Below are 44,654 nucleotides of genomic sequence, written 5' to 3' on the forward strand. Positions count from 1 at the left end.
ACCCCGCACCGTTCCGCACCCGCCGTGCCCACCCGCGGGGCACAGCACGGCGGGCGGGGGGCGAGAGACGCCCCGAGCCGGAGGCCGGGATCCTTTCGAACGCTGCTCTTGCCCGTCCCCCAGTCACCGCGGGCTCCCCTCGAGGGGTCTGCACGCAGCGGAGGCAGGCCGCTTCTCGGTCCGTTGCCACCCGTGAACATGGGGTTGGCGAGCGGCTCGTCGTGGGACCACGTGGACCCGCCGAGGCGGGGTCCACAGCCGCTTCTCCTGAAGCTGGGCCCAAGCGTATCGCAGCGTGTGCGCTCCATCGGGCAGGGCGGTGACGCGCAGCGTCATACTGCGGGCCCGGGTGTCGACGTGTGATGCCCCCGCGAGACGACGACGGCCGGGCGCCTCCGCGGGGAGGCGACCGGCCGTCGTCGGGACGGGGCTCAGGCGGACGGGATCAGAAGTCCCAGTCCTCGTCCTCGGTGTTCTCGGCCTTGCCGATCACGTAGGAGGAGCCGGAGCCGGAGAAGAAGTCGTGGTTCTCGTCCGAGTTCGGGGAGAGCGCGGAGAGGATGGCGGGGTTCACGTTCGTGGTCTCGGCCGGGAACATGGGCTCGTAGCCCAGGTTCATCAGCGCCTTGTTCGCGTTGTAGTGCAGGAACTTCTTCACGTCCTCGGCCAGACCGACGGCGTCGTAGAGGTCATGGGTGTACTCGACCTCGTTCTCGTACAGCTCGAACAGCAGCTCGAAGGTGAACGCCTTGAGCTCCTCCCGCTTCTCCTCCGGCAGGGTCTCGATGCTCCGCTGGTACTTGTAGCCGATGTAGTACCCGTGCACCGCCTCGTCGCGGATGATCAGGCGGATCAGGTCGGCGGTGTTGGTGAGGCGGGCGTGCCCGGAGAGGTACATGGGCCAGTAGAAGCCCGAGTAGAAGAGGAAGGACTCGAGCAGGGTGGAGGCGATCTTCTTCTTGTACGGATCCTGGCCGTCATAGCGCTCCACGATCAGGCGGGCCTTGGCCTGCAGGTTCCGGTTCTCACGAGACCAGCGGAACGCCTCGTCGATCTCCGGGGTGGAGGCCAGCGTGGAGAAGATCGAGGAGTACGACTTCGCGTGCACCGACTCCATGAACGCGATGTTCGTGAGGACGGCCTCCTCGTGCGGGGTCATGGCGTCCGGGATGAGGGAGACGGCGCCCACGGTGCCCTGGATCGTGTCCAGCAGCGTCAGGCCCGTGAACACGCGCATGGAGAGCAGTCGCTCCTCATCCGTGAGATGGGACCAGGACTGGACGTCGTTGGACAGCGGCACCTTCTCCGGCAGCCAGAAGTTGTTGACGAGGCGGTTCCACACCTCCACGTCCTTCTCGTCCTGAATGCGGTTCCAGTTGATCGCCTCGACGAGGTGGGACTGCTGGGTCTCGGTCACGGCAGGGCACATCCTTCAGAAGAATTCGTTGAGAATCCGCGGATTCCGGGGGCTCTCGAGAGCACGGGCATCGGGGCGCGGGTCCGGGTCAGTCTAGGCGCTGGGTGCCGCTGGGGCCATGGAGGCGAGGGTGTGGTCGGCCACCCTGGCGCGAAGTCGCTTCCACCCCGCTGGACCGATGCCGGTCCGACACGTCCCCAGATTTTAACCCTCGCCGCGCTCCGCCATGCTGGCGACGGTGAGTGCTCGTTCGAGCTGGGCATGCGCCATCGGCGCGTCGATCATGCGCCGGATGGATTCAGGATCCGAAGCCTTTCCAGGGACCCGGAGCGCGTCAGCCACGATCCGTGTCACGTCGTCCGCTTGGAGTCGGGCCACTGCCTTTTCCCACTCGTCGCGACGCACCACTGAGGCATCGGTCTTGTCGGCACCGGTAGCATCCGCTGTCGCCATCCGATCGCGCAGGGCGAGGCCGAGCATGAAAACGCTGACAAGATTCGCACGGGCCGCCTGCCCACTCGGGTCATCCCGTATGGCTTGGAGTGTTTGTTCCACAGACCGGCGGAAGGCCTGAGGTGACATGGCTGCAACAACCTGCACCTGCCGGACCTGCTGCAGTCGTTCGGTCCGCGTCAAACGGGCCCAGAGTGCTCGAGCCTTGGGAACGGCGACTGCGCCTGCCCAACGCCCAACGGCGGGTAGGGCATAACGGATGCCGACACGCACGAGCGCACCAGCTGCCAGCACAAGGAGCGCCTCCCACTCCTGGGCGGCCTGGCCGCCAATGCGGTGGCTGGAGGCCCCGCCCGTCGGCCCGTCCTCGACCCACCGCCATGCCGCATGACCGCGGAGTTTCCCTTGATCGTCGAAAAGGTGACCGGTCTTGGCCCCGCCGCCATTCCTGGCATTTCCTAAACGCAACCCATCCGGAATCTCCGGCTCCCAGCGTCCCATCACTCCACCTCCAGCGTCGGCAGTGCATCGACGATCTTCATGGTCTCCACGCTTACCGTCACGATGCGGCCGAGCAGGTCGCGGATGTAGCGCGGGTCGCCGTGTTCGCGGCCCCAGTCATTGGGGTCGTTGACGATCCCCGAAGCCTTGTCCGTCTTCACCTGGTAGCGCTCGAGGATCCAATCCACGGCAGAGCGCGACCCGAGCGTGTACCGCTGGACCTCTTCCGGCAGGCCGGTCAGGGTGAGGTAGCCGTTGTACTTCACGGTGGTTTGGTCCCACGCACCGGCCTTGCCGCCGTACTTCATCTGGGTGACCCGGTACCGCTCGACCTCGTCGAGCGCCTCCGGATCGATGGCCCAGTGCTCCTGCAGCGAGTAGGGCTCCACGGACTCGTAGCCGATATGCAGCTCGGAGAGCGCCCGGCCTGCATTGGAGAACGCCCGGAAGTCCGACGACGGCACCTGCGGAATGCGCGGCAGCATCTTCCTCAGGTCCGCTGCGAACCTCTCCCGGTAATCGGGCGAGTGCAGCACGCCGTAGACGTAGTAGAAGATATCGTCCTTCGTCACCGCCTCGCCGTATTTGGCACGGTAGGACGCCAGGGTGGCGTCCGTGATGTTGTCCACTCGCGTGTAGGCCGCGCTGCCCGAGGTTGTCATCGCGGCTTCGGCAAACAAGTCACCCTCAAACTCGACGTAGGTGTAGCGAGGAAAGAACTGACCCTGTCCAGATCCCCAATAGGAGAGATCCGGCAGAGCGTCCGTCGCCAAAACACTGAACCACTTATCGCTACCAGGGCCTACCATATAAAAACCTACGTTTTTCGAAATCTCATCCGGAAAAAATCGTCGCATAGCGGCCGGACGATGGATCAAATCTGGATTTGCTGTGACGTAACGCTTGTTGAATGGGCGATACGACGCCGGGTGGAACCGAATCGGGTTGACGCAGATCTTCCGGCCCGCCTCGTGACGCGCAACGAGTGACGAGCTCCAGCTAACGTGGCTGGGGTCCATGTCGCGTTGACCAGCTTCTATGCCAGCATTGAAGTAATCAGAAATACGTTTCACTTTCTCATGAAGGGATTCCTTTGAATCAGAGTAGACCCAGGCATCACGATTCGTCTGGAGTCCAGCGCCATTGGACGCAAAAATTGCGTTGCGACCGTCTTTCATGGACAGCGGATGGAATGTGTGGAACCGTTCATCCCGCTGATTGATCCAATCACCCTCGGCGTTCGGGGTGATCTCCTGCCAGTTCAGAGACCCCAGCGTCGCCTGATCCACCAGGTTCAGTTTGGCCTCCCGGTCTAGGTAGTCGCCGATGTCCTTGTAGTGCAGGCGCGCCGCCTCCACATCTCCGGGCCGCTTCACCAGCAGAAGCACGGCCACGGTTGCCCTACTGCCCGGACCAAAGATCTGCCCACCTTCGCGACGAGCTCTCTCCCCAGACGTCCGTGTGTTCCCCCGGAGGTTATACACGTAGACCTCGTGGAACTCGGAGTACAACGTCTTGCGCAGACCAGCCGCCGTGTTCCCGTCGATGTACCCGCCGTTGGACACATAACAGAGCACTCCGCCCTGCTCCGATTTCAGCAGCCGGTCAGACCCCCACCGAATGGCCCGGATGTACGAGTCATAGAGCGAATTCTTGTTCTGCGCTGTCGAGAGCTTCGCGTAGCTGTCCCGGATGGATGCGTCCAAGGTCGGGTAGCTCAGGTTCGCGTTGTCGTCGTTGCCGGAGGTCTGCCCCACCGAGTACGGCGGGTTGCCGAGGATCACCCGGATGTCCAGGTTGTTCTGCGCCACCACGCGGTCGTTATTGGAGCGGAACACCTTCTCATCCAAGGTGTCCCCGTGCTCCGTCATCTGGAAAGTGTCCGTCAGCACAATCCCATTGAACGGTTCGTACCCGACCGCCGCGGCATCGTCCCCGCGCGCCGCGGCCTGCTCCACCATGAGGCCGTGGAACGTGGCCTCGATGTTGATGGCCGCAATGTAGTAGGCCATAAGCAGCAGCTCATTGGCGTGCAGCTCCTGCGTGTACTTGCGCAGCAGATCCTCCGGCCGGATCAGCCCGGACTGCAGCAGCCGCACCACGAAGGTGCCCGTGCCCGTGAACGGATCCAGCACGTGCACGCCCTCATCCGTGACGCCCACACCGAAGTTCTCTCGCAGCGCCTCGTCCACGGCACGGAGGATGAAGTCCACCACCTGCACCGGCGTGTACACGATCCCCAGGGATTCCGCCGTCCGCGGGAACGCCAGCTTGAAGAACCGCTCGTACAGCTCCGTGATGATCTTCTGCTTGCCCTCGGCGCTCTCGATGCCCTCAGCGCGCACCCGCACACCCCGGTAGAACTCCTCGAGGGAGTCCACCTCCGTCTCCAGGTTGCACGAGTCCAACACCTGCACCATGGCGTCCATCACCTGGGACACCGGATTGTGCGCCGCGAAGGAGTAGTCCTCGAACAGCGCCTCGAACACGGGCTTCGTGATGAGGTGCTGGGAGAGCATCTCTACCGCGTCCCGCTCGGTGATGGACTCGTTCAGGTTGCCCTGCAAGCCCTCGAGGAACGCCGCGAACTCCTCCCGCGGCCGCGGGTCCGGGCCGTCCAGGATGCCGCGGATGCGGATGATGTGCCGGTCCGCGATGTCCTTGACGTCCTTGGCCCAGTCCTCCCAGTAGCGCCGATCCCCCACCTTGCGCACCAGACGCGCGTAGATGGCGTCCTTCCACTGCTGAGCGTCCTGCATGGCGAACAGGGCCTGACGCGTGCCCCGAACGGACTTGTCCTCGCCCGAGCCGGGAGCGCCGTCGTCCTCCGCGGCGTCGCCCGAACCGATGCCGATCACCTGCACCCGGTCCTCCACCGACCGGCCCAGCGCGATCTGGTTGACCATCGCCTCGAAGCGGTCGTCGTGGGCGCGCAGTGCCTGCAGCACGTCCCACACCACCTTGTAGGCCTTCGAGTCGTTCAGGGCCGACTCCGGGTCCGCCGTCGCATCCACCGCGATGGGCAGGATGATGTAGCCGGTCTTCTTGCCCTCGGCCCGCCGCATGACCCGCCCCACGGACTGCACTACGTCCACCTGCGAGTTCCGCGGGCTCAGGAACAGCACCGCGTCCAGGGTGGGGACATCCACGCCCTCCGAGAGGCACTTGGCGTTGGAGAGGACCCGCACCGTGTTCTCCCCCGCCGGCTGCTTCAGCCAGTCCAGCTCACGCACCCGCTGCGCCATGGGGAAGGTGCCGTCCACATGGGAGGCCTCCACCCGCAGGTCCGGGGTCATGGGGTCCGTGGAGGTGGCCAGCTGACGGCTCACCTGCTCGAACTGGAGGGCCAGCTGCTTCGACTCCTTGATGTTCCGGGCGAACGCCACCGCGCGGCGCATCGGCGCGGCATCCACCTCGTCCAGCCGGCCGCCGTCCACCCCGCGCTTGGCCAGCCCATTCCAACAGCCCACGATCCGCGCGGCGTCGTCCAGGTCCAGACCCTCGGTGTCCGCGAGCATCTGCTGGAAGGAGGCGCCGATCGCATTGGTGTCTACCGCGAGGATCAGCACCTTGTAGTCCGTCAGGTGGCCCTGCTCCACCGCCTTGCCGAACCCCAGCCGGTGGAACTCCGGGCCGTAGATCGACTCATCGTCCATCGAGTAGACCGTGACCTGGTCCTGCGCGGCCTTCGCCTTGGCCTCCTGCACATAGATGCGCGGGGTGGCCGTCATGTACAGGCGCTTGGCCGCCCGGATCTTCGCGGCGTCGTGGACCATCGTGAACGCCGAGCCGTCCTGGCCCAGCTCGGTCACACCCGTGGTGCGGTGGGCTTCATCGCAGATGACCAGGTCGAACTCAGCGAGGCCGAGGTCCTGGGCCTGCCGGACGACGTCGATGGACTGGTACGTGGAAAACACCACGGTGATCGCCTCGTCCCCAGTGGAGACGGCCGTGCGGGCCGCGAGCTTCGCCGGGTCCGTGCTGGCCGGGAAACCCAGGTCCGAGGCAGCGATGTCCTCACTGGCCCGGCGCCGCCCCACAGAAGCGTCCGAACACACGGCGAACGGGCGCAGCGGTACATCCGCATTGGCCGTCCACTCATTCAGCGTCTGCTGTAGCAGCGCGATCGACGGCACCAGGAACAGCACCGAGCCGCCCACCGGCACCATCCGCTCCACCAGCTTCAGCGACGTGAACGTCTTGCCCGTGCCGCAGGCCATGATCAGGCGGCCACGGTCCTTGGTCTCGAATCCGGCCACGACGTCGTCGATCGCCTCCCGCTGGTACCGACGGGGCTCCTTGCGTGGGCGCTGAGTCAGCTCCTCCGGGCGGTCGAAGGTGAACTCGGACCAGTCCACGGTCGAGTCCACCAGCGTCTGGATCCCCACCCTGGTGACGTCCTTGGACTGGCCCGCCCGCGCGGCTTCCGCAGACGAGGACCACTCGAGCGCCGTGTCGATCACCATGCCGTGGGCGAAGTCCACCTTGCCCAGCTCGGTGAAGAATGAGTCAATGCTGCCCTTCTGCAGCTTCTTCTCCGGATCGAAGAACTTCACCTGGACGCCGGTGAGTTCACCGGTGTAGCGATCCTTCGCGACGATGTCGATGCCGTTGTCCGGCCTATTCTCCCGGCCGGGCCATTCGTTCCACAGCCACACGTCCGAGAACTGGTCCGCGAACTTCGGCTCCACCTCGAGGAAGCGCTTGGCCAGCCGCTCGAAGCGACGGCCCTGTTCCTGGCGGGAGAGCTCCGAGAGCCAGAGACGATCGAGCACCTCGTCGAAACCGACGCGGGATTCACTCCCGGGGTCCCCCTGGTCCATGGCGGAGGGGTCGGTCAAGGATGCGGCGTCCGGCGTCGAGATGGTCATGCGGACCATTGTGACCCGGGGCCACCGGGGAGTGGAATGCGGCTCGCGGGGGTGTCTCACCGGGTGGCCGGCTTATTGGCGGCTCAGCGGTTCAGCGGCGCCAGCCCTCCGGCTGCGCGGCCAGGCCGACGATCATGTCCCACGGCAAGACGGCGCGGATCTTGCCGCACCGGCGTCGGTGGTCAGACTCCGCTGCGGCCGCGTCGGCGGCTTCCCTCACCGTGGCCTCGTCTGCTCCCAGGGCCTCGGCGATCCAGAGGATCGCCTCGCTGCACAGGAGCCGGTTGTACGCCCGCCGCGCGGAGGTGTTGGGCGTCCCACGGGTGTACGCGCCGGATCCGTTGGTCGACTGCGTGCTGAACCACCGGACCATGTGCTGCCGCTGCGACGAGTACCAGACGTTCCGTCGCTGCCCGTGACGATCCTCGTAGTCCTGCGCGATCGGCGTGCGCTCCGTGAGGGTGCCGAGAATGGTGGCGAAGGCTCGGGTCGTGAAGTCGCCGGGCGCGACGTCATCATCCGTTGCATGCTGTGCCCCGCGCTTCCGGCGGGCCCAGGACTGTGTTGGACTGCTCATGATCACCATTCTGGCCTGCACCGGACCCTGAGCGCCGAGCCTCCCGTCAGTTCGTGCGCTTGAGGCCGCGGCGCAGCCAGGGGTCGGCCCAGCGGGTGAGGGCCGGCAGCACGAGGTAGACCATGAACGGCATCACCAGCACGACGTTCGCGAGCACCCGCAGCGGCAGGGGCACGTCCGCCGGCAGGAGGTGGGACAGCAGCCACTGGCCGAGCAGGCTCATGGGGAAGAACCCGGAGAAGATCACGATCATCTGCTTCCACCGGGGCGGGGTGACGGGGTCGGCGAGCTCCGCCGGATCGAACCAGCCCTCGAGCCCGGTCCGCGCACTGACCTGCTCGGACACCACCTGGCCGGCCATCTGCGCCGCCCAGGCCGCCCGCTCAGGCGACTCCTCCCACGCCCGGCACGTGGCGTCGTCGGCGAACCGGTACACCATGTGCCACACGTGCGAGTCCCGCTCCAGGCGCACCAGCCCGGAGCCGAGGTAGCCGTCGAAGCCGAGCATGACGTCCTGCCCCGCGCGCACCCAGTCGCGGATCCGCGGAGCGGCCTCGGGTGCCATGTGCCGGGCGATCTGCTTGGTCACCGTGCTCATGCCAGGAGGATACGGGGCGCGGGTCGGCCGGGCCTGCCCGCCCTCCCCGACCAGGCGCGCCGCCCCACTTCGAGGCGGGAAATCGAGCGCACCCGCGCTCAGAAGCGCGGAATACGCGGGATTTCCCGCCTCCAAGGGTCGGCTGTCAGAGCATGCAGCTCACGCAGCCCTCGACCTCGGTGCCCTCCAGCGCGAGCTGGCGCAGGCGGATGTAGTAGATCGTCTTGATGCCCTTCGTCCACGCGTAGATCTGCGCGCGGTTCAGGTCACGGGTGGTGGCCGTGTCCTTGAAGAACAGCGTCAGGGACAGGCCCTGGTCCACGTGCTGCGTCGCCGCGGCGTACGTGTCGATGATCTTCTCGTAGCCGATCTCGTACGCGTCCTCGTAGTACTCGAGGTTCTCGTTGGTGAGGTACGGCGCCGGGTAGTACACGCGGCCGAGCTTGCCCTCCTTGCGGATCTCGATCTTCGAGGCCACCGGGTGGATCGAGGAGGTCGAGTTGTTGATGTACGAGATCGAACCCGTCGGCGGGACGGCCTGCAGGTTGCGGTTGAAGATGCCGTGCTCCATGACGGAGGCCTTCAGCTCACGCCAGTCGTCCTGCGTGGGCAGGGCGATCCCGGCCTCGGCGAACAGCTCGGCGACGCGCTCGGTGGCGGGCGCCCACTCCTGGTCCGTGTACTTGTCGAAGAACTCCCCCGAGGCGTACTTCGAGTCCTCGAACCCGCCGAACCGCTGGCCGGTCTCGATCGCGATCCGGTTCGAGGCCCGCAGCGCGTGGAACAGCACCGCGTAGAAGTACATGTTCGTGAAGTCGATGCCCTCCTCCGAGCCGTAGTGGACGCGCTCGCGGGCCAGGTAGCCGTGGAGGTTCATCTGCCCCAGGCCGATGGCGTGGGAGGCCGCGTTGCCCTTGGCGATGGACGGCACCGACTGGATGTCGGACATGACCGACACGGCCGTCAGCGCCCGGATGGCGGTCTCCACGGACCGGCCGAAGTCCGGCGAGTCCATGGTCTTGGCGATGTTCATCGAGCCGAGGTTGCACGAGATGTCCTGGCCCACGTGGGCGTAGCTCAGGTCCTCGTTGTACTCGGAGGCCTCGGAGACCTGCAGGATCTCGGAGCACAGGTTGGACATGGTGATGCGGCCCTTGATCGGGTTCGCGGCGTTCACGGTGTCCTCGAACACGACGTAAGGGTAGCCGGACTCGAACTGGATCTCGGCGATGGTCTGGAAGAACTCGCGCGCGTTGATCTTGGTCTTCTTGATCCGCGCGTCGTCGACCATCTCGTAGTACTTCTCGGTCACGGAGATCTCGGAGAACGGCACCCCGTAGACACGCTCGACGTCGTACGGCGAGAACAGGTACATGTCCTCGTTCTTCTTCGCCAGCTGGAACGTGATGTCCGGGATCACGACGCCGAGGGAGAGGGTCTTGATGCGGATCTTCTCGTCCGCGTTCTCGCGCTTGGTGTCGAGGAAGCGGTGGATGTCCGGGTGGTGCGCGTTGAGGTACACCGCTCCGGCGCCCTGGCGCGCGCCGAGCTGGTTGGCGTAGGAGAAGGAGTCCTCGAGGAGCTTCATCACGGGGATGACGCCGGAGGACTGGTTCTCGATCTGCTTGATGGGCGCGCCGTGCTCGCGGATGTTGGTCAGCGAGAGGGCCACGCCACCGCCGCGCTTGGACAGCTGCAGGGCGGAGTTGATGCCGCGGGCGATCGACTCCATGTTGTCCTCGATGCGCAGCAGGAAGCAGGAGACGAGCTCGCCGCGCTGCTTCTTGCCCGAGTTGAGGAACGTGGGGGTGGCCGGCTGGAAGCGGCCGGCGATCATCTCGTCCACCAGGTGGGTGGCCAGCTCCTGGTCGCCCCGGGCCAGGTGGAGGGCGACGACGGCGACGCGGTCCTCGTAGCGCTCGAGGTAGCGCTTGCCGTCGAAGGTCTTCAGGGCATACGAGGTGTAGAACTTGAACGCGCCGAGGAAGGTCGGGAAGCGGAACTTGGCCTTGTAGGCACGATCGAACAGGCCCCGGATGAACTCGAACGGGTACTGCTCGAACGTCTCGGTCTCGTAGTAGTCGTTCTTCTGCAGGTAGTCGAGCTTCTCCTCCAGGTCGTGGAAGAACACCGTGTTGGTGTTGACGTGCTGCAGGAAGTACTGGCGCGCGGCCGCGTGGTCGGCCTCGAACTGGATGCGACCGTCGGCGCCGTAGAGGTTCAGCATGGCGTTGAGCTCGTGGTAGCCGAGGTTCTGCCACTCGGCGGGCATGTTCTTCGCCTGGCGGATGAGGTCCGCCTCGGTGGGTGCGGTGGTGGTCATGTCCACAGTCCTTCCAGGCCGCCGCGGACGCGTTCGACGTCGTCGGGCGTGCCCATCAGCTCGAATTTGTACATGAGGGGCACCTGGCACTTGCGGGAGATGATGTAGCCGGCCAGGCAGTAGCCCTCATGGAAGTTGGTGTTCCCGGACGCGATCACGCCCCGAATCCAGTGACGGTTCTCCGGGACGTTGAGGAACTTGATCACCTGCTTCGGGACCGCGCCCGGCCCGCTGCCCCCGCCGTAGGTGGGGGTCATCAGGACGTACGGGGCGGTGGCCCCGAGGGTGGGCTCCCGGGTGATCAACGGCAGTCGAGCCACCCGGTCCTCGGGCAGCTCGAGCTTCTCGACGAAGCGGTGCGTGTAGTTGGAGGCGGAGGAGAAGTAGATCAGTCCCGCGTCGGTGGGGACGAGCCCCTGCGCCTCGGCCGAGCGGATGTGGCTCGGGTCCGCGGCGACGGTCATGTCGGCTCCGGTCAGGCCACCGATGCCGCGGCGGACTCGGCGAGCTCGGCGATCTTGTCCGGGCGGAAGCCGGACCAGGAGTCGGTCTCGGTGACGACGACGGGGGCCTGCATGAAGCCGAGGGCACGGACGCGCTCGAGGGCGGCGGGGTCCTGGGACATGTCCACGACCTCGTAGGCGATGCCCTTCTTGTCCAGTGCACGGTAGGTGGCGTTGCACTGCACGCAGGCCGGCTTGGTGTACACGGTGACGGTCATGGCGATCCCTGTTCCTTCGTGGTCTCTGGTGGTCTGCGGGTGTCGGCGCGGCGCTCGCGAGGTGCATCGCGGGGCGTGCCGAACATCTGCGTCGATACTACATCTAGTGATCACGGCCGGGAACCATCCCTACATGTAGTAGTCACACCGCTGTAGTTACGTATCCCCACCCTCTGCCCATCCTGTCCACACCCTGCTGTGCGAGACGATCCGCGCGGACATGCGGGACACGCCGGGACCGAGGTCGACTGTCCACAGCCGGTGGAGATCTCGGGGCCGGGTTCCCACAGCCGGAAAGTCGAGTTCGCCACGTCCGCGAGCGGCGTGTCCGACCCCCGCGGACCACTACATGTAGGAGCCCGCCACCGTCCGGCGTCGGAATGCCCCGTCACCACCGGGGGTTGCCCCGGCATGAGCACCTCCCCCACCGTCACCCGCAATGACGCCGAGTCCCGCTACGAGCTCCACGACGGCGGCACACTGCTCGCCGTCCTCGACTTCCGGGACAACGGCGCGGCCGTCTCCCTGAACCGCGCGTTCACCATCCCCGTGCACCGCGGCCAGGGCCACGCCGCCACGCTGACCGCCGGTGCAGTCGCGGACATCGAGACGAACGGCGGCCCCGCAGGGGGCCGCCGCATCGTGCCGATGTGCTGGTACGTCGCCCAGTGGTTCGACGAGCACCCGGAGAAGAGCGCGCTGCTCGCGCCCCGCTGACCGGAGCGGTCAGGCCGCGACGCGGTGCCGGCGCACCACGGCCAGGACGCCCGCGGCCAGCACCGCGACGGCGACGGGCCACGCCGCCGGACCACGCCCGGTCTCGACCGCGTCCGGCACCGTGTGCTCGCCCTCGGCCGGGTCCGCAGGGGTCTCGGGATCCGCCGGCGAGGTGGGAATGTCGGGATCGGCCGGCTGGCCCGGAGCTGCAGCGTCGTCGAACAGGCCGGCCACGGGGAAGGTCACGAACCCCGGGATCCGCCCGTTCTCCCAGTCGTAGAGGTCCACGCGGGGGTCGCCGAACCGCACGGTCACCGTCCGCGTCGTCGTCACGCCGTCCCTCGTGGCCCGCAGGGTGACGGTGTCGGATCCGGTGAAGCCCTCGGGCGCCTGGTACACGTAGCCGCGCGGCCCGCCGGTCTCCTCCTCCGTCACCTCGACGACCCGACCCTCGGCCGGGCCCGCGACGAGCGTCAGCGGCGCCGCCTCATCGCCCGTGTACGAGGAGATGAACACGTGTCGCTCCCCCGGCGCCGCGAGCAGGGTGGTGTCCCAGGCGGTGGGGAGCATGTGGAAGCCGAGCTCATGACGCTGGTCGGCGCGCAGCGGCTCGCCCGGGTCAGCGTCGGTGAGGTCGGCGTCCGGACCGTAGGTGAGGGCGGCCACCTCGCCGCCCAGGACGTAGAGGGTGTAGACGACGGGACCGGTCCCCGACTCGCCCAGGCTCCGCCGGGCCGCGGCGACGTCGAAGTCACCGCGCTCCAACTCGTCGTCGTACGTGAACGGGACCTCGGTCTCGGCGCCGCGGGCCTCCCCCTCCAGCGCCGGAGCCACCGTCAGGCGGACGTCGGACTCGTCCACCTCGAACTCGGTGCCGAAGGAGGCACCGGTCTCACCCTCCGCGCTGGCCACGAGGAAGGATCCGCCGGGCAGGTCGTGCTCGGCGGTCCATCCAGCGGGGTGGGCGGGTGAGGCGAGGGCGGGGGTCGCCCCCAGGCCGGTGAGAAGGACGCCGGCGCCCAGGGCGGCGGCAAGGCGGGTCGGTCGGGCGGTGCGCATCGTGCTCCTCCAGGGGTGCGGTGCTGCGACGGGCCGAAGGGTTCTCCGGCTCGGACGCCCGAGGTCGACCGGATGCCGCACTCGCCGCTTCGGCACGAATCTACGCCGCGCGGACGTGAGGCGGGTCACCATCCGGTGACGAAGCGCTATCGACTCGGTCACGGCGACGCGCGATGCGGATCGGGCCGGCCGGCCGGTGTGTCAGCGGGATGCGCTGGGCGAGGGGCTCGCCCCGGAGGAGGGGCGCGGGGTGGCCTGCGCCGTGTCGGCCGGGCTGGGCGACGGGCTCGCCGATGCGGTGTCCCGCCCCCGCTGGTCCTCGGCATCCCGGCCCGACGCGCTGGCGGGGCCCGACGCGCTGGAGGAACTGGGCGAGCTCGACGACGGCAGCACCGGTTTCTGGGTGGCGCGGAAGTTGCGCACCCGCTGCAGCGGCTCCGGGACGAAGTCCGAGGGGACGGAGCCGCCGTCGGCGCCGGTGCCCTCGATCTTGATGGGGCCGGTGAACCCGGACGGTTCCGCCGTGCGCGCCCCGCTCGACCCGATCACGCCCATCTCCGCGAGCGTCTCGGCCAAACTCTCCAGCTCCTTGCGATGGCCCTCGACCACGCTGGAGGCCAGCTCCTTCGCCGCGTCGTCCGAGCCGTCCTCCGCCTCCGTGGCGGAGATCGTCAGCGCGCCCTGATAGAGGCGGCGCATCTGGAGCAGGTAGATCCGTCCTGCCTCCTCCGGCTCGGCGGCGGCCAGCACGTTCTTCTCCCGGTCGGACAGGAGTCCGGCGCGCAACTCGTCGCCCACGATCTGGGTCGGCTCCGCGTCCTCCGTGGACTCGGGCTGCGCAGACGGGGTCGACTCGGCACCCGCACCGCGCACGTCATCCGAGGGGACGCCCCAGCCCTCGAGCATCGACTCGAGCCGGCGCGCCCGCTCCTCGTGCTCGGACTTCATCCGTTCGGCGGTGGCCCGGATCTCCTGGTCCACGCCGTCCTTGCCCAGCACCTCATCGGACTGCTGGATCGCGTCGCGGTGGTTGCGCAGCAGCAGACCCGCGAACTGGATGTCCGCCGCGAGCGGGTCGGCGGACGTCTGGCTGGGGCTGGCCAGCACGCCCTCCAGGTAGGTGTTCCCCGCCTCCGTGCCACCGGTCTGTCCGGGCTCCTCGGCGACGCTGCAGCCGCCGGTGGCCAGGGTGATGCTCAGGAGCGCCCCTCCGACGGCCACGCTCCAGCGGCGGGGGCGCACGCGGGCGGGGGCGATGTCGGCTCGGCTCATGGGCGCAGGTCCTCTCGGCGGTCGTCACCCGGTCACGGGGTCAATGGCGGTCCGACGCGGTCGGCCGCCCCGGCCTCCCCAGGGTACCCCTCCGGCCTCCCGGCCCCGGGGTCGCCGCGGCCTCAGGCGACGCGGGTGGCCTGCACCACCCAGTTGTTGAAGGCGTTCCCGGCCATCCCGGTGCCCGGCACGAGGTCGCACGTGATCAGCGTGACCTTTGCGTCATCGCCCCCGGGCTCCCAGGCCCAGCGGTGCGCCGGATCCTGGGTGAGCGCCTCCTTCTCCACCGAGACCGCGTCCGCGTCCGCCTCGAAGGCGGCCTGCGTGCCGTCGTCGTACGTCACCACGACGACGGCGCCCGCCCGCACGTCGCCCAGGTTCCAGAACACGTCCCGCACGCCGTAGTAGACGACGTGCCCGGCCAGGACCCCCGCGTACGGGGAGCGCTCCCCCGGCGTGGTGCCCCACTGCGGCGGACCGTACCAGCCGACCGTCTGCGGCTCCGGGTCGAGGTCGCCGCCCTCGTCCAACTGTGTCAGGTCGATCCCCGCTCCGACGATCTGCTCGCCGTCCTGGTGGACGTCCACGTGCACGGGTGTCGCCGTGATCTCGTCCCACGGGGCGGCGGGGCCGGAGCTGTCTCTTGAGACAGGGCCGGCTCCTCGGTGGGGGTCGGCTCCTCGGACGGCGTGGGCTCCGCCGATGTGGGCGTGCCGGCGGGTTCCTGGGTCCCGCCGGGAACCGCCGCTTCGCCCGTGGGTGCCGCGGAGGACGGGGTCGGCGTCGGGGTCGGTGTGGCCGTCGGTGCAGGGCTGGGCGTGGAGCGTGCTGAGGACGACGGCGACGGGGTCGCGGACGCCGTGGCGCTGAGGGTGGGGGCAGCGCTGATCGGCACGGCGCCGACCGCCAGCACCCCGCGCAGCGCGAGGAACACGAGGCCCAGGCACAGCAGCACCAGGACCACCCACAGGGCGCGTCGGACGGTGGTGTTCATCCGGGTTCTCCCCTCGTGTGCATCGACGCGGCCCGCCCGGGGCCGCGTCCGACGACGGCATGGTCTCACGCGCTCCGGCCTCAGCGCGGCGCGTCATCCCCGGGCTCGGCATAGCGGTCCCGGACGAAGGCCTGCAGGCGACGGGCGAGCGCCTGCAGCGTCTCGGCGGCGAAGTGGTCCTCCCGCCACGCCGCGTGCAGTCGTACCGCGAGCGTCCGCCCCTGCGCGATGACCCGCACCGGCGTCAGCCCGAAGGCCGGGTCCTCGGTGACGACGGCGACGCCCGCCCCCGTCGCGACCAGGGCCTGGGCCACCCGCCCGGAGTTCGCCTCGACGAGGGCCGGCGGCGTGAGGCCCGCCACGGCCACGGCGCCGTCGAGGACGCGTCGCGCCATGAAGGTGCGGGCGGGCGCGACGACGGGTTGGGCCACGAGGTCGTCGAGGGACACCCGCGTCCGGCCCGCCCAGGGGTGGCCCGGGGCGACGTACGCCCAGACCGGCAGGTCCATCAGCGGCAGCGACGCGACGGAGGGGGGCGGCACCGTCGGCATCACCACGAGGTCGTGCCGCGCGACGGCGTCGAGCAGCGAGTCGTCCAGCTGGGTCTCCGCGACGCGCGGGCGCGGGTCCTCCTCGCCGAAGGTGGCCACGAACGGCAGCACGACATCGATGAGGGTGGTGCCCGGCGCGGCCACGGCCACGTCCGTGAGCCGACCGGAGGCGAGCGCGCGGGCCGCCTGCTCCGCCCGTCGATGGGCGACGAGGACCTCGCGCGCCACCGGGAGGAACGCCTCGCCGGCCGTCGTCAGCTCGAACCGGCCGGCGACCCGGGCGAACAGGGGCAGGCGCAGCTCACGCTGAAGCCGCTGCAGCTGCCGACTGAGCGCGGACTGCACGAGATCCAGGCGGATCGCGGCCCCCGAGACCGTGCCGACCTCGGCCACCGTGACGAAGGCCCTGAGCAGTTTCTCCTCCATGCCGGATGAGCATAGCCACCATGCCAGATCATCACTGGACGGCATGGACTCGACGCCCCACCATGGGAGGACGCGGCCCGACGCGTCGTCGTCGTGCCCGCCCGTCGTCCACGCTCCCCGTGAGCCGTCCCCAGGAGGCATCCCCATGACCGCCACCCCCGACCTCGAGCAGACCCGCCATCTGGCCACCGAGCTGCCCGGCCCTCGCTCCCGTGAGCTCGCCGAGCGCCAGAAGCGCGCCGTCCCGGCCGGCGTGGCCACCACCATGCCGGTGTACGCGGCCCGCGCCGCGGGCGGCATCCTCGAGGACGTGGACGGCAACCGCCTGATCGACCTGGCCTCCGGCATCGCCGTCACCTCCGTGGGCGCCTCCCACCCGCGCGTCGTGGCCGCCGTCCAGGAGCAGGTCGCGCAGTTCACCCACACCTCGTTCATGATCACGCCCTACGAGGGCTACGTGGCCGTGGCCGAGCAGCTGGACCGCACCAGCCCGATCCCCGGCGAGACCCGCACCGCCCTGTTCAATTCCGGCGCCGAGGCCGTGGAGAACGCCGTCAAGGTGGCCCGCGCCTACACCGGCAAGCAGGCTGTGGCCGCGTTCGACCACGCCTATCACGGCCGCACCACCCTGACGATGGCGCTGACCGCCAAGTCCATGCCCTACAAGCACAGCTTCGGACCGTTCGCCCCCGAGATCTACCGCGTGCCCGGCTCCTACCCGCTACGCGACGGCCTGTCCGGCGCCGAGGCCGCGCAGCGTGCCATCTCCGCGCTGGAGAAGCAGATCGGTGCCGACAACCTGGCCGCCGTGATCATGGAGCCGATCCAGGGCGAGGGCGGCTTCATCGTCCCGGCCGAGGGCTTCCTGCCGGCCGTGGTCGAGTGGTGCAAGGCCAACGACGTCCTGTTCATCGCGGACGAGGTCCAGTCCGGCATCGCCCGCACCGGCGCCTGGTTCGCCTCCGAGACCGAGGGCATCGAGCCGGACCTGATGGCGACCGCCAAGGGCATCGCCGGCGGCATGCCGCTCTCCGGCGTCACCGGCCGCGCCGAGGTGATGGACTCCGTGCACCCGGGCGGCCTCGGGGGCACCTACGGCGGCAACCCCGTCGCCACGGCGGCGGCGCTCGCCGTGTTCGAGGCCGTCGAGGAGGACGGTCTCCTGGAGAAGGCCCGCCGGATCGAGCAGGTCATCCGCGAGCACTTCGCGCAGAACGCCGACGACCGCATCGCCGAGGTCCGCGGCCGCGGCGCGATGATGGCGATCGAGTTCGTGGACCCCGCCACCGGCGAGCCGGACGCGACGCTGACCGCCACCGTGGCCGCGGCCGTGCGCGCCGCCGGCGTCATCCTGCTCACCTGCGGCACCTACGGCAACGTCGTACGCTTCCTGCCGCCGCTGACCATCGGTGAAGACCTCCTCAAGGAGGGCCTGAGCGAGGTCACGAACGCGCTGCAGTCCGCCTGAGCCCCCGCCACCGGCGGACCGACGACGACGGCCCCGCATCCCTGCCCGGGATGCGGGGCCGTCCGCCTGTCGGCGGAGGACTCAGATGTCGTCCTCGTACGCGGGGCCGCCTTCGTTCTCCATGGCCTCGATGCGCCGGGACTTCTCGGCGGTGAAGATCCGGCGGACCCCCGTGCCGCCGAACTCGTCCTCCGGGACCAGCCCGACGCCGTACTTCAGCAGGGCCTTCTCCAGACGCAGACGCTCGTCCACCCGCAGGTCGGCCAGCCCCTTCTCGAAGCGGCGCAGCTGCTCCTTCTCGAGACCGGCCGCGGTGGCCAGGGTGCGGACACTGACCTGGGCGAGAGCGCGGCCGGCGCGCGCCACGTCGAAGGTAATCGGGGTGGGGTACATCAGACATTCTCGATTCTGCAGTTCTCGACGGGGATCCGGTCCATGATGGCCGCGCCCCGGTTGAAGGGACAAGGGCGCGCCAGCCTAGAACCCGCTGTGCGACATGCGCGTCGCTGACCCATCGCTCCCGCCACGCCGGCGGGACGCGGACGGGCCCGCCTCCGGTCACCGGAGGCGGGCCCGTCGTCGTCGTGGGGTGTCAGTCCTGGACGAAGTACATCTGCTTGTTGACGAACTCGTCCATGCCGAGCGGGCCGAGCTCGCGGCCGAAGCCGGAGCGCTTGATGCCGCCGAACGGGATCTCCGCCCCTTCTCCCGCCGGCGTGTTGACGTTGGCCATGCCGACCTCGAGCTGCCGGGCGATCCGCTCGGCCTGAGCCTCGTCCTGGGAGAACACGGCGCCGCCCAGGCCGTACTGGGAGTCGTTGGCGAGAGCGAGCGCCTCGTCCGCGGACTCCACCTTGTAGACGACGGCGACGGGGCCGAAGAGCTCCTCGCGGTAGGCGTCCATCTCGGAGGTGACGCCCGTGATCACGGCCGGGGCGAAGCGGGCGCCCGCCTCGTCCGTGACGGTCCCGCCGACGTGGACGGTCGCGCCCTGCTGACGGGCCCGCTCCACCTGCTCGGCCAGGCCCTCGGCGGCACCGCGCGAGGACAGCGGGGTGAACACCGTCGGGTCCTCGTCGGCGGCCTCCCCGGGCTTCATGGCCTCGGCCAGGGACACCAGCTCGGCCACGAAGGCGTCATGGATGTCCGCCGAGACGATCATGCGCTTGTTGGAGTTGCAGGCCTGGCCCATGTTGTACATGCGGGTCGCCCACGCGGTGCGGGCGGCCTCGGCCGGATCCTCGGCGTCGAGCACGATGTACGGGTCCGACCCGCCGAGCTCGAGGACGGCCTTCTTGAGGTGCTGGCCCGCGAGCGCGCCGATCACGGAGCCGGCCCGCTCGGAGCCGGTCAGGGAGACGCCGGCCACGCGCGGGTCGGCGATGAACTCGGCGATCTGGTCGTGCGTGGCGAACACGTTGGTGTACACGCCGGCCGGCACGCCGGCGTCGTCCATGATCTGCTGCACGGCCAGGGCCGAGCGCGGGCAGATCTCGGCGTGCTTGAGCACGATCGCGTTGCCGAGCATGAGGTTCGGCGCGGCGAAACGGGCGATCTGGTAGTACGGGAAGTTCCACGGCATGACGCCCAGCAGCACACCCAGGGGCAGGTGGCGGATCATGGCGCGGCCGCCCCCGTAGGTCTCGATGGGGCGGTCCGCGGCGAGGGTGGGGCCCTTGTCCGCGAAGTAGCCGAAGATGGCCGAGCTGAACTCCGCCTCCTCGACGCCCTCGGTCACGCGCTTGCCCATCTCGGTGGCGATGATCTGCGCGAGCTCGTCTTTGCGCTCCTCGAAGAGGTCCGCGACCTTCTGCACGATGGTGGCGCGTTCCTCGATGGGGCGGGCGGCCCATGCGCGCTGGGCGGTCTCGGCGGCGGCCAGCACCTGGTCGACCTCACCGTCGGCGAGGGCGGGGAAGGTCTCCACGACCTGGTCGGTGCTGGGGTCCTGCACGCGATAGCCGGTGGGGGTGCTCATGAGTGGGTCCTCTCGTTGGGGTCCCGGACCACGGCACTGCCGTCGTCGTCCGGACGGATGATCGGGATGGGTCGGGTCGAGTCCGTCTGCGGCAGGGTCTCGCCACGGAAGTAGGCCGGGTGGCGCAACCGCGTCCACATCATCAGTACCACGCCGATCGCCAGCACGCCCATGCCCAGGATGAACACCGTGCCCACGCCCAACACGGACGAGCCGGAGCCGTAGTCGGGGTCGGTGGAGTCCAGCGCGGTCACGCAGAACATCACCAGCAGCACGAGGCCGCCGATCAGCGGGAACAGGAAGGTGGTGAGGGCGTTGCCCACCGAGGTGAACCACTCGCGGCGGAAGTACCAGACGCAGGCCAGGGCGGTGATGCCGTAGTAGAAGCAGATCATCAGGCCCAGGGCGGTGATGGTGTCCCACAGGGCGTTCTCGGAGAGCAGCCGCGTGACGACGTAGAAGAGGCCGGCGAAGCCCGCACACACCCAAGTCGCGAAGGCCGGGCTGTTGAACCGGGGGCTCAGCTCGGCGAAGCGCGCGGGCACGGCCCGGTAGAAGCCCATCGCCAGCAGGGTGCGGGCCGGGGAGACCATGGTGGACTGCAGGGAGGCCAGGGAGCTGACGAGGATCGCGCTGGACATGATCACGGCGAAGGGGCCCAGGATCGGGCCGGCGAGGACCGCGAAGATCGACTCCTGGTTGTCCGGGTTGCCCGCGCCCAGGCCCTCGGAGCCGATGCCCGCCCAGGAGATCACGGCCAGGGCGGACAGGATGTAGACGGCGATGATGACGAACACGGTGACGGCGGCGGCCCGGCCGGGGGTGCGCTCGGGGTCCTTGGTCTCCTCGTTTATCGTGAGGGTCACGTCCCAGCCCCAGAACAGGAAGATGGACAGGGAGACGCCGGCCGCGACCACACTGAAGTCGCCCGCGGTGAACGGGTTGAACCAGTCCAGCTGCACCGGGGTGGGGTCGAAGCCCGCACCACGGGAGGACTGCGTCAGGGCGGCGATGGCGAACGCGCCGAGGGCCAGGATCTGGAAGGCCACCAGGATGTACTGCAGGTGCTTGGTGGTCTCCATGCCGCGGTGCGAGATCCATCCGGCCAGGGCCAGGTACACCACGGTCAGGGGGATGTTGACCCACAGGTTGCCGGCCAGGTCCGCGATGGCCTGGCTCCCGGTGATCTGGGCGAGCAGCAGGAACGTGAAGTCGACGGCGACGGCCGCCAGGTTGGATAGCACGATCACGGAGGCCGCGATGAGCCCCCAGCCGCCCATCCACCCGACATACGGCCCGAAGGCGTGCGTGGCCCAGGTGAACGACGTGCCGGAGTCCGGCACCCGTGTATTCAGCGCCCGGTAGCCGAGGGCCACCAGGAGCATCGGGATGAAGCCGAGCAGCAGGATCGCGGGCACGTGGGTGCCGACGGTGCTGATGGTCGGCCCGAGGCCCGAGGTCAACGTGTAGGCGGGGGCGACGACGGAGACGCCGATCACCACGGCCCCGAGCAGGCCGACCTTGCCGGCCTGGAGCCCCTTGTTGCTCACTCCTCCCGGGTTGAGGAGGTTGACCTGCTCGATGGCGGAGGTGGTCGGGTACACGTGCTCGTGTCCCTCGCTGTCGACGACGCGGCGTCGTGGGGTGGATGCGCTCATGAGGATGTCCCTGTCCGTGGGGCCGGTCAGCCGGTGGGCTGCCCCGCGTCGGTGGCTTCCCGCTCGGCGATGGCCAGGGCGGCGGCCTCGCCCATGCGGATCGCGCCATCCACGTGCTGGTAGCCCTCGGCGGCGATGTCCGAGCACGCGTAGTGGATGGGGCCGGTCGGTCGGTTCTGGAGGTGGCCCCAGCGGGAGAGCCCCCCGAGGTCGTAGCTGGTGGCGTAGGCACCTCGGGTCCACTCCTCGGCGGCCATGTCCGAGAGGAAGAACGCGATCGGCTCGAGAGTCCGGGGGCCGAGGTACTCGGCCATGGCGCCGAGGATCGCGGCCTTGCGCTCCTCCTCCGGCAGGGCCCACATCTGCTCCGCATACACGTCGGACACGAAGCCGACGAGGGTGCCGTGCGGGTCCTCCTCGCCCGGGGCGCCGCCGGCCGGGTTCTCGCCGCGATTGGTGTTGTCATAGATCTCCTGGACGAGACGGCCGCCGCCGAAGCACGTGCCGGACAGGCCCTCCTCGCGCCAGAACGGGGTCTCGTACACGGCGTGCACCTTGATGACCAGGCCCATGGAGATGTGCTGGTGCGCGATCTGCTGCTCGCGCGGCATCGGCGGCTCGAAGGAGATGCGGCTGTAGAGGTTCGGCGGGACGGCCAGGACCGCGTAGCGGGCGTGCACCTCGTAGTCGTCAGTGAGCGCCACGACGTCGCCGGCGGCGCCGTCGTGCGCCACGCCGTTGCGCACGTCTGCGGCCACACCGTTCTTCTCGTCCGCGGTGGACGGGTCCGGCTCGGCCCAGCGCAGGGTGCGCACCGGCTGGCCGAGGACGACGTCGTCGCCCAGCTCGGCGGCCATGGCCAGGGACACGGACTGCATGCCGCCCTCGACGCGCTTGTCCAGGATGAAGTCCTCGTCCACCAGGTTGCGGAACGACCCCGCCGAGGCGGACATGAGCAGCGCCTGGAGCAGGGAGAAGGTGTGGGAGGGCTTGGTCAGCATGCCGGAGGCGATGTAGATGGAGACGTTGTCGATGGCCTCCGGGTCGTCGGACTGCTGCTCCAGCCAGTGCCGGAAGGAGATCTTGTCCAGCTCGGCGGCCCGCGGGTGCTCCCACGGGGCGGCGGCGTCGATCTCGGCGGTCAGTTCGTCGATCTTGGCGATCAGGCGATCCATCTCCCGGTCCGTCTTCTCGGCCACCGGGAAGTCGAGGCCGTCGTAGACGTGGCGTTCTCCGCGCGGGTCCACGTAGACGTTGCGACCGTCGCGGAAGCGGGAGAACGTCGGCAGGCCGAGCTCCTCCACCAGGGAGATGAGGCGGGTCTGGTCCGGGGAGATCCACTGGCCGCCGATCTCGATGAAGTGGTCCTTGCCGTCGGCGCCCTCGACCAGGCCGTTCCAGGTGCGGCCGCCGACGCGCCGGCGAGCCTCCAGGACGGTGACGGACAGGCCCTGGGCCTTCGCGGTGCGGGCGGCCATGAGGCCGGCCGGGCCGGCGCCGATCACGACGACGTCGCTCGTCCGGCGCTCGCGGCCGGCGGTGGCGGGGGCGGTGGTCATGGGGTGCTCCTCTGGCGGGGACGGGGCATCGGGCGGGGCCCGGGTGAATGCCGTTCATTTAGAGTGTCGGCGCTCACTGTACGGGCCGCGCGCCGGGAAGGGAAGGCTGGTCCGTAGCCGGCCTGACACCTCCTGCCCGTCCGACGGGTCAGAATGGCCGGATGGACGAGACCACTGAACCGCCCCGGGCGCGCCGACGCCGCGGACGACCTCTCTCCCCCGCTCTGAGCCGCGAAGCGATCGCGGACGCGGCGCTCGCGGTCGCCCGCACCGAGGGATACGAAGGGCTCACCATGGCGGCGGTCGGCCGTCGCCTGGGCGTGGCGCCGAGCGCGCTCTACAACCACATCAGCGGCAAGCATGAGCTGCTCGTCCTGCTGCAGGACGCCGTGATGGGCGAGGTCTCGCTCGTCGAGCTGGAGGCCGCGATCCGGGGCGAGGTGCCCGTCGTCGCCGCCCTGCGGGCGTGGGCGCGCTCCTACCGCGACGTCTTCGCGGCCCATCCGCCGCTGATCCCGCTCATCGCGACCCTGCCGATCGAGGGAGCCCCGTCGACGCAGCGGGTCTACGAGACGGTGTGCGCGGTGCTGGCCCGGACCGGTCTGGCGCCGGAGCAGGTGCTGGCCCGGGTGATCGCGCTCGAGTCGTTCATCTACGGGTCTGCGTACGACGTCGACGCTCCGGCCGACATCTTCGAGGTGGCGGGGGCGCAGGAGCGCCTGCCCGCGCTTGGCGCGGCCGCCGAGGCCTTCCGGGCGGGCGGGGGCACGCGCGCGACGGGGGCGCGGAACCCCTATGCGGACGCACCCTTCGAGGAGGGACTGGACCTGCTGCTGGCGGGCCTCGGCGACTGACCCGCGGACTGCCGGCCGCGTGTCAGGCCGGCACGGACGCGCCGCCCCTGTGTGTGAGAGGGGCGGCGCGTCGACGGGGCCGTGTGCGGCGGGCCGTCAGCGGGTCAGGCCGAGACGACGGCGGGCCGCGACCAGCACCCCCGCGGCGGCGGCGCCGAGGCCGGCCAGCCACCAGCCGGTGGACTGCCCCGTCTCGACGGTGTCCGGGGTCGTGTGCTGCTCGTCGGCGTCGTCCTCGACCGGAGCGGGCTGTTCCTCCTCATCCTCCGGAGCCGGGGCGGCCTCGTCGCCCCGGAACGCGGCGAGCGCCGCTGCGGTGTCCGGGTCGGTCAGGTCGAGCGGCTTCCCGTTGAGGACGCCGTCCTCGGCATCGAGGAAGCCGTCGTACGCGGCGGAGATCTCCTCGCCGACATGCACGGTGACGGTCTGGACGTGGGCGACGTGGTCGCTGTGGAAGTCGACGGTGAAGGTGTCCGTACCGACGAAGCCCTCGTCGGGGATGTACCAGGCACGGAGCTCGGAGTGCTCCGAGTCACGGAACGCGAAGACCTCACCGTGGGCCGGCTCGGCCACGACCGCCGCGTAGGCGTCCTCCATCGTCGGCGCGGCGACCAGGTGGACGATCTCAGCGCCCGCCACCCCGGGAGCCAACTGCATGGCCGAGTCCCAGACCAGGGGCCGGTCCCCGAGGTCGGCCGTCTGCGGGCCGTCGACGGCGTGCACGGCCGCCCCCTGATCGTCGGCGAGGTCGGCGTCCGCCTGGAGCGTGATGCCCATGTTCAGCATCTGCCCGTCCACCTCCACGTCGTACCGCACGAGGCCTTCACCGGCCGCGCCGAGCGCGCGGCGGGTCTCCAGGACGTCCACCGCGCCGCCGTCGATGACGTCCAGGGCGGTGAACTCCACCTCCTGGCCGCCCTCCAGGCGGGTGCCGTCCTCGGCCACCGGGGTGAGCGTGAGCGTGAGGTCCTCCGGGTCGTAGCCGTCGTAGGTCTGGAAGAAGGCGGCGGTGACGTTCTCGTGGTCGACGGCCTGGAAGTAGCCGGCCTGGGGGCCATGGGCGTCGTCCCAGGCCGCGGCGGGGCCGGCGAGGGCGACGGTGGTGATGAGGCCGGCGGCGGCGACGGCGGCGGGCAGGTGACGGAGGGAGGGACGACGGGTACGGATGACGGACATGGCAGATCCTCACTGAGTCGGCCGGACAGGGGTGGCGGTCCCCGCCTCTGCAGCACCGGTGGTCCGGGCTCCACGGGTGGAGACGCCTCGAGTCTGTCCGCCGAGAGCCTGCCGTGAAAGGGCTGTGCGACGTCGATGCGTGATCGACGCTGGACCGCAACCCGGTCGTGACCGGTGGTTCTCGACGGCGAGCTGGCCGTCACGACGACGAAGGCCCGGTCCGCACGGACCGGGCCTTCTGACGGGTGGAGGTAAGGGGATTCGAACCCCTGACCTTCTGCATGCCATGCAGACGCGCTACCAACTGCGCCATACCCCCAGGTGGGTGGTGACTCCGTTTCCGGCGGACCGGCCGGAGCACCTGAACAGAATACCCGGCCTGCGGCAACCGCGCAAACCGGCCGGGCGGCGTCGATGGACCGCCGCGACGCCACGGCCTAGCGTGCAGGAGACGCCCCCATGCCCCCCCGCCAGCCCAGGAGGTCCTGCATGTCCCGCACTGACGCACCGATCCGCACCGCCCTGATCGGCTACGGGTTCGCCGGGAAGACGTTCCACGTCCCCCTGCTCCACGCCACGGAGGGACTCGCTCTCACCCATGTCGTCTCGAGCCGCCCGGACGCGGTGCACGCGGACCTGCCGGACGTCGTCGTGGTGCCTGACGTGGACAAGCTCCTGGCTCGCCACGACGTGGACCTCGTGGTGATCGCCGCCCCGAACGACCAACACGCGCCGCTCGCGCGCACGGCCCTGAGGGCGGGTAGGCACGTGGTGGTGGACAAGCCCTTCACGCTGAGTCTCGCCGAGGCGCGGGAGCTTCGCGACCTCGCGGTCGAGACCGGGCGGGTGCTGCGGGTGTTCCAGAACCGCCGCTTCGACAGCGACTTCCTGGGCATCGCCGAGCTGGTCCGCTCCGGCCGGCTCGGGGACGTCGTCCACCTCGAGTCCCGGATCGACCGCTTCCGCCCGACCGCCCGGGACCGCTGGCGGGAAGCCGCGGTGCCCGGGGGCGGCATCTGGTTCGACCTCGGACCGCACCTGGTCGACCAGGCGCTCCTGCTCTTCGGTGTCCCCGAACGCGTAGACGCCGACCTCGCGGCCCTGCGTCCGGGCGCCCCGGTCGAGGACTGGGCGCACTGCGTGCTGCAGTACCCGGGCCGGCGCGTGGTCCTGCAGGCGTCGATGCTCGTGGCCGGCGGCAGCCCGCGCTTCGCGGTCCACGGCACGCGTGGCTCCGCGGTGAAGGAACTGCCGGATCGGCAGGAGGTTCAGCTGCGCGCTGGTCTGCTCCCCGGCGCCGAGGGCTGGGGCGTCGATCCGGACCCGATCCTCCTGCACGACGGGGAGGGGAACACCGAGCGCGTCCCCGCGCCGATCGGAGCCCAGCAGCGGTCCTACGCGGGCGTGCGCGACGCGATCCTGGGCCGCGCGAGCAGCGACGCCGCCACCCCCGACCAGGCCGTCGCCGTGATGGCGGTGCTCGAGGCCGCCGTCGCCTCGGCGCGGGAGGGCCGTGCGGTGGAACCCGCACTCACGGCGGCGGAGCGCGCAGCGTACCCCGGCGTGTCCCCCGCACCGACCGCGGCGGAGCGACATCACCGCAGTGCAGAACCGCGGTGATGTCGCGGGGCGGCGGTCGCCTCCCGGCCCCGCACGGGAGTCCGACGACGACGAAGGCCCGGTCCGTGTGGACCGGGCCTTCTGACTGGTGGAGGTAAGGGGATTCGAACCCCTGACCTTCTGCATGCCATGCAGACGCGCTACCAACTGCGCTATACCCCCAGATGTGGGCGCCACCCGCGATCTTCACGCGCCGTTTCCGGCCCGTTCGCCTCGCTGGCAACTCGACCAGCGTACACGGTCCCCGTGCGGGCGCCAAATCGGCGTCCGGGCCGGGGCGCCCTCAGATGCCGTAACCCTCGAGGGTCCAATCGCCCCAGCCCTCGGCCCCGGTGTCGGCAGTGAACGCGCCCTGCAGCACGGCGGCGCGGGCGTTGCCGATCCGTTCCATCGCCGCGAAGGCCTCGCCCTCGTGACGCAGGAGCAGCCCCGTGGCCGCGCGGATCAGCGCACCGTGGGCCACGACGAGCAGGGTGTGGGCACCACCGTCGCGCGGGGTGTCCGCCCAGTGCGGGGGAACGTGTCCGCGCAGCGCACGCAGGGCCCGCTCGCCGCCCCCGCGCAGGGTCTCCCCGCCCACGGGGCCGGCGTCGAGCGCCGGCTCGGCCCGCCAAAGGCGGTGCTCGTCCGGCCAGCGTTCCGCGATGGCACTGAGCTCCAGGCCCTCCCACTCTCCCCCGGCCAGCTCCATCAGCTCCGGGTCGACGGCCACGGACGCCGCGCCCACCCGGGCCTCGAGGACGATCTCGGCCGTGCGGCGCGCCCGGGCCAGCGGGGAGCACACGGCCACGAGCTCCTCCGCGTCCTCGACCAGGTCACCCACGGGCCCGCCGGCGGCGCGGCGGGCCTGGCGCTCCCCCTCGGCGTTCAGCTCGATGTCCGTGTGCCCCTGGTAGCGGTCCAGGACGTTCCAGTCGGTCTCGCCGTGACGCAGCAGGATCAGGCGCATCTCCCGGCCCGCTCAGGAGGCGTGCGAGGCGGAGGCGCCGTCGTCCTGGGTGGCCGCGTCCGGTCGGGTGCTCTCCTCCGGCAGGCCGAGGTCGATCGCCGGGGTGTCCTTCCACAGGCGGTCCAGCGCGTAGAACTCGCGGTCCTCGCGATGCTGGACGTGCACCACGAAGTGTCCGTAGTCGAGCAGCACCCAGTGGCCGTCGGACCGGCCCTCGCGACGCAACGGCTTGAGCTGCTCGTCCTTCAACAGCGCCTCCTCGACGCCGTCGACGATCGCGTTGACCTGACGCTCCGAGGCGCCGGAGGCGATCAGGAAGGCGTCGGTCAGGCCGAGCCGCTCGGCGACGTCGAACGCGACGATGTGCGTGCCGAGCTTGTCCGCGGCGGCGGCCGCGGCGGTGGTGAGGGCGTCCAGGGTGGTCTGGGGAACGGTCACGAGGTCTCCTCTTCCGAGACGTAGAGGTGGTGCTTGGCGATGTATTGGACGACGCCGTCCGGGACGAGATACCAGACGGGCCGGCCCCGGCGGACGCGCTCCCGGCAGTCCGTGGAGGAGATCGCCATGGCGGGGATCTCCATCAGGGAGACGTCGGCGCCCAGGCCCATGTCCGAGAGGTCGTGGCCGGGACGGGTGACACCGACGAAGTGCGCCAGGTCCCAGAGTTCGTCCACGTCCTTCCACGTGAGGATCTGGCCCATGGCGTCCGCGCCGGTGATGAAGAACAGCTCGGCGTCCGGGTGCAGGCGGCGCAAGTCCCGCAGCGTGTCCACGGTGTAGGTCACGCCGGGGCGGTCGATGTCCACGCGGGAGACGGTGAACCGGGGGTTGGAGGCGGTGGCCACCACGGTCATGAGGTAGCGGTCCTCGGCCGGGGAGACCTGCCGGTCCGACTTCTGCCACGGCTGGCCCGTGGGGACGAAGACGACCTCGTCCAGCTCGAACTCGGCGGCCACCTCGGAGGCGGCCACGAGGTGCCCGTGGTGGATCGGGTCGAAGGTGCCGCCCATGATGCCGAGGCGACGACGGTGCGCGCCCCCGGCGGTGGGCGCGGGGACGGGGGTGCGGGAGGCGACGGTCATGCGCTCAGGAGACGAACGGACGGCCCGCCGCGTCGCCCCCGGCGGAGGCGGCGACGCGACGGGCCGGTGAGACGTCAGTGACCGGAGGTGTGCGAGCCGCGGCCGGTGCCGTGGTGCTGGACCGCGGTGGTGGGCTCGGGCAGGCGCAGCGCGCGGGAGCGCATGGACATGGTGGCGGCCAGGGCGGCCATCAGCAGCGCGAAGACGAGCAGGCCGTACCAGATGGGGTCCATCGGCAGCTCGTTGACGACGTGGTGGCCCTCCTCGGCGGCGGCCAGGATCAGGGAGGTGTTCAGCATGGATGCTCCTCGGTGCAGCGGGTCAGACGGCCGGGCCGGGGCCGGGCCGAAGGGGTCCTGGTGTCCATCGTAGCCCGGCTCAGCGGCGGATCTGCCCGTCGCCGCGCAGGATCCACTTGGTGGTCGTGAGCTCCTCCAGGCCCATGGGCCCGCGGGCGTGCATCTTCTGGGTGGAGATGCCCACTTCGGCGCCGAGGCCGAGCTCGCCGCCGTCGGTGAAGCGCGTGGACGCGTTCACGATGACGGCCGCGGCGTCCACCTCGGTGATGAACCGCTCGGCCGCGGCCAGGTCGTTCGTGACGATGGCCTCGGTGTGGCCCGTGGACCACCGGCCGATGTGCTCGATCGCCTGGTCGAGGGAGTCCACGACGCGCACGGCCATCTCCATGTCCAGGTACTCGGTGCCCCAGTCCTCCTCGGTGGCGTCCACGGCGTCCCGGGCGTGGTCGCCGCGGTCGGCGAGCGTGGGCAGCCAGGCCCGCGCGGCCTCGTCCACGTGCAGCAGCACGCCGGCACGGGTGAGGGCGCGCAGCACTTCTCGGCCCACCTCCTCCGCGTCCCGGTGGAGCAGCAGGGTCTCGGCCGCATTGCACACGGAGGTGCGGTGGGTCTTCGAGTTGAGCACGATGTCCACCGCCATCTGCTTGGGTGCGGAGGCGTCCACGTACAGGTGCACGTTGCCCTCACCCGTCTCGATCACGGGCACCCGGGCCTCACGGACCACGCGCTGGATCAGCTCACGGCCGCCGCGCGGGACGAGGACGTCCACCGCGCCACGGGCGGCCATCAGGGCGGCGACGCCAGGACGTCCGAGGTCGTCGATGCCCTGGATGATGTTGGGGTCGAAGCCCTGGTCCACGAGCGCCTCCCGCAGCACCTGGATCAGGACCGCATTGGTGGACTCCGCGGCCGAGCCGCCGCGCAGGATCACGCCGTTGCCCGACTTCAGGGCGATGCCGGCGATGTCCACCGTGACGTTCGGACGGGCCTCGTACACGGCGCCCACGACGCCCAGGGGCACCCGCACCTGGCTCATCCGCACGCCGTTGGGCAGCGGGCCGCCGCGGACCACGGTGCCCACGGGGTCCGGCAGGCCGGCCAGGGTCTCCAGGGCGAGGGCCAGCGCCTCGACGCGCGCCTCGTCCAGCTTGAGGCGGTCCAGCATGGCCGCCGAGGTGCCGGCCTCGCGGCCGCGGCTGCGGTCCTCGCGGTTGGCCGTGATGATCGCGGCCGCGTTGGCGCGCAGGGCCTCGGCCATGTGGCGCAGGACGGCGTCCTTGCGGACGCGGCCGGCGGTGGCCAGCTCGGGCACGGCCTGACGCGCCCACTCGGCCCGCTGGCGGACGGCCTCCTCGACCTCGGGCGTCGGCGCCTCGGCGTCCTGGCGGCCGGACTGATCCTGGGGTGCGGTGCTCTCGGTGGTCTGCATGCCCCCAGCCTATCGAGCGCCCCGGACGAGGCACGAGGCCCCGGTCCGTCGCCGCGGCCGGAGCCCGTGCCGGTCAGCGCTGCGGCGGAGCCAGGCGCACCCAGTCGTCGGCGTGCACGACGACGCCGTCGTAGCCCGCGCCCAGGTCCTCGCGGAGGTCGGCGGTCGTCCGCCCGAGCATGGCGGGCAGCTGCGACGAGGAGTACTGCACGAGGCCGCGCGCCCGCACCCGGCCGTGCGCGTCCACGATCTCGACGACGTCGCCCGGTGTGAAGTCGCCCGTGCAGCCGGTGATGCCCGCGGCCAGCAGGGAGCGGCCGCGGTCGATCGCCCCGGCCACCGCGCCGTCGTCGATGACGAGCCGGCCCCGGACCTCCGCCGTGAGGCCGAGCCACGCCGCGCGCGCGGACCGGCGGCGGCCGGTGGCGGAGAACCACGTGCCCACGTCCTGACCCGCGAACGCGGCGCCCGCGTTCGCGGCCGAGGTGAGCAGGGTCGGGATGCCGGTGGTGGCCGCGATGCCGGCCGCGTCCACCTTGGTCACCATGCCGCCCGTGCCCACGCCCGCGGAACCGGGCACGCGCACGTCGACGCCGGCCAGATCGTCGTCCGAGGTGACCTCCGGGATGCGCCGTGCGTCCGGGTTCGAGGGGTGGCCCGTGTAGAGGGCGTCCACGTCCGAGAGCAGGACCAGCAGGTCCGCCTTGCAGAGGTTGGCGGTGAGGGCCGCGAGGCGGTCGTTGTCGCCGAAGCGGATCTCGCGCGTGGCCACGGCGTCGTTCTCGTTCACGATCGGCATCACGTCGAGCGTGAGCAGCCGCGACAGGGCGCGGTGCGCGTTCGTGTACTGGGTGCGCCGCATGAGCTCCTCGGCGGTCAGGAGCACCTGGGCCACCTCGGTGTCGTGCCGGCCGAAGCTCGTGGTGTAGTGCGCCATGAGCTTGCTCTGGCCGACCGCCGCCGAGGCCTGCTGGGTGGCGGTGTCCTTGGGGCGTCGGCCCAGCCCGAGGTGGGGGAAGCCGGCCGCGATGGCGCCGGAGGACACGAGCACCACCTGGGTGCCCTTCTGCCGCTCGGCGGCGAGGACGTCCACGAGCCGGTCGATGGCCGCCACGTCCAGGCCGTCCGGGGTGGTCAACGAGGACGAGCCGATCTTCACGACCACTCGGCGTGCGGCCTGCATCGTCTCCCGCGAGGTCACGGGGTTGGCCTGCGGGTCCTCAGAGCCGCGCGTGGCGGGGGTCGGATAGCGGGTGACGACGGTGCGCCGCACGGACATGGATCATCCCTCTCGATCGTCGGTGTCGGTCCACAGGCCGGAGCGTCGCTCGGCCTCCATCTCGGCCCGGGTCGCCGCACGGGCGGCCCGGCGGGCATCCTGCTCGGCGCGCTTCTCCGCGCGGGTCGCGCGGGTGCGCTCGTCGAGCCGCAGGTCGGTGCCACGGGGCCCGGCGAGCAGCTCGGCTCCCGCGGACAGCGTGGGCTCCCAGTCGAAGACGACGCCCGTGACGTCGTCGCCGATCACGACGGCGTCGCCCGGCCTCGCACCGGCCTTGAACAGGCCGTCCTCGACGCCGGCCCGCTGGAGCCGGTCCGCAAGGTAGCCGATCGCCTCGTCGTTCTGGAAGTCCGTCTGGGCGACCCACCGCTCGGGCTTCTCGCCGCGCACGCGGAACAGCGGCTCGAGGTTGCGCTCCTCGCGGCGGATCGTGAATTCGGCCCGCTCGCCACGGCGGCGATGCCGGCGCGGCACCTCGACGGGCGCGGCCGGCGCGGGCTCGACCACCCGGGAACGGGCCTCCGCCACGAGCTCGGCCATGGCGTACTTGAGGGCGTCCAGGCCCTCGCGGGCCAGCGCGGAGATGTCGAAGACCCGTAGGCCACGGCCCTCGAGCTCGTCGCGGACCATGTCCGCCATCGCGGCGCCGTCGGGCAGGTCGGTCTTGTTCAGGGCGATGAGGCGGGGCCGCTCGTTCAGCGGTACGACGCCCTCCCCGCCCTGGGAGAAGACGGGCTCCACCGCGTAGGCCTCGAGCTCGGCCTCGATGGCCTCGAAGTCGGCGATCGGGTCGCGGTCGGACTCGAGGCTGCCGCAGTCGAGGACGTGCACGAGCGCGGCGCAGCGCTCGACGTGGCGCAGGAACTCCAGGCCGAGGCCGCGGCCCTCCGAGGCACCGGGGATCAGGCCCGGGACGTCGGCCACGGTGAAGCGCACGTCGCCGGCCTGCACGACCCCGAGGTTGGGCACGAGCGTGGTGAACGGGTAGTCCGCGATCTTGGGACGGGCCGCAGACAGGGCAGCGATGAGGGAGGACTTGCCGGCCGAGGGGAAGCCCACGAGCGCGACGTCCGCCACGGTCTTGATCTCGAGCGTCAGGTCCCGGCTCTCCCCCGGCAGGCCGAGCAGCGCGAAGCCGGGCGCCTTGCGCTTCACGGAGGCCAGAGCCGCGTTGCCGAGGCCGCCCTGACCGCCGGCGGCGGCGACGTAGGTCGCGCCCTCCCCCACGAGATCGGCCACGATGTTGCCCTGCTCATCCTTGACCACCGTGCCGTCCGGCACGGGCAGCACGAGCGACTGGCCGTTCTTGCCCTCGCGGTGGTCGCCCATGCCCGGCTGGCCGTTCTCAGCGGACCGGTGCGGGGCGTGGTGGTAGTCCAGCAGCGTGGTGGTCTGCGAGTCCACCACGAGGGTGATGTCGCCGCCGTCGCCCCCGTCGCCGCCGTCGGGGCCACCCAGGGGCTTGAACTTCTCGCGATGCACGGAGACGCACCCGTGCCCGCCGTTGCCGGCGGTGAGGTGGAGGACCACGCGGTCCACGAAGGCTGCCATGGGAGTGCTCCTAGGGGCTGGAGGGATCGGACTCAGACGGCCCAGGGGCCGGAGACGCCGACGGCGGGGGCGGGTCCGGTGGATGCCGGGCCCGCCCCCGCCGGGGCGTCAGGGGGTGCGGGTGTCCTCGCCGGGCGAGGGTCCGCACGCAGACCGCACGAGTGTCAGATCACTCCGCGGCGGGGACGATGTCCACGACCTTGCGGCCGCGGCGCTGGCCGAAGGCCACGGAGCCCGCGGACAGCGCGAAGAGGGTGTCGTCCTTGCCGCGGCCGACGTTGCGGCCCGGGTGGAACTTGGTGCCACGCTGGCGGACGATGATCTCGCCGGCGTTGACGTCCTCGCCGCCGTAGCGCTTGACGCCGAGGTACTGCGGGTTCGAGTCGCGGCCGTTCTTCGAGGAACTGCCGGCCTTCTTATGTGCCATTGCTGTTGCCTAACCTCTCGGATGCTCGGTTTCGCCGGTGCCGGTGACGGCTCAGGCGATCCCGGTGATCTTGACCGTGGACAGCTCAGAGCGGTGGCCCTGGCGCTTCTTGTAGCCGGTCTTGTTCTTGTACTTCATGATGACGACCTTCTTGCCACGGGAGTGGGAGACGACCTCGGCGGTCACCTTCACACCGGCGGCATCGGCGCCAGCCTTGACCTCGTCCCCGTCCACCAGCATCAGAGCGGGCAGCTCGACGGAGCCACCGGTCTCAGCGGGAACGCGGTCAAGGGTAACGAGGTCTCCGACGGAAACCTTCTCCTGGCGGCCGCCAGCGCGGACAATCGCGTACACCACTTGGGACTCACTTCTCTCGACGTTTCAATGGATCAGATCGGGTTCTGCTCGCCCGCACCTCGACCGCGGCTGCGTCCGGGTCCGGCGGTCCCTCACCGGGACATGCGGGAGCGTGCGGGCGGTGAACACCGATGGTCCAGCATACTCGCTGCCGGGCATCCGGACCAAACAGAGGCGTGTCGGCGCGTCGCCGCCGCCCGGGGCAGGCCCGGGGCGGCGGCACCGACGACGGTCAGCGGCCGCGACGGGCCAGGTCGGCGGCCTTCACGCCGACGCCGAGCATCACCGGGGCGGCACCCTGCGGCTCGGCGGGGGTGGACGCCTCGGCCACGGCCGCCGTGAAGCGGCCGCCCTGGGCGCCGCCGGGCGCGGCCTGGACCTGGACGTGGACGCCGTCGGACGACACGGCACGACGCGAGCGCCGGCGCGGCGATCCGGGCGCCGGGGCCGCCTGGGCCTCGGTCGGGGCGTCCGCGGCGGACGCCTGGTCCGCGTCCGCCGTGGGCTCCGCCGTCGGCTCGGTCGCCGCAGGCTCCACCATCACGGCCTCCTCGACGGCGGCCGGGGCGGCGGGCTGCTCGTGGACCTCGGTGGCGTCCGTGGACTCCTCGGGCGAGGGCTCGGTGGCCTCCACCGGAGCCGCGTCCGTGCGGTCGGCCGTCCGCTCGGCGGACGCGTCCGCACCGGCGGCCGGACGGACGACGCCGTCGCTCGAGGCCCGGCGGGACCGGCGGCGCCGGGGCGCCAGGGCATCCTCGGCGGGCACGGGCGCCGAGGCATCCTCGACCGGCTCCGATGCGTCCTCCGCGGGCGCGGCCGCCGAGGACTCGGCGTCCGCGGCGTCGTGCCGCGACGGCGTCGCGCGCTCCGCGCCCTGGTCCTCGGCGTCGGTCTCGGTCGAGGCCGCCTCGCCGTCCCGCCGGGACCGCCCACGGCCACCCCGACGACGCCGGGACCGGCGGGGACGGTCGTCCTGCGCGTCCGCGTCCTCCGGGGACTCGGCCTCCTCGGCCTGCGCGACCGGGTCCTGGTGCTCGGGGGCCTCGGCGGCGGCCGGCTCGGCCTCCTCCTCCGTCTGACGGGGCTGATCGGCGGACTCGGCGGGGCCGTCGTCGTGTGACCGCGCGGCATCCTCAGAGCCCGCGACCTCGGCGCCGGTGTCCCCCGACTCCTCGGTGCGGCCCCGGCCGCGGCGGCGGCCCCGACGGCGCCGGCGACGCGGCGTCTCCTCCTCGTCCGCCCCGGCCGGCTGCCCGGCCTTCGCGGGCCCGGCCGACGCAGCCTCGACGGCCTCGGCCACTGAGTCCTCGGCGGCGTCCGCCGCCTGCTCGGCGGGGGCGGGCTCCTGCGCGGGGGTCTCGTCCTCGGCCACCTTGCCGGAGGCCTTCGCGATCGAGTGCAGGGCGACCCGGGCGGCCTCGGCCCGCTCACGGCGCTGCCGCTCGTCCTCGGAGTCGACGTGCTCGGCGCCCGTCGTCGTGGCCGCGGCGGCGTGGGCGTGCTCGCCCTCGCCGTTGCCCCGGCGCCGGCGACGACGGCGGCCCTCCGCTTCGCCGCGCTGCTCACCGCCGGAGCGGCCCCGCTCGACGGGGGTGTCCTTGATGATGATGCCGCGGCCGGCGCAGTGCTCGCAGGTCTCCGAGAACACCTCCACGAGCCCGGTGCCCATGCGCTTGCGCGTCATCTGGACCAGGCCGAGCGAGGTCACCTCGGCGACCTGGTGCTTCGTGCGGTCCCGGCCCAGGCACTCCACGAGACGGCGCAGCACGAGGTCGCGGTTGGCCTCGAGCACCATGTCGATGAAGTCGATGACGATGATGCCGCCGATGTCCCGCAGGCGCAGCTGCCGGACGATCTCCTCGGCGGCCTCGAGGTTGTTCTTGGTGACGGTCTCCTCGAGGTTGCCGCCGGAGCCCGTGAACTTGCCGGTGTTCACGTCCACCACGGTCATGGCCTCGGTGCGGTCGATCACGAGCGAGCCGCCGGAGGGCAGGTACACCTTGCGCTCGAGCGCCTTGTGGAGCTGCTCGTCCACGCGGTGGGTGGCGTACAGGTCCTCGCCGTCGTGGTCCTCCGGCACCCAGTGGTGCAACCGGTCCAGCAGGTGCGGGGCCACGTAGGTCACGTAGGCCTCGATGTTGTCCCACGTGGCCTCGCCCTGCACGAGCATGGCGGAGAAGTCCTCGTTGAAGACGTCGCGGACCGTCTTGATGGTCAGGTCCGGCTCGGCGTAGAGCAGCTCGGGGGCGAGCACCTTGGTGCCGGACGCCTTCTCCTGGATGCCCTCCCACTGGGCGCGCAGACGGTTGATGTCGTTCTGCAGCTCCTGCTCGGAGGTGCCCTCGGCCGCGGTGCGCACGATCACGCCGGCGTCCTGCGGCAGGTGGTCCTTGAGGATCTTCTTCAGACGCGAGCGCTCCACGTCCGGCAGCTTGCGGGAGATGCCGGTCATCGAGCCTCCCGGCACGTACACGAGGTAGCGGCCGGGCAGGGAGACCTGGCTGGTCAGACGGGCGCCCTTGTGGCCCACCGGGTCCTTGGTGACCTGGACGAGCACGGTGTCGCCGGACTTGAGCGCGTTCTCGATCTTCCTCGGCTTGCCGTCCAGCTGGGCGGCGTCCCAGTTGACCTCGCCCGCGTAGAGCACGGCGTTGCGTCCGCGGCCGATGTCCACGAACGCGGCCTCCATGGACGGCAGCACGTTCTGGACCTTGCCCAGGTACACGTTGCCGATCATCGAGTCCTGCGTGGTGTGCGAGACGAAGTGCTCGGCCAGCACGCCGTCCTCGAGCACGGCGATCTGGATGCGCTGGTCGCGCTGGCGCACCAGCATCTTGCGGTCCACGGCCTCGCGGCGGGCCAGGAACTCGGCCTCGGTGATCACGGTGCGGCGACGCCCGCCCGAGCGGGAGTCGCGGCGGCGCTGGCGCTTCGCCTCGAGCCGGGTGGAGCCCTTGACGCTCTGGACGGTGTCCGAGGCGGTGCTCACGGCCTGGCGCGGCGCGCGCACGCGGGTGACGGTGTGCTCGGGATCGCCGGCCTCGCCGCCGTCGAGCTCCATGTCCACCTCGCCGCGGCGGCGTCGGCGGCGCCGGCGGGAGACCACGGCGCCCTCGGCCCGGTCCTCGGACTCTCCGGCGTCCTCGTCCTCGGAGCGCTGCCGGGACGTGGTCTCGGTGCGCAGGACCTCGATCAGGTTCGCCGGCACGGCGAACGGGTCGGTCGGGTCGACCTGCAGCGTCGGCGCGCTCGGCTCCTCGGGCGCGTCCGCGGCGTCGTCGGACGCGGGGGTCCGCTCCGGCTGAACCGCCCCGGCGGCGGTGTCCGCCGCGGTCTGCGTCACGGCCTGCTCGGCCGTCTCCTCCACGCGTTCGTCTGCGCGGGTCGTGTCCTCGTTGTTGGCCGCCATGGCAGCACCTCCCGCCGACCGACGACGCCACACTCGCCGCCGCCCGGCGTGTCCGCGTCCGCCGCCGGCCGCGTTGCCCCGGGCGCCGTGCGCCACGGGTGCGCCGGGAGGCGGACTCCGAGAAGTCATCGGGTGGACCGCGTCGACCGTCAGGGCCCGGCGCGGAACCGCTGCGCCCTCGAGATCGGGGCCTGGGCGTCACGTGCCGTCCGCCGGCCGGCGCACGGACGCGCACGGGCGAAGCCCGGCGTCCACCTCCCGCACGATGCTCGACGCGGGGGCGCCTCGGCGGCGGCCCGACGTCGGGCGCGCAGCGGGCTGCCCCGCGGTGTGGCCACGGGACGGCCAGGGCCGATTGTCTCACATCCGCCCCGGGCACGCGCCTAGAATCGTGTCCATGCCTGCGACCCCGCCGACGGACGACGTCCGCCTCTCCCCTGCCGACGACGTCCCCGCCGAGGAGGCCCGGCTCACCTGGTACGCCCGGCCCGCGGGCATGGCGGCGCTGCTGCTGATCACCTCGCTCGTGGCGCTGACGGCGACGATCGTCATCATCGTCGAGCGCGCCCTCCTCACCGCGGACCCGACGCACCGCACGTCCTGCGACCTCAACCCGTGGGTGTCCTGCGGCCAGGTGATGCAGTCGTGGCAGGCCCACACCTTCGGCTTCCCGAACACGTACATCGGCGTGGTCGCGTTCTCCGTGCTCATCACCGTGGCGGTGTCCCTGCTCGCCGGCGCCCGCTTCGCCCGCTGGTACTGGCTGCTGATGAACGCGGGGATCCTGGCGGGCTTCGCATTCTGCGTGTGGCTCTGGTACTCGGCCGTCTACAGCATCGGCACGCTCTGCATCTACTGCATGATCGTGTGGGCCATGGTCATCGCCCAGCTCGTGCTTGTGACGTCCCGGAACCTGCAGACCGGCACGCTGCCGGCCCCGGCCGGTCTCGTCCGCCTCGCCCGGGAGCTGGCCTGGCCCGTGATCGTGCTCCTCTACGTCCTGGTGTTCGCCTCGATCCTGCTGGAACTGGGCCTCGGGGTCGTCGGGATCGACTGAGCCTAAGCTCCCCCACCGGACACGACGACGGCGGCCGGTCACCCCACCAGGGTGACCGGCCGCCGTCGTGCGGGCCCGGACCGGGCTCAGCCGAACCAGATCGCGAGCTCGCGCTCGGCCGAGAGGGTCGAGTCCGAACCGTGGACGAGGTTCTTCTGGACGGCCTCGCCCCAGTCCCGGCCCAGGTCGCCGCGGATGGTGCCCGGGGCGGCCACGGTGGGATCGGTCTTGCCGGCCAGCGAGCGGAAGCCCTCGATCACCGAGTCGCCCGTGACGCGCGCGGCCACCACGGGGCCGGAGGCCATGAACGCGACCAGCGGCTCGAAGAACGGCTTGCCCTGGTGCTCCTCGTAGTGCCGCTCCAGCATGGCGCGGGTGGGCGTGAGCATCTTCAGATCGGCGATCACGTAGCCCTTGCGCTCGATGCGCGCGAGGATCTCGCCGACCAGGTTGCGGGCCACCCCGTCCGGCTTGATGAGGACGAGGGTCTCTTCGGTGTGGTGCGTCATGGGGTGTGCTCCTAGCGTCGTCGGACGGCCGCGAGCGCGGTCCGGTTCCCGCCCCACCCTAGTGGGGCCCGGGTCTCAGCGTCCGTGCTCGGCCTCCCAGGCGGCCTCGAGGCGGTCCCGGTGTGCGTTCTCGACGTCCATGGCACCGCCCTTGATCACGGCGTACGCCCACGTCAGCGCGAAGAGGGCCCCCACCACGAACATCGAGTACTCCCAGAAGCCGGAGGCCAGCAGGACGGCCTGGATCGCCCAGCCGATCGCGATGCCGACGGGCTTGCGCACCAGGGCGCAGGTCAGCACCGCGACGACGGCCAGCGCGGAGTAGCCCGCCACGAACCACCAGGCGCCCGGCTCGTCCCGGTGCATGCCGAACAGCATGAGCCCGAGGAAGAAGATGAGCACCGCCTCGAGCATGAGGATCGTGGAGGTGAACAGGGCGCGCACGGAGCGGCGGCGCCGACGAGTGCCGGGGCGCCACTGCCGCTGGGCTCGCGTCTCACGCGCGGGGCGCCAGGACTCGTCGCCGAAGCGCCCCTGCTCCGTGGCGCCTCCGGTCTCCGGCTGGTCGGGGGTCATCGGTCCTCCTCCGGCCGGCGGCGGGCGCCGGCGTCGTCGCGGTCCTCGAGCAGCTCGAGGATCTCCGGGTCCAGGTCGTCCTCGTCGGCGTCCGCCAGCCCGACGGCGTCGAGCAGGTCGGCGGGGTCGAGGCCGCGGGCGGCCACGGTGACGGGGCCGGCGTGGCGGGGCTCGCCCACGAGGGTGCGGACCTCCGCGGCCAGGGTGATCGAGCCGAGCACGAGCACGCCGCCGCCGGTGCCGGAGGCCAGTTCGTCCGCGCTCGTCTCCAGGGCCTCCGCGCGGCCGACCGCCCACTCCAGGGCGTCCGGCACGGACTCGGTGGCGTACACGTCATCCTCGGGCCAGCCGGCGTCGACGGCCATGCGGGCCAGCTCCCCGGCCGGGATGGCGCGGGCCGAGGAGGACTGCGTCACCGCGAGGTCCTCCACGTCGTCGCCGAACGCCCGGTAGAGCGCCGCGAGCATGCCCGGCGCGTCCTTCTCCTGGAGGATCCCGACGACCAGCGAGAGGCGGGTGAAGCCGAACGCCTCCTGCACCGCGCGGGCCGTGGCCCGCACGCCGTCCGGGTTGTGGGCGGCGTCCACGATGAGCGTGGGGGCGGTGCGCAGCACCTCGAGCCGGCCGGGCGAGGTGACCTGGGACAGCCCCTCGCGCAGCAGCTCCTCGTCCAGCGGCCGGTCGCCGCCGCCCAGGAACATCTCCAGGGCCGCCACGGCGACCGCGAGGTTCTGCGCCTGGTGCTCCCCGAGCAGCGGCAGGAACAGGTCCCGGTACTCGGCCGCGAGGCCACGCACGGACACCTGCTGGCCACCCACGGCCAGGGAGCGCTCGAGCACGCCGAACTCGACGCCCTCGAAGCGGAACGGCACGTCGGCCGCCCGAGCCGCCTCGAGCAGCACCTGGGCGGCGTCGCGCTCCTGGGCGGCGGAGACGAGGGCGCCGCCGGGCTTGATGATGCCGGCCTTCTCCTCGGCGATCTCGGCCTCGGTCTCCCCCAGCAGGTCCGTGTGGTCCAGGGAGATGGGGGTGACCACGGAGACGACGGCGTCCGCGACGTTGGTCGCGTCCGTCACGCCCCCGAGGCCCACCTCGAGGACGATGACCTCGACGGGCTCGTCCGCGAACACCGCGAAGCCCAGCGTGGTGAGCGCCTCGAAGTACGTCAGCGGGACCTCGCCCGCGGCCTCGAGCTCCGCGTCCACGGTCTGCACGATCGGGAGGATCTCCCCCCACACGCGCACGAAGGTCTCGTCGGCGACGGGGGCGCCGTCGATGCTGATCCGCTCCGTGACGCGCTGCAGGTGCGGCGAGGTGTAGCGCCCGGTGCGCAGCCCGTACGCGCGCAGGACGGCCTCGACCATCCGCGCCGTGGACGTCTTGCCGTTGGTGCCGGTCAGGTGGATCACCGGGGCCGCGTGCTGCGGGTCGCCGAGCAGCGCGAGCACGCGCCGCATCGGCTCGAGCCGCGGCTGCATCGTGTTCTCCGGGGCGCGGGCGAGCAGGTCCCGGTAGACCTCCTCGACCGTGCCCGGGACGTCCCCGCGCATCACGCGTCTGCCTTCGCGACGGAGACGGCCACGGTCTTCATGGCGTCGTCGGCCGGGTCCTTGCGCGGGTCGGCCGCGCCGGAGTCCACGAGCTCCAGGTCCACCGTGAGGGTCTCCTCCGCCACGAGACCGCGGTGGGCCTCGAGCGCCGCCACGACGGCGGTGGGGCCTTCGATCCGCGTGCGCACGCGGTCGGAGACGTCCAGGCCGGCGTCCTTGCGGGCCGCCTGGACGGCGCGGACCACGTCCCGGGCGGTGCCCTCGGCGGCCAGCTCCGCGGAGACCTCGGTGTCCAGCACGAGGAAGCCGGCGGTGCCGGGCAGCACGCCCACCGCGGTCCCCTCGGGGGCACCGGTGGAGACGGTGCGCAGCTCGTAGAGCGCGGGGGCCAGGGTCACGGTCTCGCCGTCGGCGAGCGTGACCGCCAGGCCCTCGGCCGTCTCCTCGTACGCGCCGGCGTCGACCGCCTGCTTCACGAGCGGCACCTGCCTGCCGAACGCCTTGCCGAGCTCGCGGAAGTTCAGCTTCAGCTCCGTGCCGATGCCGTAGCGGGCGATCGCCTCCTCCGAGAGCTCGGTGAGCTCGACGTCCTTGAGGTTCAGCTCGTCCGCCACGATGCGGGCGTAGGTGCCCTCGAGGCCCGCCGCGTCCGGGACGACGACGGACAGGCGGGGCAGCGGCAGGCGCACCCGCCGGCCGGCCCCCTTGCGCAGGGCCGAGCCGGCCGAGCTGATGCGGCGCACCGCGTCCATGCGGGCCACGAGGGAGTCCGCCTCGGGCCCGTGCGGGAAGAGGTCGGCGTCCGGGTAGTCGGTCAGGTGGACCGAGCGGCCACCGGTGAGGCCGCGCCAGATCTCCTCGGCGATCAGCGGCATCAGCGGCGCGGCGGCCCGGGTGAAGGCCTCCAGGACGGTGTAGAGGACGTCGAAGGCGACGGTGTCCTCGTCGAAGAACCGCTCCCGGGACCGGCGGATGTACCAGTTGGTCAGCGTGTCCATGAAGCCGCGCAGCGCGTCCGTGGCGTCCGAGACCTCGTAGGCGTCCAGGCCGGCCTTGACCTCCCGCAGCATGCGGCCCGTGGCGGCCAGGATGTACTGGTCCAGGGGGTCCTCGGCGGTGTGCCGCTCCTGCGCGCGGTACCCGTCGGGCCGGGCGCCGCCGTCGTGCGCGGTGTTCGCGTAGAGGGTGAAGAAGTGGTACGCGTTCCACGCCGGCAGCAGCACCTGGCGCACGCCCTCGCGGATGCCCTCCTCCGTGACGATCAGGTTGCCGCCGCGCAGGATGGGGCTGGCCATGAGGAACCAGCGCATGGCGTCCGCGCCGTCGCGGTCCAGGACCTCCGTGACGTCCGGGTAGTTGCGCAGCGACTTGGACATCTTCTGCCCGTCCGAGCCGAGCACGATGCCGTGCGAGATCACGTTGGAGAACGCCGGCCGGTCGAACAGCGCGGTCGCCAGGATGTGCATGGTGTAGAACCAGCCGCGCGTCTGGCCGATGTACTCCACGATGAAGTCCGCCGGGTTGTGCGTGGGGAACCAGTCCGCGCGCTCGAACGGGTAGTGCACCTGGGCGTACGGCATGGAGCCGGAGTCGAACCAGACGTCCAGCACGTCCTCGACCCGGCGCATGACCGCACCGGCCGCGGCGGCCTCGGGGTCCGGGTGGGGGCGGGTGAGGTCGTCCACCCACGGGCGGTGCAGGTCCACCTCGCCCTCGGCGTTGCGCGGCAGGCGGCCGAAGGCCTCCTCGATCTCCGCGAGCGAGCCGTAGACCTCCTGACGGGGGAAGTCGGGGTGGTCGGACTCCCACACCGGGATGGGCGAGCCCCAGTACCGGTTGCGGGAGATGGACCAGTCGCGCGCGTTGGCGACCCACGTGCCGAACTGCCCGTGCTTCACATTGCCGGGGATCCAGGTGATCTCCTCGTTCAGCTCGAGCATGCGCTCCTTGATCTGGGTGACCTTGACGTACCAGGACGTCACCGCGCGGTAGATCAGGGGCGTGCGACACCGCCAGCAGTGCGGGTAGGAGTGCTCGTAGGAGGCCTCCCGCGCGAGCCGGCCCAGCGAGCGCAGGGCGCGGATGATCGTGCGGTTGGCCTCGAAGACCTGCACGCCGGCGATCTCGCGCAGGTCGCCGCGCCCGACGTCCTCGCGGGCGAACAGCGGCAGGAACCGGGCACCGGAGTCCACGGAGAGCATCACGGGGATGCCGTTGGCCTCGCACACGCGCTGATCGTCCTCACCGTAGGCCGGCGCCTGGTGGACCACGCCGGTGCCGTCCTCGGTGGAGACGTAGTCGTCCACGAGGATGCGGTGGGCGCCCTCGACGCCGAGGTCACGGCCGTTGACGGTGAAGGTCTCCCCGCGGTGGGCGTCGAACACGTCCGTGAACAGCGGCGCGTAGGCCAGGCCGCCGAGGCGGGCGCCGGGGATCGTCTCGGTGACCGCGGCGCGGGCGGCGTCGGCGTCGGCGTAGCCGAGCTCCTTGGCGTGGGCGCCCACGAGGTCCACGGCCAAGAGGAAGCGGTCCCCGTCCGCGGTCGCGCCCTCGGGGCCGGCCGGCACCACGGCGTACTGGATCTGCGGGCCGACGGCGAGGGCCGCGTTGGTCGGCAGCGTCCAGGGCGTGGTGGTCCAGGCCAGGACGTGGACGCCGGCCAGGTGCGCGGCGAGCGCCGCGTCGGCGCCGCCGTCGGGCACGAGGGCGGGGTCCGCCGGGAGGCCGGTGATCGGGAACGTGACGGTGACCGAGGGGTCCTGGCGCATCTTGTAGACGTCGTCGTCCATGCGCAGCTCGTGGTTGGACAGCGGGGTCTCGTCGTTCCAGCAGTAGGGCAGGACGCGGAAGCCGCGGTAGGTCAGGCCCTTGCGGTGCAGCTCGGAGAAGGCCCAGATCACGGACTCCATGAAGTCCGGGGTGAGGGTCTTGTAGTCGTTCTCGAAGTCGACCCAGCGGGCCTGGCGGGTCACGTAGTCCTGCCACTGGTCCGTGTACTTCAGGACCGAGGAGCGGCAGGCGTCGTTGAACGTGTCGATGCCCATGGCCTCGATCTCGGACTTGTCCGTCATGCCCAGCTGCTTCATCGCCTCGAGCTCGGCGGGCAGGCCGTGGGTGTCCCAGCCGAAGCGGCGCTCCACGCGGCGGCCCTGCTGCGTCTGGTAGCGGGCCACGAGGTCCTTGACGTACCCGGTGAGCAGGTGGCCGTAGTGCGGCAGGCCGTTGGCGAAGGGCGGGCCGTCGTAGAAGACGAACTCGTTCTGCGAACCGTCCTCGTTCCGGGCGGGACGCTGGTCGATCGAGGCCTGGAAGGTGCCGTCCTCGTCCCAGTACGCCAGGATGCGGCGCTCGATCTCCGGGAAGCGCGGGGAGGCGGGGGTGCGGCCC

General features: G+C 71.2%; 36 protein-coding genes, 2 tRNA genes and 1 pseudogene. 6 read left to right on the plus strand and 33 right to left on the minus strand.

All coding sequences use genetic code 11. The annotated features are described in order from the left end of the window. Positions 1–445: 445 nt before the first annotated feature. The 8 genes from nrdF to nrdH all read right to left on the minus strand — a co-directional run bounded on the left by nrdF (position 446) and on the right by nrdH (position 11,461). A complete protein-coding gene (gene nrdF / locus J1M38_RS00225; RefSeq protein ID WP_036338940.1) occupies positions 446–1,417 on the minus strand; it encodes a class 1b ribonucleoside-diphosphate reductase subunit beta in 972 nt (323 codons plus the stop codon). Positions 1,418–1,621: 204 nt separating this feature from the next. Next, positions 1,622–2,371, minus strand: a complete 750-nt coding sequence (locus J1M38_RS00230; protein ID WP_143739777.1) for a hypothetical protein — start codon at positions 2,369–2,371, stop codon at positions 1,622–1,624. Beyond that, entirely contained in the window at positions 2,371–7,242 is a 4,872-nt protein-coding gene (locus tag J1M38_RS00235; RefSeq protein WP_241246360.1) for a type ISP restriction/modification enzyme, read from the minus strand. The genes J1M38_RS00230 and J1M38_RS00235 overlap by 1 nt, the downstream gene beginning before the upstream one ends. A 91-nt stretch (positions 7,243–7,333) precedes the next feature. Then, entirely contained in the window at positions 7,334–7,819 is a 486-nt protein-coding gene (locus J1M38_RS00240; RefSeq protein ID WP_101967806.1) for a hypothetical protein, read from the minus strand. A 46-nt stretch (positions 7,820–7,865) separates the two neighbouring features. After that, entirely contained in the window at positions 7,866–8,417 is a 552-nt protein-coding gene (locus J1M38_RS00245) for a hypothetical protein (RefSeq protein ID WP_100057560.1), read from the minus strand. Positions 8,418–8,562: 145 nt separating this feature from the next. Then, entirely contained in the window at positions 8,563–10,740 is a 2,178-nt protein-coding gene (nrdE, locus tag J1M38_RS00250) for a class 1b ribonucleoside-diphosphate reductase subunit alpha (RefSeq protein WP_036381627.1), read from the minus strand. Next, positions 10,737–11,204, minus strand: a complete 468-nt coding sequence (gene nrdI / locus J1M38_RS00255; RefSeq protein ID WP_004167610.1) for a class Ib ribonucleoside-diphosphate reductase assembly flavoprotein NrdI — start codon at positions 11,202–11,204, stop codon at positions 10,737–10,739. Before nrdI ends, nrdE begins: the two co-directional genes overlap by 4 nt. Before the next feature lie 11 nt (positions 11,205–11,215). Next, positions 11,216–11,461 (minus strand): glutaredoxin-like protein NrdH, encoded by a 246-nt coding sequence (gene nrdH / locus J1M38_RS00260; protein ID WP_036313172.1) that lies wholly within the window; start codon positions 11,459–11,461, stop codon positions 11,216–11,218. Positions 11,462–11,872: 411 nt separating this feature from the next. On the opposite strand from nrdH, the gene J1M38_RS00265 reads away from it, so the two are divergent. Next, the gene (locus tag J1M38_RS00265; protein ID WP_010078809.1) at positions 11,873–12,178 is read left to right on the plus strand and encodes a GNAT family N-acetyltransferase; all 306 of its coding nucleotides are present in this window, start codon (positions 11,873–11,875) and stop codon (positions 12,176–12,178) included. A 9-nt stretch (positions 12,179–12,187) separates the two neighbouring features. Here the strand turns inward: J1M38_RS00265 and J1M38_RS00270 are convergent, their stop codons facing one another. The 4 genes from J1M38_RS00270 to J1M38_RS00285 all read right to left on the minus strand — a co-directional run bounded on the left by J1M38_RS00270 (position 12,188) and on the right by J1M38_RS00285 (position 16,480). Continuing rightward, positions 12,188–13,237: a hypothetical protein gene (locus tag J1M38_RS00270; RefSeq protein ID WP_206501139.1), complete on the minus strand. Its 1,050-nt coding sequence runs from the start codon at positions 13,235–13,237 to the stop codon at positions 12,188–12,190. 201 nt (positions 13,238–13,438) lie between these two features. Further along, complete coding sequence (locus tag J1M38_RS00275) at positions 13,439–14,509, minus strand: DUF305 domain-containing protein (protein WP_041103016.1); 1,071 nt, start codon at positions 14,507–14,509, stop codon at positions 13,439–13,441. A 122-nt stretch (positions 14,510–14,631) separates the two neighbouring features. Next, positions 14,632–15,096: a class F sortase gene (locus J1M38_RS12200; protein ID WP_240009002.1), complete on the minus strand. Its 465-nt coding sequence runs from the start codon at positions 15,094–15,096 to the stop codon at positions 14,632–14,634. A 487-nt stretch (positions 15,097–15,583) separates the two neighbouring features. Further along, the gene (locus J1M38_RS00285) at positions 15,584–16,480 is read right to left on the minus strand and encodes a LysR family transcriptional regulator (RefSeq protein WP_070709088.1); all 897 of its coding nucleotides are present in this window, start codon (positions 16,478–16,480) and stop codon (positions 15,584–15,586) included. Positions 16,481–16,625: 145 nt separating this feature from the next. On the opposite strand from J1M38_RS00285, the gene gabT reads away from it, so the two are divergent. Continuing rightward, positions 16,626–17,948 (plus strand): 4-aminobutyrate--2-oxoglutarate transaminase, encoded by a 1,323-nt coding sequence (gabT, locus tag J1M38_RS00290; protein ID WP_041103009.1) that lies wholly within the window; start codon positions 16,626–16,628, stop codon positions 17,946–17,948. An 81-nt stretch (positions 17,949–18,029) separates the two neighbouring features. Here the strand turns inward: gabT and J1M38_RS00295 are convergent, their stop codons facing one another. The 4 genes from J1M38_RS00295 to J1M38_RS00310 all read right to left on the minus strand — a co-directional run bounded on the left by J1M38_RS00295 (position 18,030) and on the right by J1M38_RS00310 (position 23,143). After that, complete coding sequence (locus J1M38_RS00295) at positions 18,030–18,341, minus strand: hypothetical protein (RefSeq protein WP_036340936.1); 312 nt, start codon at positions 18,339–18,341, stop codon at positions 18,030–18,032. Between the two features lie 199 nt (positions 18,342–18,540). After that, positions 18,541–19,926, minus strand: a complete 1,386-nt coding sequence (locus tag J1M38_RS00300; RefSeq protein ID WP_060973868.1) for an NAD-dependent succinate-semialdehyde dehydrogenase — start codon at positions 19,924–19,926, stop codon at positions 18,541–18,543. Then, positions 19,923–21,584: an APC family permease gene (locus tag J1M38_RS00305; protein WP_060973867.1), complete on the minus strand. Its 1,662-nt coding sequence runs from the start codon at positions 21,582–21,584 to the stop codon at positions 19,923–19,925. Before J1M38_RS00305 ends, J1M38_RS00300 begins: the two co-directional genes overlap by 4 nt. Before the next feature lie 26 nt (positions 21,585–21,610). After that, positions 21,611–23,143 (minus strand): NAD(P)/FAD-dependent oxidoreductase, encoded by a 1,533-nt coding sequence (locus J1M38_RS00310; protein WP_036381601.1) that lies wholly within the window; start codon positions 23,141–23,143, stop codon positions 21,611–21,613. 161 nt (positions 23,144–23,304) lie between these two features. Between J1M38_RS00310 and J1M38_RS00315 the strand changes: the two genes are divergently transcribed. Further along, positions 23,305–23,997: a TetR/AcrR family transcriptional regulator gene (locus J1M38_RS00315; RefSeq protein ID WP_036381598.1), complete on the plus strand. Its 693-nt coding sequence runs from the start codon at positions 23,305–23,307 to the stop codon at positions 23,995–23,997. Positions 23,998–24,093: 96 nt separating this feature from the next. Here J1M38_RS00315 and J1M38_RS00320 read toward each other — a convergent pair whose 3' ends face one another. Both J1M38_RS00320 and J1M38_RS00325 read right to left on the minus strand, forming a co-directional pair. Continuing rightward, complete coding sequence (locus J1M38_RS00320; RefSeq protein ID WP_036381595.1) at positions 24,094–25,173, minus strand: hypothetical protein; 1,080 nt, start codon at positions 25,171–25,173, stop codon at positions 24,094–24,096. Between the two features lie 246 nt (positions 25,174–25,419). Beyond that, positions 25,420–25,492 (minus strand) — tRNA-Ala (locus tag J1M38_RS00325). 170 nt (positions 25,493–25,662) lie between these two features. Here J1M38_RS00325 and J1M38_RS00330 point away from each other — a divergent pair. Continuing rightward, complete coding sequence (locus J1M38_RS00330) at positions 25,663–26,793, plus strand: oxidoreductase (protein ID WP_036381592.1); 1,131 nt, start codon at positions 25,663–25,665, stop codon at positions 26,791–26,793. 86 nt (positions 26,794–26,879) lie between these two features. Here the strand turns inward: J1M38_RS00330 and J1M38_RS00335 are convergent. The 11 genes from J1M38_RS00335 to J1M38_RS00385 all read right to left on the minus strand — a co-directional run bounded on the left by J1M38_RS00335 (position 26,880) and on the right by J1M38_RS00385 (position 37,575). After that, positions 26,880–26,955 (minus strand) — tRNA-Ala (locus J1M38_RS00335). 121 nt (positions 26,956–27,076) lie between these two features. Next, complete coding sequence (locus J1M38_RS00340; RefSeq protein WP_036381588.1) at positions 27,077–27,742, minus strand: histidine phosphatase family protein; 666 nt, start codon at positions 27,740–27,742, stop codon at positions 27,077–27,079. A 12-nt stretch (positions 27,743–27,754) separates the two neighbouring features. Continuing rightward, on the minus strand, positions 27,755–28,180 hold the full coding sequence (gene rsfS, locus J1M38_RS00345; protein ID WP_036316941.1) for a ribosome silencing factor: 426 nt from the start codon (positions 28,178–28,180) through the stop codon (positions 27,755–27,757). Continuing rightward, positions 28,177–28,824: a nicotinate-nucleotide adenylyltransferase gene (nadD, locus tag J1M38_RS00350; RefSeq protein ID WP_036316939.1), complete on the minus strand. Its 648-nt coding sequence runs from the start codon at positions 28,822–28,824 to the stop codon at positions 28,177–28,179. Before nadD ends, rsfS begins: the two co-directional genes overlap by 4 nt. A 74-nt stretch (positions 28,825–28,898) precedes the next feature. Continuing rightward, positions 28,899–29,123, minus strand: coding sequence for a hypothetical protein (locus tag J1M38_RS00355; RefSeq protein ID WP_036316935.1), 225 nt, complete (start codon positions 29,121–29,123; stop codon positions 28,899–28,901). Positions 29,124–29,202: 79 nt separating this feature from the next. Next, a complete protein-coding gene (locus tag J1M38_RS00360) occupies positions 29,203–30,552 on the minus strand; it encodes a glutamate-5-semialdehyde dehydrogenase (RefSeq protein ID WP_036316932.1) in 1,350 nt (449 codons plus the stop codon). Positions 30,553–30,625: 73 nt separating this feature from the next. Next, complete coding sequence (gene proB / locus J1M38_RS00365) at positions 30,626–31,831, minus strand: glutamate 5-kinase (protein ID WP_036381585.1); 1,206 nt, start codon at positions 31,829–31,831, stop codon at positions 30,626–30,628. A 3-nt stretch (positions 31,832–31,834) separates the two neighbouring features. Next, on the minus strand, positions 31,835–33,382 hold the full coding sequence (gene obgE / locus J1M38_RS00370; RefSeq protein ID WP_020622077.1) for a GTPase ObgE: 1,548 nt from the start codon (positions 33,380–33,382) through the stop codon (positions 31,835–31,837). Positions 33,383–33,551: 169 nt separating this feature from the next. Next, positions 33,552–33,809 carry a 50S ribosomal protein L27 gene (gene rpmA, locus J1M38_RS00375; RefSeq protein WP_002853915.1) on the minus strand — a complete coding sequence of 86 codons (258 nt, stop codon included), beginning with the start codon at positions 33,807–33,809 and terminating at the stop codon, positions 33,552–33,554. A gap of 51 nt (positions 33,810–33,860) precedes the next feature. Beyond that, positions 33,861–34,166: a 50S ribosomal protein L21 gene (gene rplU / locus J1M38_RS00380; protein WP_002853919.1), complete on the minus strand. Its 306-nt coding sequence runs from the start codon at positions 34,164–34,166 to the stop codon at positions 33,861–33,863. 232 nt (positions 34,167–34,398) lie between these two features. After that, positions 34,399–37,575 (minus strand): Rne/Rng family ribonuclease, encoded by a 3,177-nt coding sequence (locus tag J1M38_RS00385; RefSeq protein ID WP_233437072.1) that lies wholly within the window; start codon positions 37,573–37,575, stop codon positions 34,399–34,401. 397 nt (positions 37,576–37,972) lie between these two features. Between J1M38_RS00385 and J1M38_RS00390 the strand changes: the two genes are divergently transcribed. Further along, positions 37,973–38,632 carry a vitamin K epoxide reductase family protein gene (locus J1M38_RS00390; protein ID WP_206481471.1) on the plus strand — a complete coding sequence of 220 codons (660 nt, stop codon included), beginning with the start codon at positions 37,973–37,975 and terminating at the stop codon, positions 38,630–38,632. Between the two features lie 86 nt (positions 38,633–38,718). On the opposite strand, the gene ndk is transcribed toward J1M38_RS00390, so the two are convergent. Together ndk and J1M38_RS00400 are read right to left on the minus strand one after the other, a co-directional pair. Beyond that, on the minus strand, positions 38,719–39,141 hold the full coding sequence (gene ndk / locus J1M38_RS00395; RefSeq protein WP_012750845.1) for a nucleoside-diphosphate kinase: 423 nt from the start codon (positions 39,139–39,141) through the stop codon (positions 38,719–38,721). A gap of 75 nt (positions 39,142–39,216) precedes the next feature. After that, complete coding sequence (locus tag J1M38_RS00400; RefSeq protein WP_353301127.1) at positions 39,217–39,561, minus strand: DUF4233 domain-containing protein; 345 nt, start codon at positions 39,559–39,561, stop codon at positions 39,217–39,219. On the opposite strand from J1M38_RS00400, the pseudogene J1M38_RS12295 reads away from it, so the two are divergent. Next, positions 39,554–39,598, plus strand: a pseudogene (locus J1M38_RS12295) (hypothetical protein); the annotation flags it as partial. The gene J1M38_RS00400 and the pseudogene J1M38_RS12295 overlap by 8 nt on opposite strands. A gap of 115 nt (positions 39,599–39,713) precedes the next feature. On the opposite strand, the gene J1M38_RS00405 reads toward J1M38_RS12295, so the two are convergent. Then, positions 39,714–41,267, minus strand: coding sequence for a folylpolyglutamate synthase/dihydrofolate synthase family protein (locus J1M38_RS00405; RefSeq protein WP_036384997.1), 1,554 nt, complete (start codon positions 41,265–41,267; stop codon positions 39,714–39,716). Further along, positions 41,267–44,654 (minus strand): isoleucine--tRNA ligase (gene ileS / locus J1M38_RS00410; RefSeq protein ID WP_206501140.1); only part of this gene is annotated, 3,388 nt, incomplete at its 5' end. The genes J1M38_RS00405 and ileS, both read right to left, overlap by 1 nt.

Origin of the sequence: Micrococcus sp. KRD070, assembly GCF_017168435.1 — a bacterium.
GTDB classification, from domain to species: domain Bacteria; phylum Actinomycetota; class Actinomycetes; order Actinomycetales; family Micrococcaceae; genus Micrococcus; species Micrococcus luteus.

Excerpts from the sequence above, each read along its gene's own strand:
- nadD (WP_036316939.1), bottom strand. The coding sequence starts at position 28,824 with ATGACCGTCGCCTCCCGCACCCCCGTCCCCGCGCCCACCGCCGGGGGC.
- obgE (WP_020622077.1), bottom strand. The coding sequence starts at position 33,382 with ATGGCAGCCTTCGTGGACCGCGTGGTCCTCCACCTCACCGCCGGCAAC.
- J1M38_RS00330 (WP_036381592.1), top strand. The coding sequence starts at position 25,663 with ATGTCCCGCACTGACGCACCGATCCGCACCGCCCTGATCGGCTACGGG.
- J1M38_RS00385 (WP_233437072.1), bottom strand. The coding sequence starts at position 37,575 with ATGGCGGCCAACAACGAGGACACGACCCGCGCAGACGAACGCGTGGAG.
- J1M38_RS00230 (WP_143739777.1), bottom strand. The coding sequence starts at position 2,371 with ATGGGACGCTGGGAGCCGGAGATTCCGGATGGGTTGCGTTTAGGAAAT.
- J1M38_RS00300 (WP_060973868.1), bottom strand. The coding sequence starts at position 19,926 with ATGAGCACCCCCACCGGCTATCGCGTGCAGGACCCCAGCACCGACCAG.
- J1M38_RS00265 (WP_010078809.1), top strand. The coding sequence starts at position 11,873 with ATGAGCACCTCCCCCACCGTCACCCGCAATGACGCCGAGTCCCGCTAC.
- J1M38_RS00355 (WP_036316935.1), bottom strand. The coding sequence starts at position 29,123 with ATGCTGAACACCTCCCTGATCCTGGCCGCCGCCGAGGAGGGCCACCAC.
- J1M38_RS00295 (WP_036340936.1), bottom strand. The coding sequence starts at position 18,341 with ATGTACCCCACCCCGATTACCTTCGACGTGGCGCGCGCCGGCCGCGCT.
- J1M38_RS00340 (WP_036381588.1), bottom strand. The coding sequence starts at position 27,742 with ATGCGCCTGATCCTGCTGCGTCACGGCGAGACCGACTGGAACGTCCTG.
- rpmA (WP_002853915.1), bottom strand. The coding sequence starts at position 33,809 with ATGGCACATAAGAAGGCCGGCAGTTCCTCGAAGAACGGCCGCGACTCG.
- J1M38_RS00240 (WP_101967806.1), bottom strand. The coding sequence starts at position 7,819 with ATGAGCAGTCCAACACAGTCCTGGGCCCGCCGGAAGCGCGGGGCACAG.
- J1M38_RS00305 (WP_060973867.1), bottom strand. The coding sequence starts at position 21,584 with ATGAGCGCATCCACCCCACGACGCCGCGTCGTCGACAGCGAGGGACAC.
- J1M38_RS00405 (WP_036384997.1), bottom strand. The coding sequence starts at position 41,267 with ATGCGCGGGGACGTCCCGGGCACGGTCGAGGAGGTCTACCGGGACCTG.
- proB (WP_036381585.1), bottom strand. The coding sequence starts at position 31,831 with ATGTCCGTGCGGCGCACCGTCGTCACCCGCTATCCGACCCCCGCCACG.
- ndk (WP_012750845.1), bottom strand. The coding sequence starts at position 39,141 with ATGACGCACCACACCGAAGAGACCCTCGTCCTCATCAAGCCGGACGGG.
- J1M38_RS00390 (WP_206481471.1), top strand. The coding sequence starts at position 37,973 with ATGCCTGCGACCCCGCCGACGGACGACGTCCGCCTCTCCCCTGCCGAC.
- gabT (WP_041103009.1), top strand. The coding sequence starts at position 16,626 with ATGACCGCCACCCCCGACCTCGAGCAGACCCGCCATCTGGCCACCGAG.
- J1M38_RS00315 (WP_036381598.1), top strand. The coding sequence starts at position 23,305 with ATGGACGAGACCACTGAACCGCCCCGGGCGCGCCGACGCCGCGGACGA.
- J1M38_RS00310 (WP_036381601.1), bottom strand. The coding sequence starts at position 23,143 with ATGACCACCGCCCCCGCCACCGCCGGCCGCGAGCGCCGGACGAGCGAC.
- J1M38_RS00270 (WP_206501139.1), bottom strand. The coding sequence starts at position 13,237 with ATGCGCACCGCCCGACCGACCCGCCTTGCCGCCGCCCTGGGCGCCGGC.
- nrdH (WP_036313172.1), bottom strand. The coding sequence starts at position 11,461 with ATGACCGTCACCGTGTACACCAAGCCGGCCTGCGTGCAGTGCAACGCC.
- J1M38_RS00320 (WP_036381595.1), bottom strand. The coding sequence starts at position 25,173 with ATGTCCGTCATCCGTACCCGTCGTCCCTCCCTCCGTCACCTGCCCGCC.
- J1M38_RS00285 (WP_070709088.1), bottom strand. The coding sequence starts at position 16,480 with ATGGAGGAGAAACTGCTCAGGGCCTTCGTCACGGTGGCCGAGGTCGGC.
- J1M38_RS00360 (WP_036316932.1), bottom strand. The coding sequence starts at position 30,552 with ATGCAGACCACCGAGAGCACCGCACCCCAGGATCAGTCCGGCCGCCAG.
- nrdE (WP_036381627.1), bottom strand. The coding sequence starts at position 10,740 with ATGACCACCACCGCACCCACCGAGGCGGACCTCATCCGCCAGGCGAAG.
- J1M38_RS00275 (WP_041103016.1), bottom strand. The coding sequence starts at position 14,509 with ATGAGCCGAGCCGACATCGCCCCCGCCCGCGTGCGCCCCCGCCGCTGG.
- J1M38_RS00235 (WP_241246360.1), bottom strand. The coding sequence starts at position 7,242 with ATGACCATCTCGACGCCGGACGCCGCATCCTTGACCGACCCCTCCGCC.
- nrdI (WP_004167610.1), bottom strand. The coding sequence starts at position 11,204 with ATGACCGTCGCCGCGGACCCGAGCCACATCCGCTCGGCCGAGGCGCAG.
- J1M38_RS00245 (WP_100057560.1), bottom strand. The coding sequence starts at position 8,417 with ATGAGCACGGTGACCAAGCAGATCGCCCGGCACATGGCACCCGAGGCC.